Here is a 53237-nt window from a genome sequence, read left to right on the forward strand (position 1 = left end):
CGTCAGCACAGGCGATATATTCATCGAGTGACAGATCGAATCGCGGGCAAGCGCGCTCCTACAGGTTCTGCGTTTCAGATCATATACGGCGTCCACGAAAAAGCCCCGGCTCTCGCGAACCGGGGCTTTTTGTTACTGCTGCAAACGGGGCTGATTAAGCGCCGTATACCGGCAGTCTGGCGCAGATGGCTTTTACTTTTTCACGGACTGCGTCGATCACGGCTTCGTTGTTCAGGTCAGCCAGGATGTCGCAGATCCAGGTTGCCAGCTCTTTGCACTCTGCTTCCTTGAAGCCACGAGTGGTGACTGCCGGTGTGCCGAAGCGCAGGCCGGAAGTGACGAACGGGGAACGTGGGTCGTTAGGTACGGAGTTTTTGTTTACGGTGATGAACGCGCGGCCCAAAGCGGCGTCTGCGTCTTTACCGGAGATGTCCTGCTTGATCAGCGAGAGCAGGAACAGGTGGTTTTCAGTACCGCCGGAAACCACGTCGAAACCGCGCTCGATGAATACACCGGCCATGGCCTTGGCGTTTTTCACGACTTGTTGCTGATAAGCCTTGAACTCAGGCTGCAGCGCTTCCTTGAAGCATACGGCCTTGGCGGCAATCACGTGCTCCAGTGGGCCGCCTTGGGCACCTGGGAAAACTGCAGAGTTCAGCTTCTTCTCGATGTCGGCGTTGGCGCGAGCCAGGATCAGGCCGCCACGTGGACCGCGCAGGGTCTTGTGCGTGGTGGTGGTCACGACGTCAGCGAAAGGCACCGGGTTCGGGTAAACGCCAGCAGCAACCAGACCGGCTACGTGGGCCATGTCGACGAACAGGTAAGCGCCAACCTTGTCAGCGATTGCGCGGAAGCGCGGGAAGTCGAGAATCTGCGAGTAGGCAGAGAAACCGGCCACGATCATTTTTGGCTTGTGCTCAACAGCCAGGCGCTCGACTTCGTCGTAGTCGATCATGCCATTGGCGTCGATGCCGTACTGAACGGCGTTGTACAGCTTGCCCGACGAGCTGACGCTGGCGCCGTGGGTCAGGTGACCGCCGTGGGCCAGGCTCATGCCCAGAATGGTGTCGCCGCCTTGCAGCAGAGCCAGATAAACGGCGCTGTTGGCTTGCGAACCAGCGTGTGGCTGAACGTTGGCGTAATCGGCGCCGAACAGTTCTTTGGCGCGGTCGATGGCCAGTTGCTCAACCACGTCGACGTATTCGCAGCCGCCGTAGTAACGCTTGCCCGGGTAGCCTTCAGCGTATTTGTTGGTCAGGACCGAACCCTGAGCTTCCATCACCGCTGGGCTGGTGTAGTTTTCCGAAGCGATCAGCTCGATGTGCTCTTCCTGGCGCAGGGCTTCTTGCTCCATCGCGGCGAAGAGATCGGAGTCGTACTTGGCGAGAGTCAAATCACGGCTGAACATGGCGGTCCTCAGGGATCGGGGGCAGAAAAGGGGGGCATTCTAACCCAAGCGCTTTCTGGAGTGATATGAAACGCAGTCATGTTGTCTAGAAGCAGCTTCAAGTTACAAGTTGCAAGCTTCAAGCAAAAGCCGTTCTGCTTTTGCCCTTGCCCTTGCCCTTGCCCTTGCCCTTGCCCTTGCCCTTGCCCTTGCCCTTGCCCTTGCCCTTGCCCTTGCTTGTAGCTTGTAGCTTGTAGCTGTCCCTCTCAATCAAACATAAACAGCGCATCATTGCTGTACTGCGCCTCGAACATGCTGGCTGGCATCGGGCGGCCGAAGAGGTAGCCTTGCACTTCGTCACAGCCGTGCTCGCGCAGAAACTCGAGCTGCTCGTGGGTTTCGACGCCCTCGGCGATGACCGCCAGATTCAGGCTGTGGGCCATGGCGATGATGGCGCGGGCGATCTGTGCGTCCTGCTCGCCCGAAGGCAGACCGTCGACGAAGGTCCGGTCGATCTTGAGGATGTCGATGGGGAACTGTTTCAGGTAGTTCAGCGACGAATAGCCGGTGCCGAAGTCATCTACCGCAATGCTCAGGCCCAGGCGCTTCAGGCCGTCGAGAATCTGCATCGCCACGCCGACTTCGCGCATCAGAATACTTTCGGTCAACTCCAGTTCAAGGCAGGCAGGGGACAGCCCGGTTTCCTGGAGAATATTGGCGATCCGGTTACCCAACTGGCCGTCAGCGAATTGCCGGGCGGAAATGTTGACCGAGACCTTGGGCACGCGCACCTTGGCCCGGTGCCAGGCTTTGAGCTGTTTGCAGGCCTCGGTGAGTACCCAGTCGCCCACTTCCACCACCAGCCCGAGCTCCTCCAGTACGGGAATGAACTCGTTTGGCGAGACCAGTCCGCGACGTGGATGACGCCAGCGCAACAAGGCTTCGGCACCCGTGAGGCGCTTGCCGTCGCCGCTGAACTGAGGCTGGTAGAACAGGGTGAATTCCTGCTGCTCCAGTGCATGGCGCAAGTCGCTTTCCAGCTCCAGGCGTTCCAGCGCCGAAGCGTTCATGTCGGCCTGATAGAACTGGAAGTTGTTTTTGCCGTTTTCCTTCGCGTGATACATCGCGGTGTCGGCGTTCTTCATCAACTGGCTCAGTTCGTTACCGTCCTGAGGGCTGAGGGCGATGCCGATACTGGCGGTCACGAAGAACTCCCGCCCTTCAAGGACGAACGGTGTGACCAGGCTGGTCAGGATCTGCTCGGCAACGTGAATGGCGCGGTTCAGGGCGAGCTCCCGAGTCGGACTCGGTTGCAGCAGCAAGGTGAACTCGTCGCCGCCCATGCGGGCAACTGTGTCGTCATCGGCAACGCACGCCAGCAGGCGCGTGGCCATTTCCTTGAGCATGCGGTCACCGGCCGCGTGTCCCAGGGAGTCGTTGATCGGCTTGAAGCGGTCAAGGTCGAGGAACATCAACACGACCCAGGCGTTCTGCCGCTCGGCATGCTGCAGCGCTGAGTGCAGGCGATCCTGGAACAGCGAGCGGTTTGGCAGGTGGGTCAGGGCGTCGTAGTAAGCCAGGCGATGAATGCGTTGCTCACTGGCCTTACGCTCACTGATATCGGTGAAGAAGCAGACGTAACTGGCCAGATCGCCTTCGTCATCCAGTACTGCCGTGATGCCGACCCATGCCGGGTAGTGTTCGTCGTTGCGACGTTTGAGCCACACTTCGCCTTCCCAACTGCTGTGCTGACTCAGCTGTTTGACGATGTAGCGCAAGTGCGCTTCCTGCTGGTTATCGACGGTCAGCAGAGTCGGTAGCTGGTCGAGCACCTGTGCTGCGGTGTAACCGCTGACCCGGCTGAACGCCTCGTTGGTTTGCACGATGTAGCCAGCCGGATCGGTAATCAGGATGGCTGAAGTCGAGTGTTCGAATACGGTAGCGGCCATGCGCAGGTCTTTTTCAGCCCGACGCTGCTGGCTGATATCACGTCCCACGCCAAGGATGCCTTCGAACGTACCCTGATCGTCCCAGACCAGTACCAGGCGCAGCTCGATAGGGATTTTCCGCCCATCGGCGCGCAGGCAGTCAAACAGGAATAACTGAGTCGGGATCTCTTGGCGCAAGGTCGCCAGTGCTTCCGGCTTTTTCAGTACTTTGCGGATGCGATCCATCAGCGCGTACACGCCTGTCAGTTGCTGCGGGTTGGCGACGGTAGATTTCCAGCCGTGCTTGAGAATCCATTCGGCACTGTAGCCGAGCACGCCCTGCACTGAAGGGCTGACGTAATTGGGCGTGAGTTTGCTGTTGGTGGAGAAAATCACGTCGCTGATGCTTTCGGCCAGCATGCGGTAGCGCTGTTCGCTGTCACGCAGGGACTCACTGGCTTCCAGCTGTTCGGTGATGTCCTTGGCGACGCCGATGATGCGCGTGACCTGATCATCGAGATCCCGGGAAAGCGCCTGCTCGCGGATATCGAAACGCCGCCATTTGTTGTCACGGCCACGGAAGCGCAACTGGCATTGCAGAAGTTCGCTGTGACCGCGGTGACGCTGGCGCAGGCGCATGTCCTGATATCGCTCGGCGTCATCGGGGTGCAGCAGCATCTCCCAGAAAAACTCGCCCATGCGCAGCAGTTCCGTCCTGCTGTAACCGAGTGTCTGGCCAAGATTGTGGTTGCTGTAGATCATCCGCTGGCTGAGCACATCCTGCACATACAGATGGTCCGGTACGGTGCGCACCACATTCGACCAGAACCCTTCGCGCTCCTGCTGCGACAGCTCGACCCGCTTGCGGCTGGTGATGTCGCCAATACTCAGGATGACGGAATTAAAGTCCTCGCGGTCTTCAGGCAGGCGCACCACCAGCCACAGGTATTGATCTTCACCGCGATCCCGAGTCAGGCGGATTTCGATTTCCAGCTGGTTTTTTCGGGTCAGCACCGCGTGGATCAGTTGCTCGCCAATCCCTTGATGGCTTCGCTGCCCGCCTTCTATAACGTGCTGCCATGCCTGATCGTTGGATTTGACGTTGAGCAGGCTCAATGCGACCTGATTGACTTCGGTAATACGCAATTTACGCAGCAGCGCCTTGAGTTGCCCGGGCTGGGCCTTGAGCAGTTCATTCAGTCCCTGGCTGTTATCGATTTGCAGTGTTTCGAGATAGCCGGGCAGGTCTGACATATCCAGCACGCAGATGGCGACGCCAGCACCTTCGAAAATATCCTGATAGCGGCGTCTGCTCTCGTGGAGCTGACGTTGACGTCGACGCAGGCTCAACAGCGCGAATAACGGCAGGATTGAACAAAGCAGGCTAATCACGCATTTGCCGATCAACGGCCCGAGCAGTTGTTCACGCGCCTTGCTGACGTCGAACTGGCCGCGTAGCTGCCAATTACTATTGGTCAGAGGTTGAAGCAGCACGCTCTCGATCTCGCCAATGCTGCTCACCAGCGGTTCATGCTCGATGGTTTTGTCGCGAAATAACAGGCGATCAGTGGAGCGGTTCTCCAGGCGCCAGAGCGGCTGGAAACCCTGGCGCGTCTGACGCGTCAGGGGCTTGAGGACGTCCGGGCTCAAACGCAGTGCCCAATAGCTTTGGTTGCTTTTACCGGGATGCTGGATCAGCAGGTAGATCTGCGAGCCGTCTTCACTGTTGTCGTAATAAAAAGGCCGGCCCATGGCTTGTTGGACCGTCTGCTTGAGAAACAAGGCGTCGGTGGAAGCATCCAGGCTGTCTGTTGTGACCTTGCCGCTCGCGTCCAGCCACGCAATGCTGCGCAAAGAGGGCAGCGAATGACGCAAGTCGTCCAACAGCTTTATTTTCTGCTCCGGGCTCTGAGGCTCCTGTGGGCTGCTGCGGCTCAGCAAATTGAGCGCCACTTGAGCACTCAGCTCCATGTTCAGGCTCAAGCGGTCCGCCAGCTGCACGCTGTAGTCGAGACTGCGATGGCGTTGGCGATCCTGGTTCTGTTGGTACTGATCAATCAACTGCCAAAGAATCAGTGCAAGCATCATCAACACCAGCGCTGCCAGCATGCCTTTCAATGACCCGCGCAAAGGCACCGCTGCTGCGCTCCTGGTGGCGCTCGATTGAGATGGGGGAGTTGATGTTGGCAACATTGATCCTGACTACTGAACTGAACAGGCTGTTTGAAAACGATAGCATCGGGCTGCGCTGCCGCGAATGCGGGCGAACTATATGCCGACGCCCAAAGGGCGGCTAGCATGCCTTGAGTTGTGGCTAAGTGCCAGCCCTGCTGGCTCAGATGGTTTGCCCTCAAGCCCGCATTCGGGTAGCTTTGCCCAACGCGCAGCCTCTGCCGACTTCTGCATGAGTGACTCCACTGCTTGCAAACTTTGATCTGGTTCCACGGCCCTCACATCCTGCGATGTAGATAATTCAAGGCGTGGAACCGTCCAACGGCAAGTGCCGTCGACAAATAAAACGTTTTTTTGCGTCGTAGCGCCAAGCTCGCGTCCCTATTCAACAGTCATAAACCCAGGTTTTCATCCCATGGCCCAATACGTCTTCACCATGCATCGGCTGAGCAAAGTTGTGCCGCCGAAGCGGGAAATTCTCAAAAATATATCCCTGTCGTTTTTCCCGGGCGCCAAGATCGGCGTGCTCGGTCTGAACGGTTCGGGTAAGTCCACTCTTCTGAAAATCATGGCGGGTGTCGACACCGAGTTCGACGGTGAAGCACGTCCGATGCCTGAACTGAACATCGGTTATCTGCCTCAAGAGCCGCAGCTTGATCCGACCAAGACCGTGCGTGAAGTGGTTGAGGAAGCGGTCAGTGTGATCAAGAACGCTCAGGCGCGTCTTGATGAAGTGTATGCAGAATATGCAGACCCTGATGCTGACTTCGACAAGCTGGCTGCCGAGCAGGCGAAGCTGGAAGCCATCCTCCAGGCCTCCGATGGCCACAATCTGGACCGCCAACTGGAAGTCGCCGCCGATGCGCTGCGTTTGCCAGCGTGGGATGCGAAGGTTGAAGTGCTTTCCGGTGGTGAAAAACGTCGTGTAGCCCTCTGCCGCCTGCTGCTGTCCGCGCCGGACATGCTGCTGCTCGACGAGCCGACCAACCACCTGGACGCCGATTCGGTAGCCTGGCTTGAACACTTCCTGCACGATTTCCCGGGCACCGTGGTTGCGATCACGCACGACCGTTACTTCCTGGATAACGTCGCGGGCTGGATTCTGGAACTCGACCGCGGCGCTGGCATTCCTTACGAGGGCAACTATTCGGGCTGGCTGGAAGCCAAATCCGATCGTCTTGCCCAGGAGTCCAAGCAGCAGTCGGCCCATGAAAAGGCTATGAAAGAAGAGCTGGAATGGGTTCGCAAAGGTGCCAAGGCACGTCAGTCCAAGTCCAAGGCTCGTCTGCAACGCTTTGAAGAAATGCAATCGCAGGAATTCCAGAAGCGCAGTGAAACCAACGAGATCTATATCCCGGCCGGTCCACGCCTGGGTGACAAGGTCATCGAATTCAAGAACGTCAGCAAGGGTTACGGCGATCGCGTGCTGATCGACAACCTGTCGTTTGCCATGCCTAAAGGCGCAATCGTGGGCGTCATCGGTGGTAACGGTGCCGGTAAATCGACCCTGTTCCGCATGTTGATGGGCAAGGAAACGCCGGACTCTGGCAGCATCGAGATCGGTGAAACCGTGCAACTGGCTTGCGTTGATCAGAGCCGTGACGACCTAGATGGCAGCAAGACTGTGTTCCAGCAGATCTCCGACGGTTCCGACCAGATCCGTATTGGCAACTACGAAATCCCGTCACGCACTTATGTCGGCCGCTTCAACTTCAAGGGCGGTGATCAGCAGAAGTTCGTCAAGGACCTCTCCGGTGGTGAGCGTGGTCGCTTGCACCTGGCGTTGACCTTGAAGGAAGGCGGCAACGTCTTGCTGCTCGACGAACCGTCCAACGACCTCGACGTGGAAACCCTGCGTTCGCTTGAAGAAGCACTGCTGGACTTCCCTGGCGCCGCCATTGTGATCTCTCACGATCGGTGGTTCCTGGACCGGGTTGCGACCCACATCCTGGCTTACGAAGATGATTCGCAAGCAGTGTTCTTCGAAGGCAACTACACCGAGTACGAAGCCGACCGCAAGAAGCGCCTGGGCGACGCTGCGGCCCAGCCGCATCGGGTACGCCACAAGAAACTGGCCTGATATTCAGGTGGTATCAAAAAACGGAGCCTACGGGCTCCGTTTTTTTTGGCAGCAATGTTCGCCTATCAAGATGTAGAGCGTCCGGTAGCGGCGAACTTGTTCGCGAGACAGACGACGGGGCGTGTCAGGTACATCGCCTCGCGAACAAGTTCGCTCCTGCCGGGCGGCGTACCTTATGCATCCGGTTCAATCAGAATAATCTCGATATCCTGATCTCCGGCGGGGCGCTTCCAGAGCACTTCATCACCCAGCTGCCCGCCAATCAAGGCACGGCCCAGCGGCGAGGCCCAGTTGATGAGTCCGGCTGTTGCATCAGCCTGATCCTCGCCCACCAGTTGCACGCGGTGTTCAGTGCCGTGCTCGTCCGCGTATGTCACCCAACTGCCGATTTGAACCTTCTCGGTCGAAATCGCGGGAGTCACTACTTGCGCACTTAGCAGGCGCTGATTGAAATAACGCAGGTCACGTTCGAGGTCAGCCAGATGCTGTTTGTCGTTGTCTTGATCCAGTGCCGCGATCTCGCTGTGATGGGCCTGGAGTTCGGCGACGCGGCGCTGCAAATGCTCCAGACCGCTCGCGGTGACGTAATTGGGTTGCTCGCTGATCAGGCGCTCGACCGGCTGGTCGGCATCCGCAGCGGCGTTGTCTTCGTTGACGAAGGCGCGGCTCATGGTTTTTCTCCTCTAATGGAAGTTGGGCCATGGCAGGGTGAGTTTAGTTTCGTCGAATTAGCTGTATGTCCACCAGCGTTGTGCCCTGTTCAGGACCTGTTCAGACTGTGTGAAAACTACTGCAGGCTGGGCACCTTCGGTGTTGCGCGCACAATACCGCGTTAAAAACAGCCGAAAAATGCTCATTTAGACACTAGAGTCGGACGCGACCCCGGCCGTTTTTCGGCTGTTTTGATTCGCTTTGCTCACCCTCGGGGCCAGCCTGCGGCTGTTACTCGCTCCGCTCGTTGCGCCTTGTCTTGCCGTCGCTCGCTACGTTCTCACACAGTCTGTGTGGGAGCGAATTCATTCGCGAAGGCGGTGGGGCGGGTTCGGTGTCAATTCAGGTATTGATACGGTGCCGCATCCGCCATATTCGCGAATGAATTCGCTCCCACAATGATCGGTGTTCAGCTGTTCCAGCGTGGATATCCCAGTACCCGTTAATAGTGATACCACTTCACCTCAAGCATCACTTCGTTCTGCGGTGAGCTCAGTTGGCTGAACTCGCGCTGTGCGCTCAGGCGCAGGCCTATATTGCGTGACAGCTCCCACTGCTGGTTGAGGCTGATGCTGCGGCGGACTTCGCCGTTGGTGAAATAGTCGCCCTTGGTTTCAAGGCTCAGGTTACCCAGCGGATTACGCCACAACACGCCGGTGTTGAAGCCCGCAGCGGGTGAGATGAACTCCGCGAAGTCGTTGTTGTGCTCGACACGAACGGTGCCCAGCGCGAAACCCAGCACGTCTTCGCCCAACTGCCATGTCCCGCCTGCGCCGCCGTTCACATGGGAAACCAGCGTTTCATCGCCGTGTTTACCGAGTACTCGCTCCAGACCGCCAGTCACTTGCCACGACCATGGTTGCAGCAGCGCATTGCGCGGCGTCAGCGAACGAATCGTCGCCAGATCCAGTTGCTGCAGTTGCCAGTGATTGCCTTCGTACTGACGCAGCTTGAGTTGCAGGATTTCGATCTGCGCCCCCAGCGGGAAACCGTAGGCGTTATCGTTGAGATCGTGATAGGCCATGCGCAAGCCATACTCTGCAAAGGCCTTGTCATCACGGGTACCGACGCCGGCTTGCCAGGTACGGGACTCGTGACCGTCTTCAGGTAAACCGGGACGCTGGATGTCCAGCGCGGGCGGCGGGTTCTGATTGATTGCACGCAGTAGCTCGAAGCTGCGCTGAGCGCGCCCGGCATCACGTTCCTGACCGTTGGCGCGATAGCGTTCCAGGCGATACGCGGCATCCTGAATCAAAGCGCGACGCTCTTTGGGTTGAGCAAGGTATTCTGGATTTTGCAGTTGCTTCTGATCGGCACTGACATCCAGAACCCATTGCTGCTCGGAGCTGTTCAGCGGTTTTGCACGCTCAAGCAGTTCGCGTTCCCGAGAAGGACGGTAGTCGATCTTGTCCACAAGGCCAGCAGCTTTGACGGCCTTGACGGTATCGGTCGGGATGGCGGTCAGCGGGAATTGCTCGGTGAGCTTCAAGCCGGGGCGAGCAACCTGCAGCAGTTCCAGTAGCCGATAAGAGCAGTTTTCATCGAAGAAGTAGTAACCGAAGCGGATCTGCTTGAGCTCCCACACGTGTTCAACCATGCGCCCGGTTTCTTCCGGGGTCAGGTTGAGGTGGTATTCCCATAGGTCGCGGTTTTCCAGGCTGCGATATTCCGACAGTTTTTCCTGGTAAGGCACCAGCGCGAACAGGCCGGGATAGCCGCCAGCCAAGCCCTTCCAGGCGTACAGAATGCTGTTGTCCATGCCTTCGATGTAAGCACCGAAGTTGATTGCATAGCTGAGCAGCGCGGTGTTGTTGGTTTTGACATCAGCCTGATCGATGCGCAGCAGCGTATGGCCGAACATGGATGACGGGCTGTTCAGGTAGGCAGCGGGGAAGATCATTACGGCGCTGTCAGGGGCAACGTCCTTGAACCATTGAGTGAACTCTTTGCACTCTACGGCTGGCAGGTCTTTGAGCTGCAATTGATCCTTCAGCCAGCGAGTGCGTGCCGGGTAGACGCACTGGGCGTGCTTCTCGCCCGCGCTTGCCGGGGCATAGAGGGCGTCAACGGTAGCGCTCAGCTCCGCCTTCGGGTCGTGCTCACCGTTGGCCGAGAGAAAGAATTTTGGGTCATCGACATAGCTGCGCCAGCCACCCAGCTTGGCGGTCTCGTAATGCCCTAATGAAATCCAGAATGGCTCATTGGCCAGTTGCTGCAAACGTTCATCGCTCGCGTGTTGCGCGGCGGACAGCGGGGTGCAGACGCAGAGCGCCAGATACACAAGGCGTTTGAGCATGGAAAGCAACTATTCAAGAGATCGTCAGGAGATCGGGAAGTCAGCAGTCTAGCGCGTGAACACAACAAAAAGCCCGCCCCCCGAGTGGGAGGGCGGGCGCAACGAGCTTATGCCTGGGTAGCGTACTTGGCCAGGGTTGGATCGTTTTTCAGTACGTCGAGGGTGTTGGTGTGAACGTCTTCAGCGGTGGCGTCTGCCTTGCTGAAAATCTGGTTGAAGTGCTCGTGGGTGACGGCGGCGAAATGCGCACGGTCTTCCGGTGCAACGCCCAGCACTACCGCGTAAGTAGTCAGTGCTTCGCCTTGACCCATGGCCATGTCCTTGGAGAGCTCGTCCATCATGCCGTTCATGGCAATCCAGGATTTACCGCCGTAGGTCAGTGCGCTGTTGGTGGAGCAGCCGTTGGTGCCCGAGGTCATGCCGAAAGTGGCGTTGCCCGAAGTACCGTTAGTGGTTGATGCGAGGAAATGAGCGGGAGTACCGCGTTGACCTTCGAACAACATGTTGCCCCAGCCGCAGTCCGGGCCACCAGGAGCCTGGGCCATAGCGTTGATGGAAACAGCTGCGAAGAGACTACCAAGAAGAATCCGTTTCATAGCTTTATTCTCTTTATATTCAACCAAGGGTCAGGGTTCATGGCTTAAGTTGCGCCAAGGCGGCCAGCGTTAAATGTCTGGTGCGCCAAAGTTGGAGCTTAGGCGCTATCCAAGGGTTCCGCCTTTTATTACAAAATGTTCATCAAAAAAAGCTCATTGATATAACGCTCTGGCCAGCGTACCGCAGGGTTTGTGACGACTTGAGTTTTTTACTGTCTTGCAAGTCGAGTCCAGCGAGCGCCAGAATGCCGCCATCTGCCCCGCCTGATGTAAGGATGCCCGATGCCCGATACTGTTGCTGCCAGCCTGCGTCTTGCGCCTGAAGCGCTGACGCGTCCTTTTTCCGCTGAACAGTTCAGCTTTTCGACGACCAATGATCTGGAGCCTTTTCGCGGTGTGCTCGGCCAGGAACGAGCAGTAGAAGCCCTGCAATTCGGTGTGGCCATGCCGCGCCCCGGTTACAACGTGTTCGTCATGGGCGAGCCCGGTACCGGTCGCTTCTCGTTCGTGAAGCGATACCTCAAGGCCGAAGGCAAGCGTCTTCAAACCCCCAGCGACTGGGTTTACGTCAACCACTTCGACGAACCCCGCGAGCCCCGTGCACTGGAGTTGCCACCGGGCAGCGCGCATCAGTTCATCACTGATATTGGTGGTTTGATCGATAACTTGCTGTCGACCTTTCCGGCCGTTTTCGAGCACCCGTCGTACCAGCAAAAGAAAAGTGCCATCGACCGCGCTTTCAACCAGCGGTACGACAAGGCACTGGACGTCATCGAGCGTCTGGCGCTGGAAAAAGACATCGCTCTGTACCGCGACAGCACCAATATCGCCTTTACCCCGATGCTGGACGGCAAGGCGCTGGATGAAGCCGAGTTTTCGCAACTGCCTGAAGCTGATCGCGAGCGCTTCCACGAAGACATCTCGGCACTTGAAGAGCGGTTGAACGAAGAGCTCGCCAGCCTGCCGCAGTGGAAGCGCGAGTCCAGTAATCAACTGCGTCAGTTGAACGAAGAGACCATCACCCTGGCGCTTCAGCCACTGTTGGCACCATTGTCCGAGCAGTACGCGGAGAACGCGGCGGTCTGTGCGTATTTGCAGGCGATGCAGGTTTACCTGTTGAAGACCGTGGTCGAGCAACTGGTCGACGACAGCAAGACCGATGCTCAGGCGCGCAAGCTGCTTGAAGAGCAATACAGCCCGAGTCTGGTGGTGGGTCACGCAGCCAGCGGCGGCGCTCCGGTGGTGTTCGAGCCGCATCCGACTTACGACAACCTGTTTGGCCGTATCGAATACAGCACCGATCAGGGCGCGCTTTACACCACCTACCGCCAGTTGCGGCCAGGTGCATTGCATCGCGCCAACGGTGGGTTCCTGATTCTCGAAGCGGAGAAAATGCTCAGCGAGCCTTTTGTCTGGGACGCCCTCAAGCGCGCCCTGCAATCGCGCAAACTGAAAATGGAATCCCCGCTGGGTGAGATGGGGCGTCTGGCTACGGTCAGCCTCACGCCGCAAGTGATCCCGTTGCAGGTCAAAGTGATCATCATCGGTGCGCGGTCGCTGTATTACACGCTGCAGGACCTGGATCCGGACTTTCAGGAGATGTTCCGGGTGCTGGTGGATTTCGATGAAGACATCCCGATGTACGACGAAACTCTTGAGCAGTTCGCCCAGTTGCTGAAGACCCGTACTTCGGAAGAGGGCATGGCGCCACTGACGGCGGACGCGGTGGCGCGTCTGGCGACCTACAGCGCTCGCCTGGCCGAGCATCAGGGGCGTCTCTCGGCGCGAATCGGTGATTTGTTCCAGTTGGTCAGCGAGGCGGATTTCATTCGCCAGTTGGCTAACGATGAGCAGACCGACGCGGGCCATATCGAACGAGCACTCAAGGCCAAGGCCACGCGGACCGGTCGTGTGTCTGCGCGGATTCTCGACGACATGATGGCTGGCATCATCCTCATCGACACTGACGGTGCGGCGGTTGGCAAGTGCAACGGGCTGACGGTGCTGGAAGTGGGTGATTCGGCCTTCGGGGTGCCAGCGCGGATTTCCGCCACGGTCTATCCGGGCGGCAGCGGCATCGTCGATATCGAGCGTGAGGTTAACCTCGGCCAGCCGATTCACTCCAAAGGCGTGATGATCCTGACTGGCTATCTGGGTAGCCGGTATGCGCAGGAATTTCCGTTGGCGATTTCGGCGAGTATCGCGCTGGAGCAGTCTTACGGTTACGTGGATGGCGACAGTGCGTCGTTGGGCGAGGCGTGCACGCTGATTTCGGCTTTGTCGAAAACCCCGCTCAAGCAGTGCTTTGCAATCACCGGCTCGATCAACCAGTTCGGTGAAGTGCAGGCGGTGGGCGGGGTCAACGAGAAGATCGAAGGCTTCTTCAGACTCTGTGAGGCACGCGGTCTGACCGGCGAGCAGGGCGCAATCATCCCGCAGGCCAACGTGGCGACACTGATGCTTGATGAGCGTGTGCTGCAAGCCGTACGCGCCGGGCAATTCCACGTTTATGCAGTGCGTCAGGCGGATGAAGCCTTGAGCCTGTTGGTGGGCGAGCCTGCCGGTGAGCCGGACGAGAACGGCGAGTTCCCGGAAGGCAGCATCAATGCCCGTGTCGTCGAGCGTCTGCGTGATATCGCCGAGATGCTCAGCGATGACGATCTCAGAGAGGAGCTGGAGAAGGAGCCTGCGCAACTGGCACCGGAACTCAAGGCTTAACCACGGAAGTGGCAACGCCTTCTGTGGGAGCGAATTCATTCGCGAATACGGTATGTCAGCCGACGATGATGTTGACCGTGCAGACCCCTTCGCGAATGAATTCGCTCCCACCGGTCCTCAATTCAGCACGATTCCTGTAGGAGCTGCCGAAGGCTGCGAACGACGGAGTGTCAGGAGCATCGCTTCGCAGCCTTCGGCAGCTCCTACAGACTTCGATGGCTACCGATGCGCCGTTCATCCCCTCAACTTTCCCAATTCATCTTTTCCTCTATCCTGTTTCCGTACCACGGTTGTCAAAGGGACTGACGCGCCTTAAAGCATTTTCAATGCGGCGAACACCGTAGCCAACGAGGAGCTCGCCATGTCGCGTAGCCTCTGCCTTACCCGCCAATGCCTGGGTCTGATGACCCGGATCGAATGTGTGATACGCCCCCTTTCTGGTGACAATGGCATGTGGACGTTGCTATTTGCTGCTGGCATGACTGGGGAACAACCCTCTGCAATCAAGACTCAAGGGCCTTTTCCCGGGGCTCCGGCTGCCGAGTCAGTGATGTTGGCGATTGCCGAGAGTCTGACTTCCAGCGGTTACGAAGAAACAGACGATATGCCTATCTGGAGCCTGCACCTGCAGGGCGAGTTACGCCGGATCAATAGCGATTCATCCGGCGCCCAGCGTTCTTCCCCTTTCTAGCCTGATTCAACCTGCTCTACGACGTTGTCATGCGATTCATATGATCAATATGAGAGGCTGCAGTAGCAACGTCGGCGCTTCGCTCTCAATCCGTCATGCGTGGCTTTAGGTCACATTCTGCGAATCGTCGGGTGGCTGGTATACTCGCCGCCATCTCCACGCATCTGTGAGTTCAAATGGAACGTTTTGTCGAAAATGCCATGTACGCCTCGCGCTGGCTGCTGGCCCCTCTGTATTTCGGTCTGTCCCTGGGTTTGCTGGCACTGGTACTGAAGTTCTTCCAGGAGATCTTTCACGTCCTGCCCAACGTGTTTGCGCTGGCGGAGGCTGACCTGATTCTGGTCTTGTTGTCCCTTATCGACATGGCGCTGGTGGGCGGTCTGTTGGTGATGGTGATGATCTCCGGCTACGAAAACTTCGTGTCGCAACTGGACATCGACGAGGGCAAAGAGAAACTCAACTGGCTGGGCACCATGGACTCTTCATCGCTGAAGATGAAAGTGGCCGCTTCCATTGTGGCGATCTCCTCGATCCACCTGTTGCGTGTGTTCATGGACGCCAAGAACATCGAGCCGCAATACCTGATGTGGTACGTAATCATCCACATGACGTTCGTGGTTTCGGCGTTTGCCATGGGTTACCTGGACAAGGTCACCAAGCACTGACATCGTTGCGCTAATTGCTTCACATCGCCGCCCGTCCATTGAAAAATGGACGGGCGGCGTCGTTTCAGGTGATTGAAATCCGTTACCTTGTTTAGCGATCGTGTTCTTGAGCGAGGAGTTCAAAGTGACTGAAGATGAATTGGCAGTACATCTCAATGCCGGCAGCATCGACGAGCTGAACCTGATTTCCATCGAGGGCGGGATTTATCTGCTTGAAGCGCGCATGCAGGGCGTCGTAGAGCTTCTCAGGGGCGAGCGAGGCGAGACGGTCCGGTTACGCTCGGTCGAGCATGCGCGCGAGCTACTCAAAGACTTCACTCCTGTGCCGTTTCATCTGGTTCACGCGGTGGTCCACGACGAAATGTGCGGCATGCCGGTGGATAAGCGCGAAGCGCTGCGAGTGCCGATCAGCTTTCATTCGAAGTGGTAGTTTTTGTTTTTTGTAGGAGCTGCCGAAGGCTGCGAACAGTAGTGTGCCAGGAATATCGCTTTCGCAGCCTTCGGCAGCTCCTACAGTGGCGTATGCAGGTACTTCATGTGCTAGGCTGCTCGGCCTTTTGATACGGAGTGCCTGGTTCAGGCATTCCTTTAGCGGAGCAGTGATATGTCCGAAGTCAACTTGTCCACCGACGAAACTCGCGTCAGCTACGGCATTGGCCGTCAGTTGGGCGGCCAACTGCGCGACAACCCTCCGCCGGGCGTTAACCTGGATGCGATCCTGGCTGGCCTGACCGATGCGTTCGGTGGCAAGCCAAGCCGTGTTGGCGAAGAAGAAATGTCCGCCAGCTTCAAGGTGATCCGCGAAATCATGCAGGCTGAAGCCGCTGTCAAGGCTGAGCAGGCTGCTGGTGCTGGTCTGGCTTACCTGGCTGAAAACGGTAAGCGCGAAGGCGTTACCACTCTGCCATCCGGCCTGCAGTTTGAAGTGCTGACCACCGGTACTGGCGCCAAGCCAACCCGTGAAGATCAGGTTCGCACTCACTACCACGGCATGCTGACTGACGGCACCGTGTTCGACAGCTCCTACGAGCGTGGCGAACCAGCTGAATTCCCGGTAGGTGGCGTTATTGCTGGCTGGACTGAAGCGCTGCAACTGATGAACGCTGGCAGCAAATGGCGTCTGCACGTACCGAGCGAGCTGGCTTACGGCGCTCAGGGCGTTGGCAGCATCCCGCCGCACAGCGTGCTGGTATTCGACGTTGAGCTGCTCGACGTTCTCTGATCGATTTCATATCGGTTCAGTAACGGGCAGGGCGAGTCTTGCAGGCTCGCTCTGCTCTTGTTTCAGCGGCTGGCGTCATGTCAGTGCAATTCCGCGATCGGGCGCAACGCTCGGGCATAGCAGAACAGAAATAGATTGCGCACCAACTCTTTCAGCACGATCGGCTCGCTTGAACTCAACTCGTTGACGTCCAGATCCCCTTGATCGCGCAGTTCATCCAGCGCTTCCTTCTCCAGCACGGCACACACTTCCCCGGTTTCGCGATGCAGAATTCGCAGGTAAGGGTGAGGGCGGTCCAGCCATGCATCGATCAAATACGTCATGTTGCTTCTCCTTGAAAGGTTTCAATGAGAATAATTCTTATTGGCGGAATAGCAAGTCTCTATTGAGAATAATTCGCATTTTAGTGCCGGGTGGTTGATTTGGGTCAGATTGGGACATTGAATTTTGGTTCTGTGGGAGCTGGGCTTGCCCGCGATAAGGCTGAATACGGTTCACCTTTAGATCGCGTGCAGCCTTATCGCGGGCAAGCCCAGCTCCCACAGGATCGCGATATTCAGCACGTTTTCATTTGCCAACAAAAAGCCCGTCACAGGGACGGGCTTTTTTAACAGCTCATGGCGATCAGTGGGTACGGGCCACCGCAAACTCGCTCAGTTCAACCAGTGCGTCGCGGTATTCACTCGGCGGCAGGGCATCCAGGCATTTGATGGCGCGAGCGACGTAATCGCGGGCCAGCTGCGCGGTGTAGTCCAGCGCACCAGCGCTTTCTACGGCGCTGCGAATGCTTTCCAGATCTTCCAGGCCACCTTTCTGGATGGCCTGACGTACCAGGGCAGCCTGTTCGGCAGTACCTTCGCGCATGGTGTAGATCAACGGCAGGGTCGGCTTGCCTTCGGCCAGATCGTCACCGACGTTCTTGCCCAGGGTTTCAGCGTCGCCACGGTAATCGAGAAGGTCGTCTACCAGTTGGAAAGCGACGCCCAGGTGGTCACCAAAGGTGCGCAGCGCTTCACTTTGCTCTTCGGTGGCGTTGCACAGGGCTGCGGCGCTATGAGTCGAGGCCTCGAACAGCATGGCTGTCTTGCCGCGAATCACCTCCATATAGATCTCTTCGGTGGTGCTTGCGTCGCGCACTTTAGACAGCTGCAGCACTTCGCCTTCGGCAATGACCCGGGTCGCTTTCGAAAGGATCTTCATGACGGGCATCGAGCCCAGTTCGACCATCATTTCGAAAGAGCGGGAATAAAGGAAGTCACCGACCAGCACGCTTGGCGCATTTCCCCACAGCGCGTTGGCGGTGGAGCGGCCGCGGCGCATGCCCGACATGTCGACCACATCGTCATGGAGCAGTGTCGCGGTGTGCAGGAACTCGATGGTAGCAGCCAGCAGACGGACGTCGTCGCCCTCGCGGCCAAGCGCTTTGCCACAGAGAAGAACCAGCAGCGGACGCAGGCGTTTGCCTCCAGCCGAGGTAATGTAGTCGCCGATTTTCGAGACCAACGGTACCCGCGACGTCAGCTGCTTCTTGATAATGACGTCGACGGCACTAAAATCGTCCGCCACAGCGCGGTAGAAGGCTTGAGGTTGCATCAGCGAGGGGTGCTCCAGAAGGGTTGCGCCGCATGCTAGGTTGCGGGTCAGAGCGTGTCAAGGTATGACATCCCGCCTCTTGCAACCGTTTGATGCCTTGCGTACAATCGCGCACCCTAACTTTCCTGGGCAGCACCTGCCTTACGCAATTGCCAACGGGCCTTTCCAGCCCTAGGCAGCCATGCCAGCCGATACTCTACTTATAAAGAGCTGGGTGAGCAGGATTTTCGGAGAAATACCATGTCTTATGCAGTAATCGTTACCGGTGGCAAGCAGTACAAAGTTGCCCCAGGTGAATACCTGAAGATCGAAAAACTGGAAATCGCTACTGGCGAATCCGTTACCTTCGATCGCGTTCTGTTGGTTGCCAACGGCGACGACGTTAACATCGGTGCACCTGTTGTTGCCGGCGCTACCGTTGTAGCTGAAGTGATCTCGCAAGGTCGTCACGACAAGATCCGCATCATCAAGTTCCGTCGTCGTAAGCACCACATGAAGCGTATGGGCCACCGCCAGTGGTACACCGAGATCAAAATCACCGGTATTCAGGCTTAATTTCAGCCTAATCCCTCACTAGGAGAATTGACTCATGGCACACAAAAAAGCTGGTGGTAGTACCCGTAACGGTCGCGATTCAGAAGCCAAACGCCTTGGCGTGAAGATGTATGGCGGCCAGGCTATTATCCCGGGCAACATCATCGTGCGTCAGCGCGGTACCCAATTCCACGCTGGCTACGGCGTTGGTATGGGTAAAGATCACACCCTGTTCGCGAAAGTGGAAGGCGTGATCAAGTTCCAGGTTAAAGGCGCCTTCGGTCGTCGCTACGTGAGCATCGTTCCGAAGACTGAAGTCTCCGCAGCGTAATCATGCAGCAGCTGGAAAAGCCCTGTCTCGCGACGGGGCTTTTTCGTTTTTGAAGGTTGTTGGCTACAGGCTTTAAAAGGCTTTGGTGAGTCTCTTGCAAAACTGTTTGTGCGGGCTGTTGTGATGTTGACCTGTGAGGTCACTGGTTTTTGATCGGTATCGCAACGCTCATTTTTGCAAGAGTCTTATGTATTTATGTTGTTCTGCTCGTCCCTGTGGCGGGAGGCGTGCGTTATGAAATTTGTAGATGAAGTATCCATTCGAGTAAAGGCCGGTGACGGTGGCAACGGTTGCATGAGCTTCCGTCGCGAAAAATTCATCGAAAACGGCGGCCCTAACGGCGGTGACGGTGGTGATGGCGGCTCGATCTTCATGGTCGCAGACGAAAACCTCAATACCCTGGTTGACTACCGTTACACCCGTCACTTTGATGCTGAGCGCGGTTCCAACGGCGGCAGCGCTGACTGCACCGGCAAGAAGGGTGAAGAGTTGGTGTTGCGTGTGCCGGTAGGTACTACGGTCATCGACGCCAGTACCCAGGAGATCATCGGCGACCTGACTAAAGCTGGTCAGCGCTTGCTGGTGGCAATGGGTGGTTGGCACGGTCTGGGTAACACCCGATTCAAGTCCAGTACCAACCGTGCGCCACGTCAGACTACGCCGGGCAAGCCGGGCGACCAGCGTGACCTCAAGCTTGAGTTGAAAGTATTGGCTGATGTGGGTCTGTTGGGTTTGCCGAACGCTGGCAAAAGTACCTTCATTCGCTCTGTGTCTGCTGCCAAGCCGAAAGTCGCTGACTATCCGTTCACTACCCTGGTGCCAAACCTGGGTGTGGTCAGCGTCGATCGCTGGAAGAGCTTTGTGGTTGCGGACATTCCAGGTCTGATCGAGGGCGCTTCCGGTGGTGCAGGCCTCGGCATTCGCTTCCTCAAGCACCTGGCGCGTACTCGCTTGTTGCTGCACCTCGTTGATATGGCTCCGCTGGATGAGAGCAGCGCTCCGGATGCTGCGGAAGTCATCGTTAACGAGCTGGTCAAGTTCAGTCCTTCTCTGGCTGAGCGTGATCGCTGGCTGGTGCTTAACAAATGCGACCAGATTCTCGAAGAGGAGCATGAAGCTCGCGTCAAGGAGATCGTTGATCGTCTTGAGTGGACAGGTCCTGTCTACGTGATCTCGGCCATTGCCAAAGAAGGCACCGAGCAGCTTAGCCGCGACATCATGCGTTATCTCGAAGAGCGTGCTCAGCGCATTGCTGAAGAGCCCGGCTATGCTGAAGAGCTGGCGGAGCTGGATCAGCGCATCGAAGATGAGGCGCGTGCTCAGTTGCAGGCACTGGATGACAAGCGTGCATTGCGTCGTAGCGGCGTGAAGAGCGTGCATGACATCGGTGAAGATGATTGGGACGAAGAAGATGAGGATGATGAAGACGGTCCGGAAATCATTTACGTCCGTGACTGATCCTCTGCAGTAAACTAGACGCCGCTTAGAGATAAGCGGCGTTTTTGTATCTGATATCTTGAATTTGTATCTACCAAAATTCTCTGGCTAAGGTTGGAAGATGATGCGCAGCAAAGTGACAGGTGCCCGACGCTGGGTCGTAAAGATTGGCAGTGCCTTGCTGACTGCGGATGGCAAGGGGCTGGATCGTGCGGCGATGGGTGTTTGGGTCGAGCAGATGGTGGCGCTGCATGAGGCGGGCGTTGAGTTGGTCCTGGTTTCCTCCGGGGCTGTGGCTGCCGGTATGAGCCGTTTGGGCTGGACGTCGCGACCCAGTGCCATGCATGAGCTGCAAGCTGCCGCTGCAATTGGTCAGATGGGGCTGGTTCAAGCGTGGGAGTCCAGCTTTGCCGAGCATGGCCGCCATACGGCGCAGATTCTGCTGACTCATGACGACCTGTCCGATCGCAAGCGCTACCTGAATGCTCGCAGTACGCTGCGTACTCTGGTTGATCTGGGTGTCGTTCCAGTCATCAATGAAAACGACACTGTCGTGACCGACGAAATTCGCTTTGGCGACAACGATACCCTGGCGGCGTTGGTGGCGAACCTGGTTGAGGCCGACTTGCTGGTGATCCTCACGGATCGCGACGGCATGTTCGATGCCGATCCGCGTAACAATCCTGAAGCGCAGTTGATCTACGAAGCGCGTGCTGATGATCCGGCCCTTGATGCTGTTGCGGGCGGTACGGGTGGTGCGCTGGGTCGTGGTGGCATGCAGACCAAATTGCGTGCTGCACGATTGGCGGCTCGTTCGGGGGCTCACACGGTGATTGTCGGTGGGCGCATTGAGCGCGTGCTTGCGCGCCTTAAAGGCGGTGAGCGTCTGGGGACGCTGCTGTCTCCTGAGCGTGAAATGCTCGCAGCTCGCAAGCAGTGGCTGGCGGGGCACTTGCAGACTCGCGGCACTCTGGTTCTGGATGAGGGTGCCGTGGCTGCGCTGAGCAAGGATCACAAAAGTCTGCTGCCTGTTGGGGTCAAGCTGGTCCAGGGCAGCTTCCGTCGTGGCGAAATGGTTGTGTGCGTTGCGCCTGACGGTCGCGAAGTTGCGCGTGGGCTGAGTAACTACAGCGCTCTTGAGGCGCAGAAAATTATTGGTCAGTCGTCGGAAGCAATCGTGCGTGTGCTGGGCTATATGGCCGAGCCTGAGCTGGTGCATCGGGATAATCTGATTCTGGTTTGAAATGCTGTTCCTGCACCTGTAGGAGCGCGCTTGCCCGCGATTGCGTCAGGTCAGGCAGTACATTTTGGTTGACTCGGCGCAATCGCGGGCAAGCGCGCTCCTACGGGGTCTGCGTTCGCCGGTAGCTAGCTTTCCACAAGATAAGGAGCACGTAATGCGCGTAACGAAGGGACTGCTCGGGGCTTTGCTGGTGTTGCCGATGCTGGCTTCTGCGGAAGAGATTGGTCAGGTGTCGACGGTGTTCAAACTCGTTGGCCCGAATGATCGAATTGTGGTTGAGGCTTTTGATGATCCCAAGGTCGATGGCGTGACTTGCTATCTTTCGCGCGCCAAGACGGGTGGGGTGAAGGGTGGTCTGGGTCTGGCCGAAGATCGCGCCGAGGCATCCATCGCTTGTCGTCAGGTCGGCCCCATTCATTTCAAGGGTGAGTTGAAGGACGGCGACGAGGTCTTCAAAGAGCGCACTTCCCTGGTGTTCAAAACCATGCAGGTTGTGCGCTTCTTCGATAAAAAGCGTAATGCGCTGGTTTATCTGGTGTACAGCGACCGGATCATCGAAGGAAGTCCGCAGAATGCGGTGACTGCGATTCCGATTCTGCCGTGGTCTCCTGCTCCCGCGCCGTGATGCTGTTCCTGGCACCGCGCTGTCCTTGGTCGGCATGCGGCTTGTAGGAGCGCGCTTGCCCGCGATTGCGTCAGAGCGGCCCATGCATTCATTGGTTGATAGAATCTAGCCGCGGGCAAGCGCGCTCCTACAGGTCCTGTGTCTATCTCGTGACTGTGTAGTGTTAGGAGCAAGTGCGATTATTCAACAAATTGCAGGCAACAAAAAACCGACCCTTGGGTCGGTTTTTTTACGGCTTAAGCTTATCGCTTAGGCTGCAGCAGCAACGCTCAGGTCTTTGATGTGACCGTTCAGGCGGCTTTTATGACGAGCAGCTTTGTTCTTGTGGATGATGCCTTTATCGGCCATACGGTCGATAACTGGCACGGCCAGAACATAAGCAGCTTGTGCTTTTTCAGCGTCTTTTGCGTCGATGGCTTTAACTACATTCTTGATGTAGGTACGAACCATGGAACGCAGGCTGGCGTTGTGGCTGCGACGCTTCTCAGCCTGTTTTGCACGTTTTTTGGCGGAAGGTGTGTTGGCCACCGTCGAGCTCCTCGAAAGACTTTTTAGGGAATAGCTTACAAAATAGGCCGCGAATCATGCCGATGACTGGATTGATTGTCAAGGGGTGGTGATCGGTTCCGCCGAGTGGTCGCTATGTTCGACCGGGATATTTATTTCCGGTGCGCGACCTGTAAACTCGCCGGCTTTGCCTCTGTGCTTTTGCGGCGCGGAGTATCGCATAAATGGACAGGTTTATCGCCCTGTCCTTTAGCCAAGGCGCTAAATTCTTCAATGAACCTACTCAAATCGTTGGCTGCCGTCAGCTCTATCACCATGCTTTCCCGGGTGTTGGGCTTCGTTCGAGACACTATTATTGCGCGCACATTTGGCGCGGGAATGGCGACGGATGCCTTCTTTATTGCTTTCAAATTGCCGAATCTGCTGCGCCGGATTTTCGCTGAAGGTGCGTTCTCTCAGGCCTTCGTGCCGATTCTGGCGGAATATAAAAGCCAGCAAGGCGAGGAGGCGACGCGCACGTTTGTCGCGTATGTCACCGGGCTCCTGACGCTGGTCCTGGCGTTGGTCACGCTGCTGGGGATTATCGCTGCGCCTTGGGTGATTTGGGCCACTGCGCCGGGTTTTGTCGATACGCCGGAAAAATTCGCGCTGACCACTGACCTGTTGCGCGTGACCTTTCCTTATATATTGCTGATTTCCCTGTCGTCGCTGGCGGGCGCGATTCTCAATACCTGGAACCGCTTTTCGGTCCCGGCCTTCGTGCCAACGCTGCTGAACGTCAGCATGATTTTTTTCGCCCTGTTCCTCACGCCTTATTTTGACCCTCCGGTAATGGCGCTGGGCTGGGCGGTTCTGGTCGGGGGGCTTTTGCAACTGCTCTATCAACTGCCGCACCTGAAAAAGATCGGCATGCTGGTACTGCCGCGTTTGAATCTGCATGACACCGGTGTATGGCGGGTAATGAAGCAGATGCTGCCTGCCATCCTTGGCGTATCGGTCAGTCAGATTTCTCTGATTATCAATACGATATTTGCCTCGTTCCTTGTCGCCGGTTCAGTCTCCTGGATGTACTACGCCGACCGTTTGATGGAGTTGCCGTCCGGTGTGCTGGGTGTGGCGCTGGGTACTATTCTTCTGCCGATCCTGTCGAAAACCTATGCCAGCAAGGACCGTCAGGAATATTCGCGGATTCTCGACTGGGGTCTGCGCCTGTGTTTTGTGCTGGTCCTGCCGTGCACGCTGGCGCTGGGGATTCTGGCTGAACCGTTGACCGTTTCCCTGTTTCAATACGGTAAATTCGACGCGGTGGATGCGGCCATGACCCAGCGGGCGCTGATCGCTTACTCGGTGGGTTTGCTGGGCATCATTGTGATTAAAGTGCTCGCACCGGGGTTTTACGCCCAACAAAATATTCGCACCCCGGTGAAAATCGCGATTTTCACCCTTATTGTCACTCAACTGCTTAACCTGGTTTTTATCGTACCGCTGCAGCATGCCGGTCTGGCCTTGGCGATCAGCGTTGGCGCCTGCATTAATGCGATGCTTTTGTTCTGGCAGTTGCGCAAGCAGGATCTGTTTCAGCCGCAGCCAGGATGGACGAAGTTTCTCTTTAAGCTGTGTCTGGCGGTCGGGGTGATGTCTGGCGTGCTGCTTGGTCTGATGCATGTGATGCCGGCCTGGAGCGACGGGCAGATGCTTGAGCGCTTCATTCGTCTCGGCGGGCTGGTGGCGGCTGGGGTTGTGGCTTATTTCGCGACCCTGTTGCTATTGGGTTTTCGCCTCAAGGATTTCGCCCGCAGCGCAGTACTGTAAGCAATAGTTGTAACGGGGAGTCGTCGGTTTTTCCCGTCGTGGAGCGATGACTATTGTTTTGCCTTGGCGTGTTCCTGTCGTCCGGGGCTGTGTGTGGTTATAATCGGCCACTTTATGAGCAAGAAGTGCGTTATGCAGCTGGTTCGAGGCCTCCATAATCTTCGCCCCCAGCATCGGGGCTGCGTCGCCACCATTGGCAACTTTGACGGTGTTCACCGGGGCCACCAGGCTATCCTGGCTCGCTTGCGTGAACGTGCGGTCGAGTTGGGAGTGCCCAGCTGTGTGGTGATTTTCGAGCCGCAGCCGCGTGAGTTCTTTGCTCCGGCCACTGCTCCGGCCCGTCTCGCACGCTTGCGTGACAAGCTGGAGCTGCTGGAGGCCGAGGGCGTTGATCGGGTGTTGTGTCTGGCGTTCAATCAGCGCTTTAGTAAGCTCAGCGCGGCAGAATTTGTCGATACGATATTGATCGACGGGCTCGGCATCCAACATCTTGAGGTAGGCGATGATTTCCGTTTCGGTTGCGACCGAATGGGAGACTTCGACTTCCTGCAACAAGCGGGCGATGCCCGTGGTTTTACGGTTGAGGCGGCGCAGACCGTCGAAATCGATGGCGTTCGCGTCAGCAGTACCAAGGTGCGTAATGCCCTGGCCGTGGCGGATTTCGCTTTGGCCGAGCGCATGCTCGGGCGACCGTTCCGGATTACCGGACGTATCCTGCACGGCCAGAAGCTGGCTCGGCAGTTGGGCACTCCCACCGCCAACGTGCAGCTCAAACGGCGTCGTGTGCCGCTGACCGGGGTTTATCTGGTCAGTGCAAGCATTGATGGCAAGACCTGGCCGGGGGTCGCCAATATTGGCGTGCGTCCGACCGTGGCAGGTGATGGCAGTGCCCACCTTGAAGTACATCTTCTGGACTTTGCCGGTGATCTTTACGACCGGCGTTTGACGGTGGCTTTCCACCATAAGCTGCGTGATGAGCAGCGTTTCGCCTCCCTGGAGGCGCTCAAGACGGCAATCAATGCGGACGTCGCCGCCGCCCGTGCCCATTGGCATGGCTAACCGCTAATCAAGAGCCTGAAATGACCGACTACAAAGCCACGCTAAACCTTCCGGACACCGCCTTCCCAATGAAGGCCGGCCTGCCCCAGCGCGAGCCGCAAACTCTGCAGCGCTGGGACAGCATTGGCCTGTACCAGAAGCTGCGCGAAATTGGCAAGGATCGTCCGAAGTTCGTTCTGCACGACGGTCCTCCTTACGCCAACGGCTCTATTCATATCGGTCACGCCGTTAACAAGATTCTCAAGGACATGATCCTGCGCTCGAAAACGCTTTCGGGTTTCGACGCGCCTTATGTTCCGGGTTGGGACTGCCACGGTCTGCCGATCGAGCACAAAGTTGAAGTGACTCACGGCAAGAACCTGTCTGCGGACAAGACTCGCGAGCTGTGCCGCGCTTATGCTTCCGAGCAGATTGAAGGGCAAAAGTCCGAGTTCATTCGCCTGGGTGTTCTGGGCGACTGGAGCAATCCCTACCTGACCATGAACTTCACCAACGAAGCCGGCGAAATCCGGGCGCTGGCGGAAATGGTCAAAGGTGGCTTCGTGTTCAAGGGCCTCAAGCCCGTGAACTGGTGCTTCGACTGCGGTTCGGCTCTGGCTGAAGCAGAAGTTGAATATCAGGATAAAAAATCCTCGACCATCGACGTGGCGTTCCCGATCGCTGACGAAGAGAAGCTGGCCAAGGCATTCGGTCTGGATGCATTGAGCAAACCTGCGGCCATCGTGATCTGGACCACCACCCCGTGGACCATCCCGGCCAACCAGGCGCTGAACGTTCATCCCGAGTTCGAATACGCGCTGGTTGATGTTGGCGACAGGCTGCTGGTGCTGGCCGCAGAGCTGGTTGAAAGCTGCCTGACCCGTTACAAGCTGGAAGGCTCGGTTATCGCCACTGCGAGCGGTGCTGCGCTGGAGTTGATCAACTTCCGTCACCCATTCTACGACCGCCTGTCGCCAGTCTACCTGGCTGATTACGTCGAGCTGGGCGCTGGCACGGGCGTCGTTCACTGCTCGCCTGCTTATGGCGTCGACGACTTCGTGATCAGCAAAAGTTATGGTTTGACCAACGATGAAATCATCAGCCCGGTGCAAAGCAACGGTGTGTATGTTGAGTCGCTGGAGTTCTTCGGTGGCCAGTTCATCTTCAAGGCCAACCAGGCAATCATCGACAAACTGGCCGAAGTCGGCAGCTTGATGGACACCGAAACCATCACGCACAGCTACATGCACTGCTGGCGTCACAAGTCGCCGCTGATCTATCGCGCTACCGCGCAATGGTTCGTGGGCATGGACAAACAGCCTGAGTCCGGCGACACCCTGCGTGAGCGCGCGGTCAAGGCTATCGAAGACACCCAGTTCGTTCCGGCATGGGGTCAGGCGCGCCTGCACTCAATGATCGCCAACCGTCCTGACTGGTGCATTTCGCGTCAGCGTAACTGGGGCGTGCCGATCCCGTTCTTCCTGCACAAGGAAAGCGGTGATCTTCACCCGCGTACCGTTGAGTTGATGGAAGAAGTCGCCCAACGCGTCGAGAAAGAAGGCATCGAAGCCTGGTTCAAGCTGGACGCCGCGGAGCTGTTGGGTGACGAAGCGTCGAAGTACGACAAGATTTCCGACACGCTGGACGTCTGGTTCGACTCCGGTACTACGCATTGGCACGTGCTGCGCGGTTCACACCCGATGGGTCATGAGACCGGTCCACGCGCCGACCTGTACCTTGAAGGTTCCGACCAACACCGTGGCTGGTTCCATTCGTCGTTGTTGACCGGCTGCATGCTGGACGACCACGCGCCTTACCGCGAATTGCTGACCCACGGCTTTGTCGTCGACGAAAACGGTCGCAAGATGTCCAAGTCGCTGAACAACGTTGTGGCGCCGCAGAAGGTCAATGATTCGCTGGGCGCAGATATCATGCGTCTGTGGGTGTCGGCGACCGACTACTCTGGTGAAATGGCTGTTTCCGATCAGATCCTGCAACGCAGCGCTGATGCCTACCGCCGTATCCGCAACACTGCCCGCTTCCTGCTCTCTAACCTGAGCGGTTTCAATCCGGCGACCGATATCCTGCCGCCGGAAGAAATGCTGGCGCTGGATCGCTGGGCGGTAGACCGGGCCTTGCTGCTGCAACGCGAGCTGGAAGAGCATTACGGCGAATACCGTTTCTGGAACGTGTATTCCAAGATCCACAACTTCTGCGTGCAGGAGTTGGGTGGTTTCTATCTGGACATCATCAAGGACCGCCAATACACCACGGCCGCGGACAGCACTGCACGTCGCTCCTGCCAGACCGCGTTGTTCCATATCTCCGAAGCGCTGGTGCGCTGGATCGCGCCGATCCTGGCATTCACTGCTGACGAGCTGTGGCAGTTCCTGCCGGGCGAGCGTAACGAATCGGTCATGCTCAACACCTGGTACCAGGGGCTGAGCGAGATGCCGGCTGACTTCGAGCTGGACCGCGCCTATTGGGAGCGGATCATGGCGGTGAAGGTCGCGGTCAACAAGGAAATGGAAAACCTGCGTGCAGCCAAGGCGATTGGCGGCAACCTGCAGGCCGAAGTGACTCTGTATGCTGAAGACGCACTGGTCGCGGACCTGTCGAAACTGAGCAACGAACTGCGCTTTGTGCTGATCACCTCCACGGCCAGCGTCGCGCCTTTGCTCGATGCTCCAGCCGATGCGGTAGTGACCGAAGTGGCGGGTCTGAAGCTCAAGGTGGTCAAGTCCGGTCATGCCAAGTGCGCCCGTTGCTGGCATCACCGTGCTGACGTGGGTGTGAACCCTGAGCACCCGGAAATCTGCGGCCGTTGCGTAGACAATATCAGCGGTGCAGGCGAGGTTCGTCACTATGCCTAATACAGGTTATGGACGTCTGGCCTGGCTCTGGTTGAGCCTGTTGGTCCTGGTCGTTGACCAGGCCACCAAGTACTACTTCGAGCACCGCCTGGAGTTGTACGAGCAAATCGTGATCATCCCTGACTACTTCAGCTGGATGCTCGCTTACAACACTGGCGCGGCGTTCAGCTTCCTGGCCGACAGCTCGGGCTGGCAGCGCTGGCTGTTCGCCCTGATCGCCGTTGTGGTCAGTGTGGTGCTGGTGGTCTGGCTCAAGCGTTTAGGGCGTGATGACACCTGGCTGGCCATTGCTCTGGCATTGATACTGGGCGGCGCGCTCGGCAACTTGTACGACCGTGTCGCTATCGGTCACGTCATCGATTTCATTTTTGTTCATTGGAAAGAGCACGGCTTCCCGGCATTCAATATCGCTGACAGCGCCATTACTGTTGGTGCGATCATGCTGGCGCTGGACATGTTCAAGAGCAAAAAAACCGGAGAAACCGTTAATGACTGAACAGTTATTGACCGAGCAACGCATCGGTCAGAACACGGAAGTCACTCTGCATTTTGCTTTGCGCCTGGAGAACGGCGAAACAGTCGATAGCACCTTTGACAAGGCTCCGGCCACGTTCAAGGTGGGTGACGGCAACCTGCTGCCTGGTTTTGAAGCGGCGCTGTTCGGCTTCAAGGCTGGAGACAAGCGCACCGTGCAGGTTCTGCCGGAAAATGCCTTTGGTCAGCCGAACCCGCAAAACGTCCAGATCATCCCGCGTTCGCAGTTCCAGGACATGGAGCTGTCGGAAGGCTTGCTGGTGATCTTCAATGATGCGGCCAATACTGAGCTGCCGGGTGTGGTGAAAGCTTTCGATGATGCGCAAGTGACCATCGACTTCAATCACCCGCTGGCGGGCAAGACCCTGAGCTTCGAAGTGGAAATCTTCGAGGTCAAGGCGCTTTAAGCACGCTTGAACCTGAGCCCGGCCTGCTACGGCCGGGCTGTTTCGCACGTAGACACGAGGCCCCCCATGCAAATCAAACTCGCCAACCCCCGCGGCTTCTGCGCTGGAGTGGATCGTGCGATCGAAATCGTCAATCGCGCCCTGGAAGTGTTTGGCCCGCCGATCTATGTGCGCCATGAAGTGGTTCATAACAAATTCGTTGTCGAAGACCTGCGCGCTCGTGGCGCGATCTTCGTCGAGGAGCTGGATCAAGTACCTGACGACGTAATCGTGATCTTCAGTGCCCATGGCGTTTCGCAAGCCGTACGTACTGAAGCGTCGGGTCGTGGCCTGAAAGTGTTCGATGCGACGTGTCCGCTGGTGACCAAGGTTCACATCGAAGTCGCGCGTTACAGTCGTGACGGTCGGGAGTGCATTCTGATCGGCCATCAGGGGCATCCGGAAGTTGAAGGCACCATGGGGCAGTACGATGCCAGCAACGGTGGTGCGATCTATCTGGTCGAGGATGAAGAGGACGTCGCCAATCTACAGGTGCGTAATCCTGAAGCGTTGGCGTTCGTGACCCAGACTACGTTGTCCATGGACGACACCAGCCGCGTTATTGATGCCCTGCGCACGCGATTCCCGGCAATTGGCGGGCCGCGCAAGGATGACATCTGCTACGCCACGCAAAACCGGCAGGATGCGGTCAAGCAGTTGGCTGATGAGTGCGACGTGGTATTGGTTGTTGGCAGTCCGAACAGCTCGAACTCCAACCGGCTGCGCGAGCTGGCGGAGCGCATGGCAACCCCGGCCTATCTGATCGATGGCGCAGAAGACATGCAACGTGCGTGGTTCGATGGCGTCGGGCGCATCGGCATCACCGCAGGTGCTTCCGCGCCGGAAGTACTGGTGCGTGGCGTGATTCAGCAACTGCACGCCTGGGGCGCGACCGGTGCTGACGAGCTGGCTGGCCGCGAAGAGAATGTCACTTTCTCGATGCCCAAGGAACTGCGGGTCAAGTCGCTGTTGTAATCTGGCAAACACACTCTGTAGGAGCTGCCGAAGGCTGCGATCGCGGTATATCAGGTTAAATGCCTCGCAGCCTTCGGCAGCTCCTACGGGAAATGCCTTTGCAGGTGGAAGTCTGTAGGACCCGATTCAGATGAATTAACCGCAAAGCTCTTCCGGCTTCGTTTCACTCTCAATTTGGACTCTGCCCGTTCTGGCCATCACCACCGCGTGGTGGCTGACCGCTTCTTTCGCGTCGCAAATGAACAACCTGCCTGCAACAAAGCCATTACCTGCTGGAACACCCAACGCGTTAAAGCGAATTTGCCTGACGACATGAAAATTTCCAAAAATCGGCACTTTCCCGCTTCGAGTGCGCTCCGTCAGCACCAGATCATCTTCGCTGCCTTTCGGGTCCACAACGATCTGCCAGCCCTTGCTCCAATCCTTATCAATCGCCCGGATCACCACAGGCTGACTTCGTAAAATCGCTTCCGTGCGTGCTGTGCGTATCCCGCTGGCCAGTTGTTGCGCGGCATCAATGCGGCGCTGACTCATCAGGAATTCACTGAAAGCGGGAGCGGTGAGGGTGAGAACTATTCCAATGATCAGCATCGTCACTGCCAGCTCAATGATCGTGAAACCTGCCTGTTTCATACGTTTCCCTCCGTGGAAATTCTCATTTGAATGCCATGCGGGCATTCGTCCCTGTCAAACTACCGTACATCCTTGTTTACAGTTTCGGGCGGGGATGCTGTCCTATAGTCGTAACGTCTAGGAGACACTCAATGACCCAGCGATCCAAGGGGTTCACCCTCGTCGAATTGTTAATCACTGTGTCGTTGGTTGGGATACTCGCGGTTATCGCCATTCCCAGTTTCAATAGCTCGATACAGAACTCAAAAGCCGATACCGAAATCAGTGATCTTCAGCGCGCCCTCAACTTTGCGCGGCTTGAGGCGATAAACCGTGGAGTGAATGTTCAGGTGCGGCCCAATGTCGACGGTGCAGGCTGGAATACTGCGCTCAAGGTGGTTCCGTCATCCAATGTAACCGGTGCCGCTTTGCGTGTGACCGCGCCGATGAGCAGTGGCGCTGGGCTCGCGGTCCCCAATGTCAACCTGATCGAGTTCAATAACCTCGGCGGCCTTTCGGCTCCGGCCACGGCGGTTGCAATGACTTACACACTAGGCACGACTATCACCAAGACTGTGTATGTATGCTTGAACGGCCGAATTGTTTCGAGTGGGAATTGCGATGGGTAAGGGACGAAAGAGCCGTCAGGTTGGCATGACGCTGATCGAGGTGTTGGTGTCGGTGTTGATATTGGGCATTGGCCTCTTGGGGGCTGCGGCCATTCAATTGAACGCCCTTAGGTACACCGACAGCTCGGCCATGACCAGTCAGGCGAGCTTCATTGCCTATGACATGATGGATCGTATTCGGGCGAACATGGATGGCAATGCGACTAACAGTGGCTCCACTGTTTTGGCCAGCTACGGCCTGGCATCGCTGGCCGGTGCGCCCTCTGCGGCTAACCCTAATGATGCAGTTGCTCAAGACAAGTTTGACTTCAGTAGCAATATCACAGCATTTGCGGGCGCGGCGGGCGCGGCCAGCAGTGTCGTGATCGACAAGCGGGTTGTGACTATTACCATCACTTGGGATGACACCCGGGCGGCGGCCGCGAGCGATACCGGTTTGGGTAAAACCGCTAGCGCGACCAATGCGCGACAATTTGTTCTGACCTCGCGTATTGGTGTCGACGATGTGGTGGCTCAATGAAGAAAATAGCCCGGGGTTTTGGCCTGGTCGAGATCATGGTCGCGCTGGTGCTGGGTTTGATTGTCAGTATGGGGATCGTGCAGATTTTCATCGCTTCCAAAGGTACGTATCAGTCTCAGAACGCTGCTGCACGGATGCAGGAAGATGCGCGCTTTGCTCTCAGCAAAATGATGCAGGAAATCCGCATGACCGGAATGTTCGGCTGTCTGGATCTCGACACGACGACTCCAGTGGCACCGTCGATTGTCAAACCCCCTGATTTCCTTACCCCAATCCTTTGGGATAACGCGAGCAATACGTTGACACTTATCACCGCCGATGTGGGGACATCGGGTAGCACTCCGACCTGGACCGTCGTGTCCGATTGCAGGACTTATACCCGAATATATAACGGTGCAAGAACTCCGGCATCAGGGGAAATCAGCTTCCCCCTCCGTAAGATCACTTACAGCCTGACCGGTACGAACCTGAATGTGAAGGTCGGTACCGGCTCCGATTCAGCACAGCCGTTGGTGAGCAATGTGGGTCGGTTTGCCGTCTCTTTTGGTTTGACGGGTTCGCCCATGTCCTACACCACGGTGATTGGCAGTAGTGCCCTGGCCAACAATATTCGCAGCGTGCGCTTGACCCTCACAGTGACTGATCCAAACGGCAGGGTTCGCGATCAAACCTATAACGTTGTTGCTGCTTTGCGTAACCGTTTCTGATGGGGACTGCCATGAAGAAAAGAATCTTAGCTTCCTCGCCAGGATTGCCCCGACAACAGAAGGGTATGGTGCTGCTGGTCAGCCTGGTCTTTTTGCTGCTACTGACGCTGGTGGGCGTCTCGTCGATGCAGAACGCGACCTTGCAGGAGAAAATGGCAGGTAGCGTGTCATTGCGTAATAGGTCTTTTCAGATTGCGGAAGCGACACTGCGAGTGGGCGAGTCGGCGATTCAGGCCCCCAATTATTCGCTGGCCGCCTGCACCCCTCCGGCCGGTTGTGCGCCTCCAACAGATTCATCGACTGTCACCGCTGCGGGCAATAGCTCTGCGGGTGTTCCGTGGGTCGCGTGGGGAGAAGGTTTTTACGTCATTCAGAACCTTGGCACGACAACCACCCCGGCCAATCGCCCCCCGAGCTGTTCGGCCAGTACTTCCTTCACACTTTATCGCGTGACGGCGAGTGTGCTTATCGGGACGTCGAGAACGGTATTGGAGAGCATTTATGCCTTTTGTTAAGTCGTCGGGCCGTTTGCTGAAGTACCTCTACGGTGCATTACTGGCGTTGTACCTGACAGCCCCTGCTTATGCATTTACTCCCGCGCAAGTGCCGTTGCTCAGCTCTCCGGCTGTACCGCCCAACTTGATGTTGCTGGTGGATAACTCGGGGAGTATGTACAACATTATTTGGGCTTCGGGGTTTGATTCCACGATTGCCCGCACCCCGGTTAGCTATCTTCCTAACTGCCTGAGGGGACTGCTTGTAGTGCCTTGCCTGGACCTGAAGGAAATTTCGGGAAGTCAGGCCATTTCTCTTGCGGAGGTCAGCTCATTTGGAGCTCTGGGCCTTTCGCTTCAATGTCTGCTTGGCGGAATACCTATTTATCGGAACGGCTTTCAGCGTTGTATGAAACTGCCAGATCCTGCGGGTAATGGTGAGACTCGTTACACCGCCAATTACCTGTCCTGGCTGATTGATCAGGTTCCACAAAACTTGCAGGGTTTCAGGGACTACACCACCGGTAACATTCCCACCGACTACCGAATGAATGTTGCGAAGAGTGTTGCGACCAATCTAGTAACCAACAACACCTCGCTACGTATCGGCCTCGCACAGTTCAATGAACCCATCAACGGCGGCGATCGAGGCCCTGGGGGTCGCATTTCCAGAGTGATCACCGATCTCTCACCGGTCACAGCAACGACTTATCAGCCAAATGGTGTCAATCAGGCACAAGCCAATATAAATATCACTAATTTGAAAAATGCTATTACAGCGCTGACGCCTACAGCCAATACGCCACTGGCTGAAACCTACTATGAGATAACCCGCTATTTTCGCGGGATGACGTCCAATTATCCGCGCCCGACGACGACCTACACCAGCCCGATTCAATACCGATGCCAAAAGAACTACGGGGTCGTCATCACCGATGGTTTGCCCACGTTTGACAGAACGTTTCCCGGTGATGATCCGGATGACGTTGCTGATACCTCCCGCTCTCTACCTAACTGGGACAACGTCGCCAACGATGGCACCAACCCGATCACCAGCAACAGTGATGGCGGCGATGATGAGGGTGACACACTTTATCTGGATGACCTGGCCCGGTTTGCTTACGACATTGATATGCGCAAAGCGGCAAATGGAACCGATCTGACGGGCAAAAGCTGGGACACCACGGGTTTCAACGTACAGAACATGAGTACTTACACCATCGGCTTCACGACATCATCGGACCAGATGCTGATTGACGCCGCAGATAACAGCCATGGTCGCGGCAAGTACTACCAGACCGGTGATAGCGCCGGGCTGACCGCTGCATTGAATCTGGCATTGGGTGATATTTATGCCAAGGCCGGATCGGGTGGCGGCGGGGCGACCAACTCGGCCACTTTGAGCAGCGGTACGCGCTTCTACCAGACGATGTACGACCCCAAGGACTGGCACGGCACGCTCAAAGCATTCAATCTCAATGCCACAACCGGTGCGTTGAGCACCGCGTTGTGGAGCACGGACAACCTGATTACCAGCTCGTCTCCCGGCCCGCTTTTCGAATCCTGGAATACTGTGTCGGGCGCCAGGATGGTTCTCGATTACAACAACCTGACCGGCACCCAGAAAACTGCGTTCGACGCCACGCTGACCAACTTACCTGCCGGGGTGACTGGCGCGCAAGTCGTGAACTGGAGCAAAGGCACCGCCAATGCAAGACTGCGTACCCGCACGATTTTGCTGGGCGACATTATCAACTCGCCTTTGATCCCGGCGCTGCCAACCGACAAAACTTCTGCTGATATGGCGGGCAACACGACGTACTCGACTTATTTGACGAGGAAAGCGTCGAGCATGAATTACAACCTGCTGGTTAACGCCAACGACGGGTTCTTCAACGTCATCAACCCCGATAACGGGGCGCGACGCTATGCGTACATGCCTTCTACTTCGTTGGCTTCACTGGCGACCATTGCCTCAACAACCTATGGCTCCGGCACTCATAAATTTACGGTCGACGGCCAGATTGCGGTTTTTGATACTCAGGCAGGAACATCCTGGCGCACCATTGCGTTTGGCGGCACAGGCGCGGGCGGCAAAGTTTTTTTTGCGATCAAACTCTTCGAGAGCGATAACTCGATCCAGGCACTCTGGGAGGTGAAGGCTCCGGATACTTCGACGCCTGCCAATCTCTTCAACAATCTGGGTTACGCCTACTCCAAACCTGACGTTGCACGGATGGCCGATGGTACGAGCATCGTAGTGATGGGCAATGGTTATGGCAGTTTTACCGGCGACGCGTCGTTATTCGTGCTAAATGCCAATACCGGTGCGCTGATCAGGGAGATCCCTATTCCAGCGTCAGCAAAGCTGGCGGACAACGGGCTGTCTTCCGTCAAACTGCGAGTCAATGCGCAAAACGTCGTGCAGGCGGCTTATGCGGGAGATTTGAAAGGGCGCTTGTGGAAGTTCGACATGAGCAGTTCCTCCGCAGCCAACTGGAGCGTGGCCTTCAGCGGCAAGCCACTGTTTACGGCCACCGCACCGGATAACACCCCGCAACCTATTACCGCTCAGCCGTTGCTGCTGGATCATCCTCTCAACGGCAAGATGGTTTATTTCGGCACTGGCAAGTTTAGTGAAATCTCCGACAAGACCACTAACAGCCAGCAAGCGTTTTACGCGATCTGGGATGGGGACGCGGCTACTGGCGGGTACGTCCAGAACAATCTGCAACCGCAAAACATTACCGGCACAATCACGGGAAATGGTGCGACTTACTTCACGACGTCCAATAACGATGTGGACTGGACCCTTAGAAAAGGCTGGTACATGACCTTGTCCACCACGGATCCCTACGTGGGTGAGCGTATCATCTACCCGGCGCAAACCAGCCGTGGCCGGATAATATTCACAACGGCGGCGGTGAACTCCAGCGACCCTTGTGAAAGTACCGGCATCGGGCGTCTGTTCGAGCTGGATGCAGCCAAGGGGGGCATGCTCAATTATCAGGTCCTGGATACCAACGGCGATGGCAGGATCGACTCTGCCGATACAATTGTTGCCGGTATTGGCATTGGTACGGGCATCCCGAACCTGGCTGCAATTGTTTCGGGCACTTCCGGCCGCGATGACACAAAGTACCTGATCGATTCGAGTGGCGGCCAAGCTACCTCGTTGCAGGAAAAAGGCGGCCCTGCCAACATTTATCAACGCATCATGTGGCGGCAGATACAGTAAGGAATACGGTGTATGCGAAGCAGATCAACAGGCTTTACCTTGATCGAACTCATGATTGTCGTAGCGATTGTGGGTATTCTGGCGGCCATCGCGTATCCCAGCTATACGGAATACGTCAGGCGTACCCACAGGGCGGAAATTGCCAGCTTGTTGAATGAGCAGGCTCAGGCGCTGGAGCGATACTATTCGCGTTATGGCGGTGTGTATTCGGATGCTCCGAACAGTCCCGCGCTGACCCTTTCGGCTGGCAACGCTTATTACACGATCGTCCCTGAGCGGGCTGCCCAGACGTTCACCTTGACTGCGAAGCCTAACGCCGGCTCGATGATGAACGGTGACAAATGCGGTAACTTCATCATTACCAATACCGGCGCTATCAGTAACTCAACGGGTCTTGCGAGCAAGGATTGCTGGGGCCGCTGATCCCCCAATTCTTTTGAACGAGAACACGATGTCCAGGCAGCAGGTTGTGATTGTTGGCGGTGGTGTGATCGGTTTGTTGACCGCTTTCAACCTCGCATCCCAAGTTGATCAGGTCATCCTTCTGGACCGTTCCGGTGTCGGGCAAGAAGCGTCGTGGGCGGGCGGTGGCATTGTTTCCCCGCTCTACCCGTGGCGCTATAGCCCCGCAGTCACAGCATTGGCGCACTGGTCGCAGGATTTCTATCCACAACTGGCGGAGCGTCTGTTTGCACAGACCGGGGTCGATCCCGAAGTGCATACCACCGGTTTGTATTGGCTGGATCTGGATGACGAACAGCAAGCTCTGGAGTGGGCAGCCCGAGAGGCGCGACCGCTCAGCGCTGTGGATATCTCGGCGGTTCACGACGCTGTGCCCGTGCTGGGCGAGGGTTATGAGCGTGCGATCTACATGGCCAACGTCGCCAACGTGCGCAATCCACGATTGGTCAAATCCCTGAAAACGGCGTTACTGGCGCTCCCCAATGTCACCGTTCATGAGCAATGTGCAGTCACTGGCTTTGTCCGTCAGGGTGATCGGGTGTTGGGCGTGAGCACGTTCTCCGGGGATATTCTGGGCGATCAGGTGGTTCTTGCAGCAGGTGCCTGGAGCGGAGAGTTGCTCAAGATCCTCGGCCTTGAACTGCCGGTTGAGCCGGTCAAAGGCCAGATGATTCTGTACAAGTGCGCGTCGGATTTTCTAACGAGTATGGTGCTGGCCAAAGGGCGATATGCGATCCCTCGCCGCGACGGACATATTCTGGTGGGGAGTACCCTGGAGCTCGAGGGCTTCGACAAAACCCCGACCGATGTGGCGTTGGAAAGCCTCAAGGCCTCTGCGGTGGAGCTGCTTCCCGCGTTGGCTGACGCTCAGGTGGTCGGTCACTGGGCTGGCCTGCGTCCAGGCTCGCCTGAGGGCATTCCCTATATTGGTCCCGTGCAGGGTTTTGAAGGCCTGTGGCTCAACTGTGGCCATTATCGTAACGGCCTTGTGTTGGCGCCCGCGTCCTGCCAGTTGCTGGCGGATCTGCTGGTTGGGCGTAAGCCGGTGATTGATGCGGCACCCTATGCGCCTGGCGGTAGGGTGGCAGGGCTGCTGTAGGAGTGAACGTGTTCGCGAAACAGTGTGTCAGGCAAAAGGCCTCGTGAACACGATCACTCCTTCAGAACCGACGCAGCTCAGCGATCGCGAGTCGCCGGCCCTTCCAGGCGATGTGCCTCGCTGCAATACCATTGCTGGCCCTGATTGATGGCGCGGTCCTGAGGCAAATGCACACCGCATTGAGCGCAACGCACCATGGGTGCTGCCACACTTTCAGGGGGCGGAGCTTTGCGACGTGGGGCAGGCGGGTTGAGTAGACGCTTGACGAACCACACAACCGCCGCGATCAGCGCGACCCACATAATTAAGCGAATCATGATTTCCAGCTTAGTGATTGGAGATTCGGCAGTGTAGCGAAGCAGAGGCTATTGGAATAGCTTCAGCCCGCAGGACTGGCTTTAGCCGGGAAGTCGTCTCTCCTGCAAGTTGGTCATTGTCCATCAGACTGTAATCCTTCAATGGGAATGCATTTTCTGTAGGAGCTGCCGAAGGCTGCGAAGCGTTTCTCCGGACACACCGCCATCGCAGCCTTCGGCAGCTCCAGGTCACATGTTTGCTGCGCGACAGCGTAGTGTCAGGGACACCGGGGTGAACTCCTACAGAACACTCAACATCGGGGCACAAAAAAAGAGGCCCGCAGGCCTCTTTCTTGTTAACGCTGATATCAGTCAAACATACCAAACGTCATGTAGCTGAACCACGAGCGGTCTTTTTCGCCTTTCGCTTCGCGTTCCTGCTCGTCGAGCTCTTCCTGATTCTCCGGAAGCAGCTCACGCGGGATGGCTTGCTTGGCGTCTTCGTACTGCTTGATCACGTCCTGGTTGGCGCGGGTTTCACCCGGCGGCAGCGGCGGATTGCTTTCGATCAGGCCCAAAGTCGCCTTGGACAGCCACGAGCGGTTGTCCGCTTCGGCTTCACGCGGCACGAACTGACCGTCAACCAGTTGTGGATGGTTCGGGTAGTTGGCCTTGAGCACTTCCAGGCTGGTGGCCGCCAGATCGTCCAGATGCAGACGCTGATAGGACTCGACCATCACCGCCAGGCCATCACCCACGGATGGGGTTTCCTGGAAGTTTTCGATCACGTAACGGCCACGGTTGGCGGCAGCGACATAAGCCTGACGAGTCAGGTAGTAGTCGGCAACGTGGATTTCGTAGGAGGCCAGCAGGTTGCGCAGATAAATCATGCGCTGCTTGGCATCCGGCGAATAGCGGCTGTTCGGGTAGCGACTGGTCAGTTGCGCGAACTCGTTGAACGAGTCACGCGCGGCACCCGGGTCACGTTTGGTCTGGTCCAGCGGCAGGAAGCGCGCCAGCAGGCCAACGTCCTGGTCGAACGAAGTCAGGCCTTTCATGTAATAGGCGTAGTCGACGTTCGGGTGCTGCGGGTGCAGGCGGATAAAGCGTTCGGCAGCGGATTTCGCAGCTTCCGGCTCACCGTTCTTGTAGTTCGCGTAAATCAGTTCGAGCTGTGCCTGATCAGCATAGCGACCGAATGGATAACGCGACTCCAGCGCCTTGAGCTTTTCTGTGGCAGTCGAATAGCTGTTGTTACCCAGGTCGGCCTGCGCCTGCTGGTACAGCTCGACTTCGCTCAGGTTTTCGTCAATCACTTCCTTCGACGAGCAGGCAGCGGTGAGTGCGAGGATGGCTATCAGCAGCAGGTGTTTCACTTGCATGGCGGCTTGCGTCCCTATAACGGTCGCTGTCTTGGGCGTGACCGTCCTGTTATGATGAGCACCCCGCGGAACCCCCGGGGCAAAAGACGCCGTATTTAACCACAAGCGCGCTGCCGAAACCAAAGGCTAGCCGCCACCTAGTCTGGCCATGTCCGAAAATATAGAACTTCGCGCAGAGGTGCCGTCCGAATTGGGCGGTCAACGCCTCGATCAAGTCGCTGCACAATTATTCGCTGAGCACTCTCGCTCGCGCCTTTCTGCCTGGATCAAGGACGGCCGTCTGACGGTTGACGGAGGCGTCTTGCGCCCCCGTGACATCGTACACGGTGGTGCTGTCCTGCAATTGATTGCAGAGCAGGAGGCCCAGGGAGAATGGCTCGCTCAGGACATCGAACTCGATATCGTCTATGAAGACGATCAGATCCTGGTCATCAATAAACCTGCCGGTCTGGTGGTGCATCCCGCTGCCGGTCACGCCGACGGCACGCTGCTCAATGCCTTGCTGCACCACGTGCCGGACATTATCAACGTGCCGCGCGCCGGTATCGTGCACCGTCTCGACAAGGACACCACCGGTCTGATGGTGGTCGCCAAGACGATTCAGGCACAGACCCAGCTCGTCACTCAGTTGCAAAGCCGTACCGTGAGCCGCATCTATGAATGCATCGTGATCGGTGTTGTCACTGCCGGTGGCAAGATCGACGCGCCGATTGGCCGTCACGGTCAGCAACGCCAGCGCATGGCGGTGATGGAAGGCGGCAAGCAGGCGGTGAGTCACTATCGCGTGCTTGAGCGTTTCCGGTCCCACACCCATGTGCGGGTCAAGCTGGAAACCGGCCGTACCCACCAGATTCGTGTGCACATGGCGCATATCAACTATCCGTTGGTGGGTGATCAGGCTTACGGCGGTCGTTTCCGCATTCCGCCAGCCGCCAGTGTGACCATGGTCGACTCGTTGAAAACCTTCCCGCGTCAGGCGCTTCATGCTCGCTTCCTGGAGCTGGATCATCCGACCACCGGTAAGCGCATGAGCTGGGAATCGCCGCTGCCTGACGATTTCGTCTGGCTGCTGTCGCTGCTCAAGCAGGATCGCGAGGCGTTCATCGGGTGAGTGACTGGCTGATTCCCGACTGGCCCGCGCCTGCGGGAATCAAGTCCTGCGTCACAACCCGTAACGGCGGCGTCAGTCTGGCGCCGTTCGACAGTTTCAATCTGGGTGATCATGTTGATGATGATCCGCAAGCCGTTGCTGCCAATCGCCTGCGTCTGACCTCGGAGCTGAAGATTCAGGCTGCCTGGCTCAAGCAAGTGCATGGCGTGGTGGTTGCTGAGGCCGACCCGACTCAAGTTGTCGAGGCTGACGCCAGCTGGACTGCAACCCCGGGCATTGCCTGCACCATCATGACCGCCGATTGCCTGCCTGCTCTTTTCTGTGATCGGGCCGGTACTCGTGTGGCGGCTGCTCACGCTGGTTGGCGTGGTCTGGCGGCCGGTGTGCTGGAGGCGGCGGCCGACAGTCTGCAAGTGGCCCCTGAGGACATCATGGTCTGGCTTGGCCCTGCCATTGGCCAACCGTCCTTTGAAGTGGGTGGGGAAGTTCGTGAGGCTTTTATAAGCACGCATCCGCAAACTGACGCCGCATTTATACCCAGCAAAAATCCTGGCCGGTTCATGGCCGACATCTATGCCCTTGCTCGCCTGCGACTGGCGGCCCACGGGATCACCGCTGTTTATGGCGGTGGCTTCGATACCTTTACTGATCCTCGCTTCTATTCCTACCGCCAGAGCGCCCGAAACGGCCGCTTTGCTTCGCTGATCTGGATAGATCCAGTCAGGTAGGAGCGAACTTGTTCGCGAAAAAGGGTGCAGGCGATAGATAAACATCGCATGCCGCCCAATCTCGCGAACAAGTTCGCTCCTACCATCACTGTTACCCGTGCGGGATCTCATTCGTGGGGCTATCGTTCAGACGTCTCACTGGATTGCTGATCTGCGTCAATCAATTTCAGCTTGAATCTCACGCAATTGCCCGCATGTAGTGGGCATCCAGCAGGTTTTTTTCATAGGTGTGTTTATTTGCTCCGGCCTGCTTATATAGGAAGGTGACTAATGCGTATCGATAGATTGACCAGCAAATTACAGTTAGCGTTATCCGATTCCCAATCCCTGGCGGTAGGCCTTGACCATCCGGCCATCGAGTCTGCGCACTTGATGCAGGCGTTGCTTGATCAACAAGGCGGCACTATCAAGCCACTGCTGCTGCAAGTGGGCTTCGACATCAACAGTCTGCGCAAAGAATTGAGCAAAGAGCTCGACCAACTGCCGAAAATCCAGAACCCGACGGGCGACGTGAACATGTCCCAGGATCTGGCGCGTCTGCTTAATCAGGCAGATCGTCTGGCGCAGCAGAAGGGCGACCAGTTCATCTCCAGCGAGCTGGTCTTGCTGGCGGCCATGGACGAAAACAGCAAGCTGGGCAAGTTGCTGCTTGGCCAAGGTGTCAGCAAGAAGGCGCTGGAAAATGCCATCAGCAACCTGCGCGGCGGCTCGGCGGTCAACGACCCTAATGTCGAGGAGTCGCGCCAGGCTCTGGATAAGTACACCGTCGACCTCACCAAGCGCGCCGAAGAAGGCAAGCTCGACCCGGTGATCGGCCGTGACGACGAAATCCGTCGGACGATTCAGGTGCTGCAACGCCGTACCAAGAACAACCCGGTGCTGATCGGCGAACCTGGCGTGGGTAAAACTGCCATCGCTGAAGGTCTCGCTCAGCGCATCATTAATGGTGAAGTGCCGGATGGCCTTAAAGGCAAGCGCTTGCTGTCTCTGGACATGGGCGCACTGATCGCCGGTGCCAAGTTTCGGGGTGAGTTCGAGGAGCGCCTGAAGTCACTGCTCAATGAGCTTTCCAAACAGGACGGCCAGATCATCCTGTTCATCGACGAACTGCACACCATGGTCGGCGCCGGTAAAGGCGAAGGCTCCATGGATGCAGGCAACATGCTCAAGCCTGCGTTGGCGCGTGGTGAGCTGCATTGTGTCGGTGCTACCACGCTCAACGAGTACCGCCAATATATAGAGAAGGACGCGGCCCTTGAGCGGCGCTTCCAGAAAGTGCTGGTGGATGAGCCGAGTGAAGAAGACACCATCGCGATCCTGCGTGGCTTGAAGGAGCGCTATGAGGTTCACCACAAAGTCGCGATCACTGACGGCGCGATCATTGCGGCCGCAAAGCTGAGCCATCGTTACATCACCGATCGGCAGTTGCCGGACAAGGCCATTGACCTGATCGACGAAGCGGCCAGCCGTATTCGTATGGAAATCGACTCCAAGCCGGAAGTGCTCGACCGTCTTGAACGCCGACTTATCCAGCTGAAGGTTGAATCCCAGGCATTAAAGAAAGAAGACGACGAAGCCGCGATCAAGCGTCTGGAAAAACTTCAGGAAGAAATCGTTCGTCTGGATCGTGAATATGCTGACCTGGAAGAAATATGGACCTCGGAAAAAGCCGAGGTCACCGGTTCTGCGCAGATTCAGCAGAAGATCGAACAATCGCGCCAAGAGCTTGAAGCCGCCCGTCGGCGTGGCGATCTGAATCGTATGGCTGAATTGCAGTACGGGATCATTCCGGACCTGGAACGCAGCCTGCAAATGGTCGACCAGCATGGCAAGCCTGAGAATCAGTTGCTGCGCAGTAAAGTGACTGAAGAGGAGATCGCCGAAGTCGTCTCCAAGTGGACCGGGATCCCTGTGTCGAAGATGCTCGAAGGTGAGCGCGACAAGCTTCTGCGTATGGAGAGCTTGCTGCACCAGCGCGTGATTGGTCAGAACGAAGCGGTGGTTGCGGTTTCCAACGCGGTACGTCGCTCTCGTGCCGGTTTGTCTGATCCGAATCGCCCAAGTGGTTCGTTCATGTTCCTCGGCCCAACCGGTGTCGGTAAGACCGAGCTGTGCAAGGCGCTGGCGGAGTTCCTGTTCGACACTGAAGAAGCGATGGTGCGTATCGATATGTCCGAGTTCATGGAGAAACATTCCGTGGCTCGACTGATCGGTGCACCACCAGGCTATGTAGGTTATGAAGAAGGCGGTTATCTCACCGAGGCGGTGCGTCGCAAGCCTTACTCCGTGATCTTGCTGGACGAAGTGGAGAAGGCGCATCCGGATGTGTTCAACATCTTGCTGCAGGTGCTGGAAGACGGTCGCCTGACTGACAGCCATGGTCGTACAGTGGATTTCCGCAATACCGTGATCGTCATGACCTCCAACCTGGGCTCGGCGCAGATCATCGAGCTTTCCGGGGATCGCGAAGCACAGCGCGCGGCGGTGATGGATGCGGTAAGCAATCACTTCCGGCCGGAGTTCCTGAACCGTATCGACGAAGTGGTGATCTTCGAACCTCTGGCCCGCGACCAGATTGCCGGCATTACGGATATTCAGCTGGCTCGCCTGCGCAGCCGTCTGACCGAACGCGAACTGAAACTGGAGCTGAGCCCCGAGGCGATGGATAAACTCATCGCGGTGGGTTACGACCCGGTTTACGGCGCTCGTCCGCTCAAGCGTGCTATCCAGCGCTGGATCGAGAACCCACTGGCGCAGTTGATTCTGTCGGGTGGTTTCATGCCCGGCTCCAGCGTCACCGGCACAGTGGTCGACGACGAAATCGTCTTCAACTGATGGGGTTTGCAGTTCAGGCTCGCCAGCGATGGGTTATTGCAGGTGAGCCTGGCGCTGCTGATTGATGAATTTGCGAGGGCCGAAAGGCCATCTGAAAAAAAATCGCAAATCATTGTCTTAAAAGCAATTTAAGGGGTTGACACCTCTTTTTAAAATTGTAGAATAGCGCGCCTCAGAGACGTGAACGCAGCGATGCAAACACATCGAAGAGGCTGAATTAACAAGTTAACAGCGCGTTAGTTCAGAGCAGTAAGTTGTAAAAGTTGCATCTGAAATCGATACGTTCCGCGATAGCTCAGTTGGTAGAGCAAGTGACTGTTAATCACTGGGTCCCTGGTTCGAGTCCAGGTCGTGGAGCCAGATTTCAATGTGTAGCTGTATCGGGGTATAGCGCAGTCCGGTAGCGCGCCTGCTTTGGGAGCAGGATGTCAGGAGTTCGAATCCCCTTACCCCGACCATTTTTGGGTCGTTAGCTCAGTTGGTAGAGCAGTTGGCTTTTAACCAATTGGTCGTAGGTTCGAATCCCACACGACCCACCATTTTTGGCCTCAGCAGCAATGCCGGGGCCGAATCTTATAGATCTGATGCCAATCGCATCAGATCGCAGACGGCTAGTTGAGGCGTCTTTAAAAAGTTTCACCCGGGGTATAGCGCAGTCCGGTAGCGCGCCTGCTTTGGGAGCAGGATGTCAGGAGTTCGAATCCCCTTACCCCGACCATCTTCACAAAAAAGCCTGATTTAAGCCTTGTGCTCAGATCGGGCTTTTTTGCGTCTGCGTTTTGGTGAGGGATAAAGTTGGATGAAAGTGTCCTTATCGCCGCCACTACGGGCTCGTGCAGATTCTGCGGGAGATTCTATGGTTGTCTTCAAGCTTGATCTTGTAGGACTGGCCGGGCGGCGTTCCGTTTTAGCCGGGAGAGCGGTATTTCTGAGGAAGAAAATTTAGCGAATGTACCGACGCCCTCCCGGCTAAAGCCAGTCCTACGGGATTGTGGAACCTGTGGGAGCTAATTCATTCGCGAAGAGGGCATTATTGAAAAGTATCAAGGGCTGACACGCCGCTCTGGCGAATGATTCCCATGAGATCCATTCAATTGGCTCACAGTGAACCTCTGGTACCGAATTTATTCGGAAAGGCGGCGCACAAGGCGATACATAGGCTGCGGATGCACCGGCCTCTTCGCGAATGAATTCGCTCCCACGGGATTTAAGCTTGCAGATAAATATGGGGCTTCTCCGGGCTCAGTGGCGGGAATCCTCCACGCCGCGACGTTCATCTTCCTCAATGCAATGTGCCTCATTCGAGGTTGAATTCCTTATCCGCGAGATGTCGACTTGCGTCGCTGGACATCGCCAGCACCGCGTGAAAACCCTTTTCCAAAAACGCGTCAAATTAATTGCGGCCTTCGAAGTCGGTGAGCATCAACGCGTCTAAATCAACGTTTCGGGCTGAAAGTCACAAGAAAAATCGAAAAGTTCCGCCTGAAGTTGTAACTACATGTTTCAAGAAATTGCCGCTTTTGTCACATATCGGCCTCCACGAGCCATCAGAAAAATTGAAAGACATCCAGTCTCTATTGCTCTTGAAGGCCCGTGAACAATAGTTGGATCCAATGTCTGAACTCTCGTTTCCCTTCGAAAATAGCGCTTAGCCATTTTTATGACGCCAACAGGGTGTCGTTTTTTGCTCTCTTATTCGTTAACAATAGCGTTAATCGATTCAGCTTATCGATGCACCTAAAAACAAGAACTCAACGGATTTTGCCTGTAACCGGGTGAGGCTTTGGCATGGCAGCCGAAGCAGAGAACTTAAAAACTATTGGAATTACGAAAGCTAGGAGGCTGTCATGGGTGCGCAAACAAAGATTCTCGATATCGAAGAGTTCAAAATCTATACCGAAACTTACTGGAAAAGTGATAGCGCCAAGACGGTTCTGCTCGTCAATGGCGCGCTGTCGACCACCGGCTCGTTTGGTCAGACGGTGAAGTACCTGGCCCCACACTTCAATCTGGTGCTGTTCGATCTTCCGTTCTCCGGCCAGTCCAAAGCTCACAATCCTGGCGATACGATTGTGACCAAGGAAGACGAAGTCAGAATTCTTCTGAATATTATTAATCTCTACAAAATCAATTACTTGCTTTCAGTATCCTGGGGTGGCGTTTCCGCGTTGCTGGCGCTTTCCGAGTCGCCCGCGTCAGTTGAGAAAGCGATCATCAGCTCGTTCTCGCCAGTGCTCAATGAGCCGATGCTGGACTACATCGACAAGGCACAGCTCTACCTTGCCGCACGTGAAAAACGAAAAATCGGTTCGTTGCTTAACGACACCGTGGGCAAGTACCTGCCGCGACTTTTCAAACTGTATAACTACAAACACCTGATCAGCCTTGCTGAACATGAATACGGCCAGATCGACTTTCACATCAGCCAGATTCGTAAACTCAGTGCCAGTAATTACGTTGAGCGTTTCTCTTCTATCAAGATCCCAGTGTTGTTCGTCAATGGCGAGAAAGATGAATACACCACCGTTGAAGATGCCCGCAGTTTCTCCACGTACATAGCGCAAAGCAGCTTCAATGTTGTGCCCGATACCGGCCACTTTCTCGACCTTGAGAGCAAGGCCGCCTGGTTGAACTCGCAGAAAACCGTCCTGAGTTTTCTCGGTGCACAGAAAGAAATCAGTCATGCCTGGCCTGAAGCCGCGATTGCCTGAGGCGCAGAACGGCCTTCTGGCTGTTTGGTAGCGGGTCTTCGTTCTGACACCCGGTCTTCGGGTGTGGCGATACTTCACTGGGCTGTGGCTTTGTCGTTGATGAATATTTCTTGTGCTGTGCAATTGTGCGGGTGTTGTGGTGTGGCCGGAAATTCCCGGTTTTTGAATCCTGGAAGGGTTGTTCGCCAGCCTTGGCTGGCGCTGGGACTCAACGTTTTGCTGTTGTTTTCCCTCAGTGGCTGTTCTGACGATAAGCCTGTGTCGAAAACACTGGTCCGTGTGGCGGTTCAGGAAGTGGTTGCTTCCGACGTCCTGACCAGCGTCGAGCTGACAGGCGATATCCAGGCGCGCAAGGTCACGGAGCAGGCTTTTCGGGTGTCCGGCAAGCTGGTACAGCGCTTTGTCGATGTGGGCGATCGTGTGCGAGCGGGGCAGAGGTTGGCAAAGCTTGACCCGCGGGAGCAAAACACTGAACTGGCGTCGGCCGATGCAGAAGTTGCCGCCAGAGAATCGCGACTGCGTTTGGCGCAAACCAATTACCAGCGTCAGCAAACGTTGCTGCCCAAGGGCTATACCAATCTCAGCGAGTATCAAAAAGCGCAGTCTGCGCTGGAGAGTGCGCGGGGCGATCTTGCCGCGCTGAAAGCGCAGCAGGCCAATGCGCGCGACCAATTGAGCTACACCGAACTGGTTGCGGTGGCCGACGGCATCATCACGGCACGTCATGCCGAAGAAGGTCAGGTGGTGCAGGCCGCCACACCTGTTTTCAGTCTTGCCCATGATGGCGAGCGAGAGGCGGTATTCGCGGCCTACGAATCGTTGCTGGAATCTGACCAGCCAGGTCGCCGCGTACGTGTTCGCGGGCTGGGCAATCCGGCCCTGACGCTGTCCGGCAGGATCCGTGAGATCACTCCGATTGTCTCCTCTGCCAGCGGCACCCTTCGGGTACGAGTCGCGCTGCAAGACGCTCCCGCCAATCTTGCCCTGGGCACCGTGGTCAGCGCGAAGCTGGATTCTCAGGCCCGCAAGGCTTTCACTCTGCCATGGTCGGCTCTGAGTCGCAGTCACGGCAAACCTGCAGTCTGGCGCGTAGACGAGCAGAGCCGTGTGCGTCTGGTTGAGGTGCAGGTGTTGCGTTATGAGCAGGGTCACGTAGTCATCGCATCCGGATTAGCAGAGGGTGACTGGGTGGTATCCCGCGGCCTGCAGTTTTTGTATCCGGGGCAGAGAGTCGATGTCGCTGCGCGCGAGGGCCATGACAAGAATGACGACAAGAACGATGACAAGAACGATGACAACAGCAACGTCATCGCTTTGGCAGCGGAGACGAGTCGATGAAGGTCACCGCCATTCGCATCCTTTTGATCTGCAAAGTCTGGTTGTTCTGCATCATTTTCATGATGGTCGCAGGCTGCCGTGACAAGCCTGTGCGCGAGGTTGTCGAGCGGCCTGTGTTGTTTATCGAAATGGTCGACGCGCAGCAGCATGTTCACGGCCGCTTTGCGGGCAGCATTCAGCCGCGCTACGAAGTTGAACTGGGTTTTCGAGTGGCAGGCCGCATTGCAACGCGTCAGGTCGAGATCGGTGACAGGGTTCGTCGGGGTGATCTTCTCGCCACCCTTGAGCCCAGCGGTCAGCAAAACCAACTGCGTGCCCGGCAGGCAGAACTGAACAAGGCCCAAGCGACCTGGCAGCAATTGAGCGCAGAGCGGCAGCGCTATCAGCAACTGATCGCGCGGGGCGTGGGGGCTCAGGCGCGACTGGATCAGATGAGCGGTGATTTGCAAACCCAGGACGCCATTCTCAGTCAGGCCCGCAATGCGTTGCAGCAAGCTACTGATCATCTGTCCTACACCCGTTTGCTGGCTGAGTTCGATGGCGTGGTCACTGATTGGCATGGCGAGGTCGGTCAGGTGGTTGCGACCGGTCATCCGGTCGTCAGCCTCGCCCGACCTGAAAGCCGCGAAGCCGTGGTTGATCTGCCGCTGGATCTGGTTGCCACTCTGAATCAGAGCATTCGGATTCAAGTGATTTCCCAGCTCAATCCGCAGGCTTTTGTCGCCGCCCGTGTGCGTCAGTTGTCGCCACAGATTGATCCGACGACACGCACCCAGCGTGTACGGCTGACGCTGGATTCCGTACTTGACAGTTTTCGGCTGGGTTCAACGGTGAGCATTGAGATCAGCAGTGTCGCCGATTCGTTTCGCGAACTGCCGGGCAGCGCTGTGCTGGAGCGCGAGGGCCAGGCGCGGGTGTGGGTCATTGATCCGCAGTCTGCGACCGTGAGCTCCCGCGATGTAACCATTTTGGCCCGACACGGCGCGTCGGTGCGTGTGCAGGGTGAGCTGCGTGACGGTGACAAGGTGGTCATCGCCGGAGTCAACGGTCTGAGAGCAGGACAGAGAGTTCGTATGGATCGCGAGGTCAGTTTGTGAGGGAGCGTTTTAACCTGTCTGCCTGGGGGCTTCGGCACCGCACACTGGTCTGGTACATGATGTTCGTTTCGCTGCTGATGGGAAGCTGGTCGTTCATGAATCTTGGACGTGAGGAGGATCCCTCGTTTGCCATCAAGACCATGGTCATTCAAGCTCGTTGGCCCGGTGCGACACTGCAGGAGACCTTGCAGCAGGTCACTGACCGCATGGAAAAGAAGCTCGAGGAAATCGATGCGCTGGACTATGTGAAGAGCTACACCCTGGCCGGTGAGTCGACGCTGTTTGTCTTCCTCAAGAGCGACACCCACAGCGCTGACATTCCCGCCGCCTGGTATCAGGTGCGCAAGAAGATCATGGACATTCGGGGTGAACTGCCCGAAGGCATTCAAGGGCCTGCGTTCAACGACGAGTTCGGTGATGTCTTCGGCAGCATCTATGCGTTTACCGCCGACGGGCTTTCTTTTCGTCAGTTGCGCGACTATGTCGAGCAAGTCAGGGCGGACATCCGAAGTGTGCAGGACCTGGGCAAGATCGAGTTGCTGGGCGCGCAACGTGAAGTGATCTACCTGAACTTCTCCATGCGCAAGCTGGCGGCGCTGGGGATTGATCAGCGGCAGGTCATCGCCAGTCTGCAAGCGCAGAACGCAGTAACGCCGGCCGGTGTCATCGAGTCCGGTCCGGAAAGGATTGCAGTGCGCACCAGCGGCCAGTTCACGGATGAAAGTGACCTGCAAGCCGTCAACCTGCGCTTCGGTGACCGCTTCTTTCGCCTGAGTGATCTGGCGACGGTGGAGCGCCGTTATGCCGATCCACCAAGCTCGATGTTTCGCTTCAACGGCCAGCCAGCGATTGGTCTGGCCGTGGCCATGAAGCAGGGCGGCAATATTCAGGATTTCGGCATGCGCTTGCAGCAGCGTATGGATGCGCTGGCCAGCGAGCTGCCGTTGGGTATCGATGTGCATCTGGTGTCGAGTCAGGCCGAGGTGGTGGACAAGGCTATCGGCGGCTTCACGCGTGCGTTGTTCGAGGCGATTCTGATTGTGCTGGTGGTGAGTTTCCTTAGCCTGGGCATTCGTGCTGGACTCGTCGTGGCGTGTTCAATCCCGCTGGTGTTGGCGCTGGTTTTTGTCTTCATGGAGTACAGCGGCATCACCATGCAGCGTATTTCTTTAGGGGCACTGATCATCGCGCTGGGGCTGTTGGTGGACGACGCGATGATCACCGTGGAAATGATGGTGACCCGGCTTGAAGGCGGCGACTCATTGCAGCAGGCGGCCACGTTTGCCTACACCTCCACGGCATTCCCGATGCTGACAGGCACGTTGGTGACGGTCGCCGGTTTCGTGCCGATTGGCCTGAACTCCAGCTCGGCGGGTGAGTACGTCTTCACCATGTTTGCAGTGATCGCAGTGGCGTTGCTGCTTTCATGGCTGGTGGCGGTGTTGTTTGCGCCGCTGATTGGCGTGCACATCCTCAAAGTACCCAAAGCTCATCAGCATGCGGGCGGCGTCTGGATGTCGGGATTCAGGCGGGCGTTGTCAGGAGCACTCAAGCATCGCTGGTGGGTAATCGGCTTTACCGTGCTGGTGTTCGTCGGGTCGCTGTTCGCGGGCAAGTTACTGCAAAACCAGTTTTTCCCGGATTCGGATCGTCCGGAAATTCTCGTCGATATCTACATGCCGCAGAATGGCTCCATCGACGGTACGCGTCAGGTCATGGACCGCCTCGAAGCCACGCTCAAGAACGATCCGGACGTGTTGCACTGGAGTTCTTACGTCGGCAAAGGCGCGGTGCGTTTTTACTTGCCGCTGGATCAGCAGTTGAGCAATCCGTTTTATGGCCAACTGGTTATCGTCAGCCGTGGCGGGGAAGGGCGAGATCAGTTGATCGAGCGTTTGCGTCAGCGTTTTCGCGATGACTTCGTGGGCGTTGGCGGCTATGTGCAGCCGCTGAATATGGGGCCTCCGGTGGGGTGGCCTGTGCAATATCGGGTCAGCGGTCCTGACATCGAGCAAGTTCGCAGCCAGGCCATGGCACTGGCGGCCATCCTGGATGCCAACGCTAATATCGGGCAGGTCATCTACGACTGGAACGAGCCAGGCAAAGTACTGAAAATTGATATCGCTCAAGACAAGGTGCGCCAGTTCGGCCTGTCTTCCGAAGACGTGGCGCAGATTCTCAACAGCCTGGTGTCCGGCACCAGCATCACCAAGGTTCGCGATGATACCTATCTGGTCGATCTGGTCGGGCGTGCCGAAGCCAGTGAGCGGACCTCGCTGCAAACCTTGAGCAACCTGCAGATTCCGGTGCCCGGCGGGACCAGTGTGCCATTGATGGCCTTCGCCAGTTTGAGTTACGAGCAGGAGCAACCGCTGGTCTGGCGTCGCGACCGGCTGCCGACCATTACCCTGAAAGCCAACGTACTTGGCCATCTGCAACCGGCGGCGCTGGTGCGTGAGTTGCGTCCGCAGGTCGAGGCGTTCAGTGCGGCTTTGCCCGTGCGCTATTCGGTGGCTACCGGTGGAGCGGTCGAAGCCAGCGCTCGTTCTCAGGGGCCGATTCTTAAAGTCGTGCCGCTGATGCTGCTGTTGGTCGCGACCTTTCTGATGATTCAGTTGCAGAGCGTGAAGAAACTGATGCTGGTGGTCAGCGTGGTGCCGCTAGGGTTTATCGGAGTCGTTGCAGCGCTGTTGTTGACGGGGTACCCGCTGGGTTTCGTGGCGATCCTCGGGGTGCTGGCGCTGATCGGGATCATCATCCGTAACTCGGTGATTCTGGTCACGCAGATCGACGAGTTCATGGCGGCTGGAGAAGAGGCGTGGACCGCTGTGGTCAAGGCCACCGAGCATCGCTGTCGCCCGATCCTGCTGACGGCGGCGGCGGCAAGTCTGGGCATGATCCCGATAGCGCGAGAGGTATTCTGGGGGCCGATGGCCTACGCCATGATCGGCGGCATTGCGATTGCTACCGTCCTGACACTGTTTTTTCTGCCCGCGCTGTATATGGTTTGTTACGGCATCAAACCGCCCAGGGCATAGGCGATTCTTGCGGTCGCACGCAGTTGAATCTGAGCCGGGCGCAAACCCCGTAGGAGCGGGTTCATTCGCGAAAATCCGGTACATTCGATGTATCTGTGCCCATCAGGAATGCCGCCTTCCCGAATGAATTCGGTCCCACGGGATCGCGGTGAACCTGAAGTAAATGCAAACCCTGTGGGAGCGAATTCATTCGCGAAAATCCGGTACATTCGATGCATCTGTGTCCATCAGAAATGCCGCCTTCCCGAATGAATTTGGTCCCACAGGATCGCGGTGAGCCTGAGGTAAATGCAAACCCTGTGGGAGCGAATTCATTCGCGAAAGTCCGGTACATTCGATGTATCTGTGTCCATCAGAAATGCCGCCTTCCCGAATGAATTCGGTCCCACAGGATCGCGGTGAACCTAAAGTAAATGCAAACCCTGTAGGAGCGAATTCATTCGCGAAAGTCCGGTACATTCGATGTATCTGTGTCCATCAGAAATGCCGCCTTCCCGAATGAATTCGGTCCCACAGGATCGCGGTG

General features: G+C 56.9%; 43 protein-coding genes and 4 tRNA genes. 35 read left to right on the forward strand and 12 right to left on the reverse strand.

Annotated elements, in window-relative coordinates; translation table 11 throughout:
• Positions 1-154: 154 nt before the first annotated feature.
• The 3 genes from glyA to KDX30_RS20320 form a co-directional block, all read right to left on the reverse strand.
• Positions 155-1408, reverse strand: a complete 1254-nt coding sequence (gene glyA, locus KDX30_RS20310) for a serine hydroxymethyltransferase (RefSeq protein ID WP_099271024.1) — start codon at positions 1406-1408, stop codon at positions 155-157.
• 118 nt (positions 1409-1526) lie between these two features.
• Positions 1527-1679, reverse strand: coding sequence for a hypothetical protein (locus tag KDX30_RS20315; protein ID WP_231677339.1), 153 nt, complete (start codon positions 1677-1679; stop codon positions 1527-1529).
• Positions 1654-5505 carry a sensor domain-containing protein gene (locus tag KDX30_RS20320; protein ID WP_231677340.1) on the reverse strand — a complete coding sequence of 1284 codons (3852 nt, stop codon included), beginning with the start codon at positions 5503-5505 and terminating at the stop codon, positions 1654-1656. The genes KDX30_RS20315 and KDX30_RS20320 overlap by 26 nt, the downstream gene beginning before the upstream one ends.
• A 397-nt stretch (positions 5506-5902) precedes the next feature.
• Here KDX30_RS20320 and ettA point away from each other — a divergent pair, with 397 nt between their 5' ends.
• Positions 5903-7567, forward strand: a complete 1665-nt coding sequence (ettA, locus tag KDX30_RS20325; protein ID WP_027901840.1) for an energy-dependent translational throttle protein EttA — start codon at positions 5903-5905, stop codon at positions 7565-7567.
• 173 nt (positions 7568-7740) lie between these two features.
• Here ettA and KDX30_RS20330 read toward each other — a convergent pair whose 3' ends face one another.
• From KDX30_RS20330 to KDX30_RS20340, 3 genes are all read right to left on the reverse strand, one after another.
• Positions 7741-8238 (reverse strand): GreA/GreB family elongation factor, encoded by a 498-nt coding sequence (locus KDX30_RS20330; RefSeq protein ID WP_027901841.1) that lies wholly within the window; start codon positions 8236-8238, stop codon positions 7741-7743.
• 482 nt (positions 8239-8720) lie between these two features.
• Complete coding sequence (locus KDX30_RS20335) at positions 8721-10574, reverse strand: Lnb N-terminal periplasmic domain-containing protein (RefSeq protein ID WP_231677341.1); 1854 nt, start codon at positions 10572-10574, stop codon at positions 8721-8723.
• Between the two features lie 107 nt (positions 10575-10681).
• On the reverse strand, positions 10682-11170 hold the full coding sequence (locus KDX30_RS20340; RefSeq protein WP_027901843.1) for a DUF3015 domain-containing protein: 489 nt from the start codon (positions 11168-11170) through the stop codon (positions 10682-10684).
• Positions 11171-11452: 282 nt separating this feature from the next.
• Here KDX30_RS20340 and KDX30_RS20345 point away from each other — a divergent pair, with 282 nt between their 5' ends.
• From KDX30_RS20345 to KDX30_RS20365, 5 genes are all read left to right on the forward strand, one after another.
• Positions 11453-13888, forward strand: a complete 2436-nt coding sequence (locus tag KDX30_RS20345; protein ID WP_027901844.1) for a Lon protease family protein — start codon at positions 11453-11455, stop codon at positions 13886-13888.
• 361 nt (positions 13889-14249) lie between these two features.
• Positions 14250-14579: a PA4575 family protein gene (locus tag KDX30_RS20350; protein WP_027901845.1), complete on the forward strand. Its 330-nt coding sequence runs from the start codon at positions 14250-14252 to the stop codon at positions 14577-14579.
• A 176-nt stretch (positions 14580-14755) separates the two neighbouring features.
• Entirely contained in the window at positions 14756-15244 is a 489-nt protein-coding gene (locus KDX30_RS20355; RefSeq protein WP_027901846.1) for a TIGR00645 family protein, read from the forward strand.
• Between the two features lie 124 nt (positions 15245-15368).
• Positions 15369-15674 carry a DUF6482 family protein gene (locus tag KDX30_RS20360; protein WP_027901847.1) on the forward strand — a complete coding sequence of 102 codons (306 nt, stop codon included), beginning with the start codon at positions 15369-15371 and terminating at the stop codon, positions 15672-15674.
• 174 nt (positions 15675-15848) lie between these two features.
• Positions 15849-16466, forward strand: a complete 618-nt coding sequence (locus tag KDX30_RS20365) for an FKBP-type peptidyl-prolyl cis-trans isomerase (RefSeq protein ID WP_099271019.1) — start codon at positions 15849-15851, stop codon at positions 16464-16466.
• A gap of 80 nt (positions 16467-16546) precedes the next feature.
• On the opposite strand, the gene KDX30_RS20370 is transcribed toward KDX30_RS20365, so the two are convergent.
• Together KDX30_RS20370 and KDX30_RS20375 are read right to left on the reverse strand one after the other, a co-directional pair.
• On the reverse strand, positions 16547-16789 hold the full coding sequence (locus KDX30_RS20370) for a PA4570 family protein (RefSeq protein ID WP_099271018.1): 243 nt from the start codon (positions 16787-16789) through the stop codon (positions 16547-16549).
• A gap of 301 nt (positions 16790-17090) precedes the next feature.
• Positions 17091-18059, reverse strand: a complete 969-nt coding sequence (locus KDX30_RS20375) for a polyprenyl synthetase family protein (RefSeq protein ID WP_027899707.1) — start codon at positions 18057-18059, stop codon at positions 17091-17093.
• Positions 18060-18299: 240 nt separating this feature from the next.
• Between KDX30_RS20375 and rplU the strand changes: the two genes are divergently transcribed.
• The 5 genes from rplU (at position 18300) to KDX30_RS20400 (ending at position 22229) form a co-directional block, all read left to right on the forward strand.
• Positions 18300-18614, forward strand: coding sequence for a 50S ribosomal protein L21 (gene rplU / locus KDX30_RS20380; protein ID WP_003230856.1), 315 nt, complete (start codon positions 18300-18302; stop codon positions 18612-18614).
• A 34-nt stretch (positions 18615-18648) separates the two neighbouring features.
• On the forward strand, positions 18649-18924 hold the full coding sequence (gene rpmA / locus KDX30_RS20385) for a 50S ribosomal protein L27 (RefSeq protein WP_002551972.1): 276 nt from the start codon (positions 18649-18651) through the stop codon (positions 18922-18924).
• Between the two features lie 234 nt (positions 18925-19158).
• Positions 19159-20382 (forward strand): Obg family GTPase CgtA, encoded by a 1224-nt coding sequence (gene cgtA, locus KDX30_RS20390; protein WP_099271017.1) that lies wholly within the window; start codon positions 19159-19161, stop codon positions 20380-20382.
• Positions 20383-20485: 103 nt separating this feature from the next.
• On the forward strand, positions 20486-21604 hold the full coding sequence (proB, locus tag KDX30_RS20395) for a glutamate 5-kinase (protein ID WP_231677354.1): 1119 nt from the start codon (positions 20486-20488) through the stop codon (positions 21602-21604).
• A gap of 154 nt (positions 21605-21758) precedes the next feature.
• Positions 21759-22229, forward strand: a complete 471-nt coding sequence (locus KDX30_RS20400; RefSeq protein WP_231677342.1) for a CreA family protein — start codon at positions 21759-21761, stop codon at positions 22227-22229.
• A 249-nt stretch (positions 22230-22478) separates the two neighbouring features.
• Here KDX30_RS20400 and rpsT read toward each other — a convergent pair whose 3' ends face one another.
• Positions 22479-22757 (reverse strand): 30S ribosomal protein S20, encoded by a 279-nt coding sequence (rpsT, locus tag KDX30_RS20405; protein ID WP_027899711.1) that lies wholly within the window; start codon positions 22755-22757, stop codon positions 22479-22481.
• Between the two features lie 252 nt (positions 22758-23009).
• Between rpsT and murJ the strand changes: the two genes are divergently transcribed.
• The 6 genes from murJ to ispH all read left to right on the forward strand — a co-directional run bounded on the left by murJ (position 23010) and on the right by ispH (position 30414).
• Positions 23010-24548 (forward strand): murein biosynthesis integral membrane protein MurJ, encoded by a 1539-nt coding sequence (murJ, locus tag KDX30_RS20410; RefSeq protein WP_027899712.1) that lies wholly within the window; start codon positions 23010-23012, stop codon positions 24546-24548.
• Positions 24549-24680: 132 nt separating this feature from the next.
• Positions 24681-25607 (forward strand): bifunctional riboflavin kinase/FAD synthetase, encoded by a 927-nt coding sequence (gene ribF, locus KDX30_RS20415; RefSeq protein WP_027899713.1) that lies wholly within the window; start codon positions 24681-24683, stop codon positions 25605-25607.
• Positions 25608-25627: 20 nt separating this feature from the next.
• Positions 25628-28459 carry an isoleucine--tRNA ligase gene (gene ileS, locus KDX30_RS20420; RefSeq protein WP_231677343.1) on the forward strand — a complete coding sequence of 944 codons (2832 nt, stop codon included), beginning with the start codon at positions 25628-25630 and terminating at the stop codon, positions 28457-28459.
• Positions 28452-28955: a signal peptidase II gene (lspA, locus tag KDX30_RS20425; RefSeq protein ID WP_027899715.1), complete on the forward strand. Its 504-nt coding sequence runs from the start codon at positions 28452-28454 to the stop codon at positions 28953-28955. Before ileS ends, lspA begins: the two co-directional genes overlap by 8 nt.
• The gene (locus KDX30_RS20430; protein WP_027899716.1) at positions 28948-29400 is read left to right on the forward strand and encodes an FKBP-type peptidyl-prolyl cis-trans isomerase; all 453 of its coding nucleotides are present in this window, start codon (positions 28948-28950) and stop codon (positions 29398-29400) included. Before lspA ends, KDX30_RS20430 begins: the two co-directional genes overlap by 8 nt.
• Positions 29401-29466: 66 nt before the next feature.
• Positions 29467-30414 carry a 4-hydroxy-3-methylbut-2-enyl diphosphate reductase gene (gene ispH / locus KDX30_RS20435; protein ID WP_027899717.1) on the forward strand — a complete coding sequence of 316 codons (948 nt, stop codon included), beginning with the start codon at positions 29467-29469 and terminating at the stop codon, positions 30412-30414.
• 135 nt (positions 30415-30549) lie between these two features.
• Here ispH and KDX30_RS20440 read toward each other — a convergent pair whose 3' ends face one another.
• A complete protein-coding gene (locus KDX30_RS20440; protein WP_231677344.1) occupies positions 30550-31047 on the reverse strand; it encodes a GspH/FimT family pseudopilin in 498 nt (165 codons plus the stop codon).
• Between the two features lie 131 nt (positions 31048-31178).
• Between KDX30_RS20440 and KDX30_RS20445 the strand changes: the two genes are divergently transcribed.
• The 7 genes from KDX30_RS20445 to thiO are packed head-to-tail and all read left to right on the forward strand — an operon-like array spanning position 31179 to position 38175.
• The gene (locus KDX30_RS20445) at positions 31179-31655 is read left to right on the forward strand and encodes a GspH/FimT family pseudopilin (RefSeq protein WP_099271014.1); all 477 of its coding nucleotides are present in this window, start codon (positions 31179-31181) and stop codon (positions 31653-31655) included.
• Positions 31648-32175, forward strand: a complete 528-nt coding sequence (pilV, locus tag KDX30_RS20450; RefSeq protein ID WP_231677345.1) for a type IV pilus modification protein PilV — start codon at positions 31648-31650, stop codon at positions 32173-32175. The genes KDX30_RS20445 and pilV overlap by 8 nt, the downstream gene beginning before the upstream one ends.
• Positions 32172-32882 (forward strand): PilW family protein, encoded by a 711-nt coding sequence (locus tag KDX30_RS20455; protein WP_231677346.1) that lies wholly within the window; start codon positions 32172-32174, stop codon positions 32880-32882. Before pilV ends, KDX30_RS20455 begins: the two co-directional genes overlap by 4 nt.
• Positions 32883-32893: 11 nt before the next feature.
• On the forward strand, positions 32894-33397 hold the full coding sequence (locus KDX30_RS20460; protein ID WP_231677347.1) for a pilus assembly PilX family protein: 504 nt from the start codon (positions 32894-32896) through the stop codon (positions 33395-33397).
• Complete coding sequence (locus KDX30_RS20465) at positions 33384-36614, forward strand: pilus assembly protein (RefSeq protein WP_231677348.1); 3231 nt, start codon at positions 33384-33386, stop codon at positions 36612-36614. Before KDX30_RS20460 ends, KDX30_RS20465 begins: the two co-directional genes overlap by 14 nt.
• A 12-nt stretch (positions 36615-36626) precedes the next feature.
• A complete protein-coding gene (locus tag KDX30_RS20470; RefSeq protein ID WP_099271009.1) occupies positions 36627-37037 on the forward strand; it encodes a type IV pilin protein in 411 nt (136 codons plus the stop codon).
• A 28-nt stretch (positions 37038-37065) separates the two neighbouring features.
• The gene (gene thiO / locus KDX30_RS20475) at positions 37066-38175 is read left to right on the forward strand and encodes a glycine oxidase ThiO (RefSeq protein ID WP_231677349.1); all 1110 of its coding nucleotides are present in this window, start codon (positions 37066-37068) and stop codon (positions 38173-38175) included.
• Positions 38176-38252: 77 nt separating this feature from the next.
• Here thiO and KDX30_RS20480 read toward each other — a convergent pair whose 3' ends face one another.
• Both KDX30_RS20480 and KDX30_RS20485 read right to left on the reverse strand, forming a co-directional pair.
• On the reverse strand, positions 38253-38492 hold the full coding sequence (locus KDX30_RS20480; RefSeq protein ID WP_099271007.1) for a PP0621 family protein: 240 nt from the start codon (positions 38490-38492) through the stop codon (positions 38253-38255).
• Positions 38493-38839: 347 nt separating this feature from the next.
• Positions 38840-39853, reverse strand: a complete 1014-nt coding sequence (locus KDX30_RS20485; protein WP_027899727.1) for an outer membrane protein assembly factor BamD — start codon at positions 39851-39853, stop codon at positions 38840-38842.
• A 148-nt stretch (positions 39854-40001) separates the two neighbouring features.
• Between KDX30_RS20485 and rluD the strand changes: the two genes are divergently transcribed.
• The 11 genes from rluD to KDX30_RS20540 all read left to right on the forward strand — a co-directional run bounded on the left by rluD (position 40002) and on the right by KDX30_RS20540 (position 52711).
• On the forward strand, positions 40002-40964 hold the full coding sequence (gene rluD / locus KDX30_RS20490) for a 23S rRNA pseudouridine(1911/1915/1917) synthase RluD (RefSeq protein ID WP_087272735.1): 963 nt from the start codon (positions 40002-40004) through the stop codon (positions 40962-40964).
• A complete protein-coding gene (gene pgeF / locus KDX30_RS20495) occupies positions 40961-41692 on the forward strand; it encodes a peptidoglycan editing factor PgeF (protein WP_231677350.1) in 732 nt (243 codons plus the stop codon). The genes rluD and pgeF overlap by 4 nt, the downstream gene beginning before the upstream one ends.
• Positions 41693-41962: 270 nt before the next feature.
• Positions 41963-44527 carry an ATP-dependent chaperone ClpB gene (clpB, locus tag KDX30_RS20500; protein WP_099271005.1) on the forward strand — a complete coding sequence of 855 codons (2565 nt, stop codon included), beginning with the start codon at positions 41963-41965 and terminating at the stop codon, positions 44525-44527.
• A 284-nt stretch (positions 44528-44811) separates the two neighbouring features.
• Positions 44812-44887 (forward strand) — tRNA-Asn (locus KDX30_RS20505).
• A gap of 21 nt (positions 44888-44908) precedes the next feature.
• A tRNA-Pro gene (locus KDX30_RS20510) sits at positions 44909-44985 on the forward strand.
• Between the two features lie 5 nt (positions 44986-44990).
• A tRNA-Lys gene (locus KDX30_RS20515) sits at positions 44991-45066 on the forward strand.
• 102 nt (positions 45067-45168) lie between these two features.
• A tRNA-Pro gene (locus KDX30_RS20520) sits at positions 45169-45245 on the forward strand.
• Between the two features lie 1129 nt (positions 45246-46374).
• Positions 46375-47238, forward strand: a complete 864-nt coding sequence (locus KDX30_RS20525) for an alpha/beta fold hydrolase (RefSeq protein WP_122397700.1) — start codon at positions 46375-46377, stop codon at positions 47236-47238.
• Between the two features lie 99 nt (positions 47239-47337).
• A complete protein-coding gene (locus KDX30_RS20530) occupies positions 47338-48576 on the forward strand; it encodes an efflux RND transporter periplasmic adaptor subunit (RefSeq protein WP_231677351.1) in 1239 nt (412 codons plus the stop codon).
• Positions 48573-49673 carry an efflux RND transporter periplasmic adaptor subunit gene (locus KDX30_RS20535; RefSeq protein ID WP_231677352.1) on the forward strand — a complete coding sequence of 367 codons (1101 nt, stop codon included), beginning with the start codon at positions 48573-48575 and terminating at the stop codon, positions 49671-49673. Before KDX30_RS20530 ends, KDX30_RS20535 begins: the two co-directional genes overlap by 4 nt.
• Positions 49670-52711 (forward strand): efflux RND transporter permease subunit, encoded by a 3042-nt coding sequence (locus tag KDX30_RS20540; RefSeq protein WP_231677353.1) that lies wholly within the window; start codon positions 49670-49672, stop codon positions 52709-52711. Before KDX30_RS20535 ends, KDX30_RS20540 begins: the two co-directional genes overlap by 4 nt.
• The last annotated feature ends 526 nt before the right edge of the window (positions 52712-53237 follow it).

The sequence above is a fragment of the Pseudomonas quasicaspiana genome (assembly GCF_021147825.1).
In the GTDB taxonomy this organism is placed as follows: domain Bacteria; phylum Pseudomonadota; class Gammaproteobacteria; order Pseudomonadales; family Pseudomonadaceae; genus Aquipseudomonas; species Aquipseudomonas quasicaspiana.

Excerpts from the sequence above, each read along its gene's own strand:
- glyA (WP_099271024.1), bottom strand. The coding sequence starts at position 1,408 with ATGTTCAGCCGTGATTTGACTCTCGCCAAGTACGACTCCGATCTCTTC.
- KDX30_RS20315 (WP_231677339.1), bottom strand. The coding sequence starts at position 1,679 with ATGATGCGCTGTTTATGTTTGATTGAGAGGGACAGCTACAAGCTACAA.
- ettA (WP_027901840.1), top strand. The coding sequence starts at position 5,903 with ATGGCCCAATACGTCTTCACCATGCATCGGCTGAGCAAAGTTGTGCCG.
- KDX30_RS20330 (WP_027901841.1), bottom strand. The coding sequence starts at position 8,238 with ATGAGCCGCGCCTTCGTCAACGAAGACAACGCCGCTGCGGATGCCGAC.
- KDX30_RS20335 (WP_231677341.1), bottom strand. The coding sequence starts at position 10,574 with ATGCTCAAACGCCTTGTGTATCTGGCGCTCTGCGTCTGCACCCCGCTG.
- KDX30_RS20340 (WP_027901843.1), bottom strand. The coding sequence starts at position 11,170 with ATGAAACGGATTCTTCTTGGTAGTCTCTTCGCAGCTGTTTCCATCAAC.
- KDX30_RS20345 (WP_027901844.1), top strand. The coding sequence starts at position 11,453 with ATGCCCGATACTGTTGCTGCCAGCCTGCGTCTTGCGCCTGAAGCGCTG.
- KDX30_RS20350 (WP_027901845.1), top strand. The coding sequence starts at position 14,250 with ATGTCGCGTAGCCTCTGCCTTACCCGCCAATGCCTGGGTCTGATGACC.
- KDX30_RS20355 (WP_027901846.1), top strand. The coding sequence starts at position 14,756 with ATGGAACGTTTTGTCGAAAATGCCATGTACGCCTCGCGCTGGCTGCTG.
- KDX30_RS20365 (WP_099271019.1), top strand. The coding sequence starts at position 15,849 with ATGTCCGAAGTCAACTTGTCCACCGACGAAACTCGCGTCAGCTACGGC.
- KDX30_RS20370 (WP_099271018.1), bottom strand. The coding sequence starts at position 16,789 with ATGACGTATTTGATCGATGCATGGCTGGACCGCCCTCACCCTTACCTG.
- KDX30_RS20375 (WP_027899707.1), bottom strand. The coding sequence starts at position 18,059 with ATGCAACCTCAAGCCTTCTACCGCGCTGTGGCGGACGATTTTAGTGCC.
- rplU (WP_003230856.1), top strand. The coding sequence starts at position 18,300 with ATGTCTTATGCAGTAATCGTTACCGGTGGCAAGCAGTACAAAGTTGCC.
- rpmA (WP_002551972.1), top strand. The coding sequence starts at position 18,649 with ATGGCACACAAAAAAGCTGGTGGTAGTACCCGTAACGGTCGCGATTCA.
- cgtA (WP_099271017.1), top strand. The coding sequence starts at position 19,159 with ATGAAATTTGTAGATGAAGTATCCATTCGAGTAAAGGCCGGTGACGGT.
- proB (WP_231677354.1), top strand. The coding sequence starts at position 20,486 with ATGCGCAGCAAAGTGACAGGTGCCCGACGCTGGGTCGTAAAGATTGGC.
- KDX30_RS20400 (WP_231677342.1), top strand. The coding sequence starts at position 21,759 with ATGCGCGTAACGAAGGGACTGCTCGGGGCTTTGCTGGTGTTGCCGATG.
- murJ (WP_027899712.1), top strand. The coding sequence starts at position 23,010 with ATGAACCTACTCAAATCGTTGGCTGCCGTCAGCTCTATCACCATGCTT.
- ribF (WP_027899713.1), top strand. The coding sequence starts at position 24,681 with ATGCAGCTGGTTCGAGGCCTCCATAATCTTCGCCCCCAGCATCGGGGC.
- ileS (WP_231677343.1), top strand. The coding sequence starts at position 25,628 with ATGACCGACTACAAAGCCACGCTAAACCTTCCGGACACCGCCTTCCCA.
- lspA (WP_027899715.1), top strand. The coding sequence starts at position 28,452 with ATGCCTAATACAGGTTATGGACGTCTGGCCTGGCTCTGGTTGAGCCTG.
- KDX30_RS20430 (WP_027899716.1), top strand. The coding sequence starts at position 28,948 with ATGACTGAACAGTTATTGACCGAGCAACGCATCGGTCAGAACACGGAA.
- ispH (WP_027899717.1), top strand. The coding sequence starts at position 29,467 with ATGCAAATCAAACTCGCCAACCCCCGCGGCTTCTGCGCTGGAGTGGAT.
- KDX30_RS20440 (WP_231677344.1), bottom strand. The coding sequence starts at position 31,047 with ATGAAACAGGCAGGTTTCACGATCATTGAGCTGGCAGTGACGATGCTG.
- KDX30_RS20445 (WP_099271014.1), top strand. The coding sequence starts at position 31,179 with ATGACCCAGCGATCCAAGGGGTTCACCCTCGTCGAATTGTTAATCACT.
- pilV (WP_231677345.1), top strand. The coding sequence starts at position 31,648 with ATGGGTAAGGGACGAAAGAGCCGTCAGGTTGGCATGACGCTGATCGAG.
- KDX30_RS20455 (WP_231677346.1), top strand. The coding sequence starts at position 32,172 with ATGAAGAAAATAGCCCGGGGTTTTGGCCTGGTCGAGATCATGGTCGCG.
- KDX30_RS20460 (WP_231677347.1), top strand. The coding sequence starts at position 32,894 with ATGAAGAAAAGAATCTTAGCTTCCTCGCCAGGATTGCCCCGACAACAG.
- KDX30_RS20465 (WP_231677348.1), top strand. The coding sequence starts at position 33,384 with ATGCCTTTTGTTAAGTCGTCGGGCCGTTTGCTGAAGTACCTCTACGGT.
- KDX30_RS20470 (WP_099271009.1), top strand. The coding sequence starts at position 36,627 with ATGCGAAGCAGATCAACAGGCTTTACCTTGATCGAACTCATGATTGTC.
- thiO (WP_231677349.1), top strand. The coding sequence starts at position 37,066 with ATGTCCAGGCAGCAGGTTGTGATTGTTGGCGGTGGTGTGATCGGTTTG.
- KDX30_RS20480 (WP_099271007.1), bottom strand. The coding sequence starts at position 38,492 with ATGATTCGCTTAATTATGTGGGTCGCGCTGATCGCGGCGGTTGTGTGG.
- KDX30_RS20485 (WP_027899727.1), bottom strand. The coding sequence starts at position 39,853 with ATGCAAGTGAAACACCTGCTGCTGATAGCCATCCTCGCACTCACCGCT.
- rluD (WP_087272735.1), top strand. The coding sequence starts at position 40,002 with ATGTCCGAAAATATAGAACTTCGCGCAGAGGTGCCGTCCGAATTGGGC.
- clpB (WP_099271005.1), top strand. The coding sequence starts at position 41,963 with ATGCGTATCGATAGATTGACCAGCAAATTACAGTTAGCGTTATCCGAT.
- KDX30_RS20525 (WP_122397700.1), top strand. The coding sequence starts at position 46,375 with ATGGGTGCGCAAACAAAGATTCTCGATATCGAAGAGTTCAAAATCTAT.
- KDX30_RS20530 (WP_231677351.1), top strand. The coding sequence starts at position 47,338 with ATGAATATTTCTTGTGCTGTGCAATTGTGCGGGTGTTGTGGTGTGGCC.
- KDX30_RS20535 (WP_231677352.1), top strand. The coding sequence starts at position 48,573 with ATGAAGGTCACCGCCATTCGCATCCTTTTGATCTGCAAAGTCTGGTTG.